This is a genomic window from Vibrio sp. 10N.286.48.C11, assembly GCF_041469805.1.
Taxonomy (GTDB): domain Bacteria; phylum Pseudomonadota; class Gammaproteobacteria; order Enterobacterales; family Vibrionaceae; genus Vibrio; species Vibrio crassostreae_C.
This window is the reverse complement of record NZ_JBFRLK010000053.1, coordinates 1-53,203: the sequence shown is the minus strand read 5'-3', so window position 1 is coordinate 53,203 and position 53,203 is coordinate 1. Positions and strand designations below refer to the sequence as shown.

The following is a 53,203-nucleotide window of genomic DNA, read 5'->3' as shown; positions in this document are numbered from 1 at the left end:
TTAAATTGTTAAAGAGCTTTACTTGTTGAGCCTTCCTTTTAGTAAGGAGCCTCTCGAAGTGGACGGCCATTCTAGCGGATTAGATTCCAGTGTCAAACACTTTTTCCAGCTAATTTTTCAAAGCATCTTAAATGCTTATCACCGTCTTGTTACTCAGTTAAAACCGCTTGGTTATCCTTGGCAACGGAGGCGCATTATAGAGAGAATAATCCTTTGTACAAGGCTAAAAACGAAAAAAAGCCGCCACCGGCGACCGTTCGAACACTATTCACACAAAGCGTTTAAAATAGGTACGATTAAGCCTTAATTTCGGCCAATCGTACCTACCGTTCTTACTTCAACTATTGGTGAGCAATAATGCGGTCGTTGTTTACTAATAGCTGCACTTTCTTATCTGGATTAATTTTTCCTGCCAGTATCGCTTTCGCTAACGGGTTCTCGACACTTTGTTGAATCGCTCTTTTCAAAGGTCGTGCACCATATACTGGATCAAAACCAACTTGAGAAATTAACTTGAGTGCTTTATCCGAAACTTCAAGCTCATAACCATTGTCTTCCATTCTCTTCTTAAGGTGCTTAAGCTGAATAGCGGCTATCGACTGAATGTGCTCTTGACCCAATGGATGGAACACCACGCTTTCATCAACTCGGTTCAAAAACTCAGGACGGAAATGTTTACCTACCACTTCCATCACTTCATTCTTTATTCCTTGGTAGTCGAGCGTATTGAAGTTCTCTTGAATTCTCGAAGAGCCAAGGTTGGATGTCATGATCACTACCGTGTTTCTAAAATCGACTGTACGACCTTGTCCATCAGTTAAGCGTCCATCATCAAGCACCTGCAATAAGATATTGAAAACATCAGGATGCGCTTTCTCTACTTCATCTAGCAAAATCACTGAATAAGGCTTGCGACGCACTGCTTCTGTTAAGTAACCACCTTCTTCATATCCAACGTAACCCGGAGGAGCACCAACCAAACGAGCAACAGAGTGTTTCTCCATAAACTCAGACATGTCGATACGCACCATTGCATCGTCACTATCAAACATGAAGTTCGCGAGTGTTTTACACAACTCCGTTTTACCAACGCCAGTTGGACCAAGGAATAAGAAAGAGCCAATCGGCTTGTTTGGATCAGATAAACCTGCACGGCTACGACGAATCGCATTAGATACCACTTCGACAGCTTCCGCTTGACCAATAACACGCTTATGTAGAACACCTTCCATTTTAAGAAGCTTCTCTTTCTCAGCTTCTAGCATTTTAGAAACAGGGATGCCTGTTTGTTTAGATAGCACATCTGCAATTTCTGCATCCGTGACCTTATTACGCAGCAGCGTCATTTCTTGCATTTCAGCTTGAGTCGCAAGATCTAACTGCTTCTCTAATTCTGGAATTCGACCGTATTGCAATTCAGACATTCGGTTAAGATCACCAGCACGTCTCGCAAAATCCATATCCATACGTGCTTGTTCTAGCTCTGACTTGATGTGTTGCGTGCCAGAAAGCGCGGCTTTCTCTGCATTCCACACTTCTTCAAGTTCTGCGAAATCGCGTTCTTTGTCAGAAAGCTCTTCTTGTAATGTTCGAAGGCGTTTTTCACTGGCTTCATCATTTTCATTGGTAAGAGCTTGCTGCTCGATCTTCAATTGAATGATTTTACGCTCGAGCTTATCTAACGACTCAGGTTTTGAGTCGATCTGCATACGGATACTCGAAGCCGCTTCATCAATCAGATCAATCGCCTTATCTGGCAATTGGCGATCAGAAACGTATCGATGAGATAAGGTTGCCGCCGCGACAATCGCAGGGTCAGTAATTTCTACATGATGGTGAAGTTCATAGCGCTCTTTCAAACCGCGGAGAATTGCGACCGTGTCTTCCACGGTTGGCTCATCGACTATCACTTTTTGGAATCGACGCTCTAACGCAGGATCTTTCTCTATATACTGCCGATATTCATCGAGTGTGGTTGCACCTACACAGTGAAGTTCACCACGAGCCAATGCAGGTTTCAGCATATTACCCGCATCCATAGAGCCTTCACCTTTGCCCGCACCGACCATGGTGTGAATTTCATCGATGAAGAGAATGATATTGCCCTCTTCTTTCGATAATTCATTAAGAACTGATTTTAAACGTTCTTCAAATTCACCACGATATTTAGCACCGGCAATTAAAGAGCCCATATCTAACGAAAGTACACGTCGGCCTCTCAAACCTTCAGGTACTTCATTGTTAATAATACGCTGAGCCAAACCTTCGACTATCGCTGTTTTACCGACACCTGGTTCACCGATAATGACAGGGTTGTTCTTGGTGCGGCGTTGAAGTACTTGGATAGTGCGACGGATTTCGTCGTCTCGGCCAATAACAGGATCTAGCTTGCCTTGCTCTGCTCTTTCGGTCAGATCAATGGTGAACTTCTCGAGTGCTTGGCGTCTATCTTCCGCATTCGGGTCATCGACCTTCTGGCCACCGCGGACTTGTTCAATAGCTTGAGATAATTTTTGCTCGGTAAGACCTAGCTCTTTAAGTAGGTTTCCTAAAGGACCTTTGTCTTCAATAGCAGCCAGTAGGAATACTTCTGAAGATATATAACTGTCTTGACGCTTTTGCGCGACCTTATCACACAGGTTAAACAGCGTTCCCATCGCATTCGATAGCTGAACGTCACCACCGATGCCACTTACTTTAGGCACTCGGTCTAATATTTCGCTCAATTTAGAACGCAATTGAACCACATCAATATTCAGCATGGTGAGCAATGGACGAATTGCACTACCATCTTGATTAAGCAAAGACACCATTAGGTGCACAGGTTCTATATATTGGTGATCACGACCTAATGCGAGCGACTGAGCATCAGATATCGCAATTTGGAATTTACTAGTGAATCGATCGAGACGCATGCCAACCTTCCTACTCTTAGATATGTTTATCTTATGGTTAGAAGATGGATACGGTAACGCGGATTTTCAAGGGATAAGAATGAAGAATAGAGCTGATATAAAAATATAAATGAACTGGATGACTGGTTGCACTAACTAAAGGTTACTCTAACCAAATAAAAGTAGCTTGGCGTCCAGTAATACCATCACGACGATAAGAATAGAACGCATCCGCATCAGCGAAGGTACATAGATTGGAGTCTGTAACAGAAGTGACACCAACTTTGTTCAGTCTTTGCGTTGCAAGCTGAGACATATTCGCTAGCCATTTGCCCGGTTCAGCTTTGGCTTCAAATGCAAGCTTAGCTTGAGAGTCAAAACTAACGAAAGCTTCCAACACATCATCGCCTACTTCAAAAGCTTGTTTGCCTATTGCAGGACCAAGCCAAGCAATGATCTTATTCTCTGAACCTAAGTTTGAAAACTTTGCGACGGCATTTTCAAGAATTCCACCAGCAAGACCACGCCAACCAGCATGAACAGCTGCAACTTGAGTGCCTTTGGTATCAGTAAGGATTACAGGTAAGCAATCGGCTGTCATCGCAGAACAAACAACACCTTTAGCTGTGGTAAACGTACCGTCAGCATCAAGAATATCTGCCGTAGGGTGTAAAACCGTAACGACATCTGTTGAGTGAGTTTGATGTAGCCATACCGGAGCGGCAGGCATATTAGCGTATTGCTTGAGCCAGGCTCTGTTGTTTTCAACAAGAGAAGCATCATCCCCAACATGCGTACCTAGGTTTAATCCTTGATACGCACCAGTAGAAAAACCATCAAAACGTGTCGAAGCAAATGCTTTCACGTTTTTTGGTGCATTCCAGTTAGGGATGATCATCGACATGATTAAATGTCGTCTTCCAAGTTTTCGCGAGCATCAACACGTAACGCTTCAGCCATCACAACCATGTCATTTGGCACAGGAGCGTGGAACTCAACTTCTTCACCTGTAATTGGGTGAACAAATTTAAGCATAACAGCGTGTAGCGCTTGGCGATCAAAAGAACGAATCATGGTCGTTAGTTCTTCAGATGCACCTTTTGGAATACGAGCACGGCCACCGTATGCAACGTCACCTAGCAGCGGGTGCTGAAGGTATGACATGTGAACACGGATTTGGTGAGTACGACCCGTTTCTAGGCGTAGACGAATACGAGTATGCTCGCGGAAGTGCTCAGCAACACGGTAGTGAGTTACCGCTGGTTTCCCTAATTCATTTACGTCCATTAGAGTACGCTTAGTTGCGTGACGGCTAATGCCTTTTTCTACCACACCACCAGCGGTCATTTTGCCAATTGCAATTGCTTCATACTCACGAGTAATACGACGCTTAGCAAGCGCACGCACAAGACGAGTTTGAGCTGGAACCGTTTTAGCTACAACCATAAGGCCTGTTGTGTCTTTATCAAGACGGTGCACAATACCTGCACGAGGCACTTCTGCAATCTGTGGGTAATGGAAAAGCAATGCGTTTAGTATGGTTCCATCCGGTGTGCCTGCGCCTGGGTGTACAACCAGATCGCGAGGCTTATTGATAACCAATAAGTCATCATCTTCGTAGACAATGTTTAGAGGAATATCTTGTGCTTCCCAGCGCTCTTCATCTGCAAGTTCAGCTTGCAAGATGATCTCTTCACCGCCCAAAACCTTAACGCGCGGCTTTGTAATAACTTCGCCATCCACTTGGATTTTGCCGTCAAGAAGCCACTCTTTAATGCGAGAGCGAGAAAAATCGGTAAATAGTTCAGCGACAGCTTGGTCTAAACGTTGACCTAACTGGCTGCTTTTTACTGTGTCTGTTAATGTGATCTGCTGAGCCATATCGAACTTTTTTAAAAACCGTGAGACTAATACCCATTAGTATGGATAAAATAGAATAATTGCATCATTGTATCTGTTACTGGTTAGAAAGTAACGGAAGCTTACGAAATATTTAATTCAAGGAATCGACGCCTGACATGAAACACCTTACTTTATCGGGTCTATTAGCCGTATCACTCTTGGTTGGTTGTTCAAGTAGTGAAGAGATAGTGCCAGATGTACCACCATCGGTTCTCTACTCTGACGCTCAAGAATCACTGCAGAGCGGTAGCTGGCTTTCAGCAATAGAAAAGCTAGAAGCCCTAGACTCACGTTACCCATTCGGCGCCTATTCTGAGCAAGTACAGCTCGATCTGATTTACGCTTACTACAAAAATGATGACTTGGCACTTGGCCTCGCTACCATTTCACGTTTCCTACGTTTGAACCCAACGCATGAGAAACAAGACTGGGTTCTTTACATGCGCGGCTTAACGCACATGGCGCAAGACCGAAACTTCATGCACGATATTTTTAATATCGACCGTAGTGACCGAGATCCTGAACCAGTGAAACTTGCGTTTGCTGACTTCAAGCGACTACTCGAACGTTTCCCTAGTAGCCCTTATGCTGAAGATGCACAAAAACGCATGTTCGCACTTAAGAACCGCCTAGCAGAGTATGACTTAGCAACCGCTGATTTCTACCTACGCCGCGAAGCTTGGATTGCTGCGATCAACAGAACGCAAGAGCTGCAAAAAACTTACCCAGACACCATTGCTGCGCGTAAGTCTTTAGATATCCAGCTAAAAGCTTATCAACAACTCGGCCTAGATGACGCTGTGTTAAGAACAGAAAAGTTGATTGAGTTAAACCCACTACCTTAATCAAACCTCTTACATCTCAATCCTAAAAGCGCGCTAATTTACTAGCGCGCTTTTTTTTCATCTACATATCGCAAACTTGATGGATCGCATAATACACGGTATCTTCAAAAGATAACTTTTAACAAAACATCAACATGGAGTGTGGATGTGAGTAGGTTGTTATTATTTATCTGGATATCGCTATTTAGCCACTTATCCTACGCATTAGAACTGTCTCCATTAAGCAATAAGCCTTACATGGGTGACTTGGATGTGCTCAAAACCAAAGGAACGGTTAGAGTGCTAGTGTCTGCCGATCTTGGTTTCTATTACATCGAGGATGGCAAGCCAAAAGGCATCGTGGCAGAAATGCTCTACCACTTTGAGAAAAGCCTTCGTAAGAAACATCCCTACCTCAATGTTCAAGTCATCCCCGTGCAACGAGATGATCTACTTCCCTCTTTAGAGTCTGGCTATGGTGATGTCGCTGTCGCTAACCTAACGATCACCGATAAACGATTACGAACCATCGATTTTTCGGATCCGATGATTAAAGATGGTAAAGAACTCATTATCACAGGGAAAAAGGCCGAACCTATCACCGAAATCAAGCAATTGAGTGGCAAAGAGGTGTGGATACGAGCAAGCTCGAGTTACTTCGAGAGTGTACAAAGAGTTAATAAGGAGCTTAACGAGCTAGGTTTACCACCACTGCATGTCCACTTTATCGAGGAGTCATTACAAGACTACGAGCTGATAGAACTGGTTAACCAAGGTTATATACAAGGCACAATTCTGGATAACCATAAAGCCAAGCTCTGGATCGATGTAATGGAAAACATTCAAGTCCATAACGACTTACCTTTACGAGAAAATGGTCGTATTGCTTGGGCTTTAAGAAAAGACAGCCCTCAACTGAAGAAAGAGATAAACAAATACGTCAAGACCGCACGAACAGGCACCCTGCTTGGGAATGTCATCTACCAGAAATACATCGACAATACTCGCTGGTTAGGCCGAGCACTCAACCCCAATAAAGTAGACCGAGTAGCTAAACTCTCAGATGTCTTTGAAAAGTATTCGAGCAAGTATGAATTTGATCCTTTAATGATGTCAGCTCAAGGTTTCCAAGAATCAGGACTGGATCAGAGCCGGATTTCTCATCGCGGGGCTATTGGTGTGATGCAGGTATTACCGAGTACCGCCAAAGATAAAAACGTCAACATCAAGAACATCCATAAGGTGGATAACAACATCCATGCGGGTGTGAAGTATATGCGCTTTATCAAAGACCGATATTTTGACGACCCGGCAATATCACCCGACAATCAAATCTACTTTACCTTGGCTTCTTACAACGCTGGTCCTGCTAAGATCAGAAAGATGAGGAGCATTGCCAAGCAGAAAGGTTACAACCCAAACATCTGGTTTAAAAACGTAGAAATCATCACTCGCAAATACGTGAGTAAAGAACCCGTAACCTATGTTGCCAACATCAATCGTTACTTCGTAATCTATAAACAATTACAAGCTATCAATGCTATCCGAGAGGACGGCACAGCGAGATTACTGAACACTAACGACTAGGATCGCCTCCATCCCAGAGCTGGGGAGCCAAAGGTATTAGGTAAAGCTAAAAAACACAAAAGCCGCATAAGAATACTTATGCGGCTTTTGTTTATCTAATTCTGAAGAAGCTTATGTAGCGACCTATATTACAAGACCTATATTACAAGACCTATATCACAAAACACTATTGAGTAAATTTCAATCAAGCACTTTCCATAGGCTGTAGGACGCCCCTAAAAACTGATTTAATTTTTAGCGAAGCCTTGCCTCCAAGTTATCGTTTTTCATAAGGATAACAAGCATTTTTCGCCAAAAAGATACTAAGACTTGCGTAAGATCACATTTGATTTTAATGCTTATCCTACCCAACCAAAACAAGATCTAGATCACATTCTTTATTCCTAAAAGTCGTAATCTGAAGTTAACCCATGAGGGATACAACAGAGGAAAACTTCTATGAAAATGAACATCACTGGTAAAAACATCGACATTACCTCTGCAATCCGTGATCACATAGAAAGCAAATTTAAAAAGCTAGATAAATGGCAAGTAGACATCATTGGCTGCCAAGCGAGCTTTAGCGAAGAACCAAACAAGAAGAAGAAATTTGAAGCGGTACTAACCGTACCAAAAGGCCAACTTGTTGCTTCATCAATCCATGACGACCTCTACGTAGCGATCAACGAAGTAGAACAAAAACTAGAGCGTCAACTCAACAAGCTACGCCATAAACCAGAAGCGCGCCGCACTGAAAAGCCTGAAATCGAAGAGCTAGAAGCTGAAGTAGAATAAGGAAAGAGAACAGATTAAAAAATAGCGCCTCAGGGCGCTATTTTTTTGCTTGACGCTCGTAGCTCGCTTGCTTATTGTGTTTAAACATTCATAAAACAATCACTTTTTATGCACACTCAATCTTTGTTTATTTTTGACTTCTTTTTTCTTCCGTAAATCGGAGGCTAAGTCGTTTTAGAAAAACAAGTCAAAAACGAACAAGAAGCCTCCCACACTAGGGAGGCTTTTTTATAAGGACACATTTATGACTGACCGCTCAATTTCACTGGATGATATCCGCCTTCGTCTTAATGATTTAGACGACGAACTCCTGAAGTTACTTTCAGAGCGTCGCAAGCTAAGTATCGAAGTCGCTAAAAGCAAAGTAGAGACATCAAAACCAGTTCGTGATGCAGTACGAGAACAACAACTATTAGTTAAGCTGATCAACAACGGCAAAGATAAATACGAACTTGATGCGCAGTACATTACCAAGCTGTTTCACACCATCATCGAAGATTCCGTTTTACTACAACAGTCATACTTACAAAACCTAGCGAACCCGCAAAGCCGTAAACCATTGGCTCGCGTTGCATTCTTAGGTTCTAAGGGATCGTATTCTCACCTTGCGAGCCGCGAATACTTCAGCCGCAAGAATATGGAATTGATTGAGCTGAACTGTAATCACTTCAAAGAAGTCGCATCAACAGTAGAGTCTGGCCATGCCGACTACGGTGTCCTGCCGATTGAGAACACCAGTTCAGGGTCAATTAACGAGGTCTACGACCTGTTACAGCATACGACTCTATACATTGTTGGCGAACTTTCTCAACCGATTGAGCACTGCCTTGTTGCTAAAAGTGATATCCGTTTAGAAGACATCAAAACACTCTACTCGCACCCACAACCTCATCAACAATGCAGTGAGTTCTTGAGCCGCCTTAAGGGTGTCAACCTTGAGTCTTGCGCAAGCACCGCTGATGCAATGAAAAAAGTTAAAGAATTGGGTGGTAATGACGTAGCTGCTATTGGTAATGCATCGAGCGGTAAGCTTTATGGACTACAGCCAATCCAGAGCAATATTGCAAACCAAACAGAGAACCACACTCGTTTCATCGTTGTGGCGCGTAAGCCTGTTGAAGTATCGACTCAAATACCAGCGAAAACAACGCTCATCATGTCGACATCTCAAGAGGCGGGTTCTTTGGTAGAAACACTACTGATCCTGCAACGCTTAGGCATCAACATGACTAAGCTAGAATCTCGTCCTATCATGGGTAACCCTTGGGAAGAGATGTTCTATGTCGATTTAGAGGCGCATCTGGATTCAGATAATATGCAACAAGCGATAACGGAACTAACAGCCATTACTCGCCACCTTAAGGTGTTGGGTTGCTACCCAAGTGAGAACATCAAAGCGACTCAAGTTAAGTTGTCATAGCTGAAAGTGAGTATCAGCTTTTAGCTAACATAAGTATTTGGCCTACAGCAGGCCAAATACTTAAATCACCCTCTAGTCGAGTACTATTCTCGCTAAGAAAACTCACCCTAGCATGCCTGAAACACAATTCACTTGTTTCGCACATTCGGCACGCTTACTCTCTCCACTACTTGAGCCTTTCTAACAAAAACTCATTAGTGGCTTTTTTTATCAATAAAGACAAAACCTTACCCCCTTCACAGGAAATCATCGAACTACGTATAATTAATAGCGAGTAAGCATTAAGTAACATAAACTTATGCGCTTAATTTATAAATAGTGTTGTCATTAACTATGAAGCTAAGTACTAAAATCTTACTACTAATAGCCCCTGTGATACTGATCAGTACCGCGGCTTCTAGCTATATTATTTATTCGACGCAAAAAAGCAGTTTCATCAAACGCGAAGACAACGCACTTCAACTGAACATGGAAAAACTAGCCGGATACTTTCGCCAATCTCGTTCGTTCCTCAATAGCTACTCTTACACCTTGACCCAGAGTGATATGGTGAAGCGTTATTTTCTCACTGATCAAAATCTATCTCGCGATCTTGAACTGGTCAGTAATCTTCGAGAAGCCATTCATTTCCTGCAAGATGACGATGAAAGCTATACAGGTTTAGCGCTTCTTAATGGTGATCGAAAACTGCGTTATTACGCGGATAATAGCAATGACTCACGCACTCAGATTGACAGTAAGATATTGGAGTATGTTGACCTGCACTATCAAGACACCTTAGCAACATCGAGTACCAACTATATTCAAAACTCCCAAGGCGAAGGGATGTTGGTTCACTATGACAAGGTAGATAGAAAAGCGATTTTCCCAACCGTTAACAATCAACCCGACGATGTGTTCTTTGTTGTTGTCTCTGTCTCTCTCGACAAATTTAATGCGCTGAGAAAACAGATAGAGTTCGACTACCAAACCAGCTTGTTCTTCACATCCATAGCGGTTTCTTTGGAAAATGATGTTACTCACTCAGTCAAGCTTGCACCAGAACTGTACGCCACGGTCGATCCGGCGCAATTCCTGTTGGAAAACAAGCTCGATTCAATTTGGAACAAGCTGAGTTTGTCGTTTGCACTGTCTGCGTTTGTAACTGTCGCTCTGCTACTCATGCTTCTGTCTCGCACTGTGATTACTCCAATAACACGGCTCGATCGACAGCTACAGCAAGTCGAAAAAAAACAACGTAAGAACATTGAACGCTTAGGCACTCGTGACGAGCTTGGCCGCCTATCACAGCGTTTTTATGACATGTATCAAGAGCTAGACAACACCTACCAGCAAACCAAGCTCTTGGCCGAAAATGATCAGTTAACTCAAATAGCCAATAGGCATCAGTTTCAAACCTTCGTTCAGCAATCGTTGCCAAAACCGAGTTCGAATACTGAAACCTGGGTTCTCTATTTTGACTTGGACAACTTCAAGTTTGTGAACGACAAATACGGGCATCAAATCGGCGACTCGATTCTGGTTTCTTTTGCTCAGCGTATTTCAGATATTTGTCGTCACTATAAAGAGGAATTCGACGCTCATTGTATGCCAGCCCGACTTTCTGGAGACGAGTTCGTTGTCTACATTAACGCTCCTAGTCACCGAGGAAATGTCGCGCATCGATTCTCGAACGATTTGCTCACTCCACTGCAAAAAGGCTTTGTCACCGAATCAGGCAGCTTTCCGATCACGGTCAGTATTGGTATTGCGACCTACCCTAATGATGGCAACTCAATCGAGAAGCTTCTGTCCAACGCGGATACTGCGATGTACCAAGCCAAGCGTGCCGGTAAAAACCAATTTGCTGACTATTCACGGGATTTAGACAAAGCCATTCAGCGCCAAGCAGACATTGAACGTGCGCTTAGAGGTAAGAATTTTGATGATGAATTCAGGCTCGTTTACATGCCCTACATGGATTCTACCGGGACTGATGTTATTGGCGTTGAGGTGTTATTACGTTGGAATTCAAAGCAACTTGGTTTGGTTCCACCGGATGAGTTCATTCCAATAGCCGAACAAACCGGGCTGTTCGAACATGTTGACCGCTGGGTAATACAGAATGCGTTTGCTTCATTCCATCGACTTCAGACTCAATTTGATCACTCGATTCAATTGTCGATCAACTTATCTTCTGCTGGCATTGAAACCACTCACCTTGCGGGTTTCATTAAAGAACACGCGGAGTTAAATCGAATTCCACCAAGCCTAATCGATTTTGAAATCACTGAAACCTTTTACTCAAACTCAGAAGGCTTCCCATTGCTGAATGAGCTGTCATGCATGGGTTATCGACTGGCGATTGATGACTTTGGTTCCGGTTACACCTCTATCACTCAACTGGTGCAGTATCCAACTCAGAAAATTAAATTGGATAAAGCGTTTTTGGATACCTTAATTGAAACCGATAACCAGAACATCGTAAAACCAGTTATCGGGTTGTGTCATGCTCAGGGGAAAAAGGTCACCGCCGAAGGGATTGAAACTCAAGACATGCACCAGTGGTTACAGGATGCACAGTGCGATATGCTGCAAGGCTATTACTTTGGTAAACCCATGCCACTAGAAGAGTTGAGTGACTGGTACCGACAACATCAACTCAATCTAATCGACAACAAAAAGAATCCGACACATGAAATCTGTAATCATCGCATCGCTGAACCCAGCTAAAATAAACGCCGTTAAAAGTGCGTTCTTATCTGCTTTTCCTGATACTGAATTTGATTTCAAAGGCATCAGCGTCCCTAGTGGTGTCGCCGATCAACCGATGAGCAATGATGAAACCTATCAAGGTGCCGTGAATCGAGTTCACAACGCAACTCAAGCTCAGCCTGATGCAGACTTCTATGTTGGTCTAGAAGCGGGAATAGAAACAAACGTCACCTTTGCCTGGATGGTGATCGAAGCGAATGGCCAACGTGGCGAGTCTCGTTCAGCAAGTCTGATGCTGCCACCAGCCGTGCTTGAGAAACTAGAGCATGCAAACGAGTTAGGGGATGTGATGGATGAAGTGTTTGGTACCGACAATATCAAACAGAAAGGTGGTGCCATTGGCCTACTGACACATAACCAATTGTCACGCAGTTCGGTCTATCATCAAGCTTTAATTTTGGCTCTGATCCCATTTGTGAATCCTGAACACTTTCCTATTTAGTATTTGAGGCTTCCTTAAACTTCAAAAGATTCCAAGAACAATCTTCAGAAACAAAAAACGCTAACATCCAGTTAGCGTTTTTTATCGAATTCGTATTCATACTATCGCGTGATAGCTTAATTCCATTATTACTTTAGCAATAGGTCGGCGATCACGACTTTCTCTTGCTCAGATTTGGCCTTTAGCTCATTTGAGCCTCTGGTTATCGTCGCTACGCCTACGCCCAGCATTTGACTCACCTGTCGTTGAGACATATCGCCTTTCATCAGCTCACAGAAGATATTAATTCGAGCAACCAGAGCATCTCGCTCGTCTGGTGTCATCATCATAGTCAACAACAGCTCGTGCTGATCTTTTTCGACAGCCGTCTTTACCAAGTCCATCAGTTGTTGCCAATTATCATATTCAGGTTGTGATGCCATATCTCTACACTTACTTTTAAATTCTGACTTTAAAGAGTCGCTTAACGATTGAAAGCGTTTAACACTTTATACCGAAACACTTGATGCGATCCAATGTAAAAAGGCAGTAAGTGGAAATGGTTAGCACTCACTGCCTTTATTCTTACTCAGTTTCGGGCCAAATGCCGAAGGCTTAGTATTTCGTTTTTGCCTCATGGGGCGCTAAAAACGTCCCTTTCTCACCCAAGATATCTCGATAGTAGGTCTCAAACATCAAGATATTCTGAACGTAGCCACGTGTCTCTTTGAATGGGATCATTTCGATAAATGCAAAGGCATCGAGCTTTTCATCGCTGCGTGAACGCCACTGTTTCACACGGCTAGGTCCAGCATTATAAGCCGCAAACGCAAAGATACGGTTGTCATCATATTGAGCGAGTAAACCATCTAAGTAGTGACTGCCAATCTCAATGTTTTTGCCGACATCATAAAGATCATCGCTGCCCTGATACTTAATCTTATGTTTGTTCGCTGTGTATTGCGCCGTCTTGGGCATAATTTGCATAATGCCACGCGCGCCAACTGGAGAGCGAGCTTCTGAATCCATCGCACTCTCTTGTCTTGCTAAAGACATCAAAGTGATTGGATCGAGATCGTGCTTTTCAGCGTAGAAGTTAAACCACCACTTATGAGCAACAGGGAAGCGCAGCGCAATGTTATCCCACATCTTCGCAGAGATACTCGCTGTTACGGTAAAGTGATTCCAACGCTGTGTCGCAGCGTAAGCGGCAAGCATCTCTTTTTGCTCTTTATCTGCATTGGTCAGTAACCAGCGCCATTCACTTTTCGCTGCCGCAATTTTGTCTCGGTCAATCAGTTCACCAATACGCACCAAAGAGGTGTCGAATGGCTTCACTGTTTCAGCATTGTATTTAAGTGTCGATGTTGGATATTGAACTGGCTTACCTAACTGCTTAGCCGCAGCCACACTGTAGAAATTACGCTGACCCAAGATATCTGACAGTCGCTTATTGCCTTTGTCAGTATCGCCCGTCGCGATTTCAGCTCTGCCCTGCCAATATTGCCAACGAAGCGAAGCCTGATGTTTATCATCCAAGCGCGCTATCCACTCTTTCAAACCCGTCCAATCGGCATGTTGAATTGCTAAGCGAGCACGTCGTTCCAGCAGAACTTGCTTTGATGAACTCGCGAGCATTTTGTCGCGCCACACCATTAACTCTTCAGAGTCGGTGTTGATCAGACGAAACGTTAGGTAATCAGCGAGCTCTTGAGATTTCTCTTTCGAAAACTTCTGAGCCTTGATGACATCATCAAACACCTTTTGAGCACTGCTTGATGATTTCCTTGCTAGCTTCTCGAAAGCAAACTCGGTTTGAGCTTGGTAGAATTCATTCGCTGGATGTTTTTTAGCAAACGCGAGTACATTTTCAGGCTTGTTGTACAACGCCTTCATCTGCTTCGCTTGAGCAATTGACTCATCATGATCCAATTGCTTAATCAGATAGCTCATTAACTTACCGTTACGGCCCTCGAACGCTAGCAGCATTCTATCCAGAATCAGCTCATCAGTTCTTAGCCCAGCTTGATCCCAGCTTTTAAATAAAGGGTCACAAGCGTCATCAACACCACTACCACTCAACCAAAGTTGTTTAGCTCCTTTAAAGGCAAGCTCTTGGTTACCTTGCTCGTAATGCGCTCGATAATAAATACATTGGTATTTTTCACCGACAGGCTCTTTGGTTTGAAACTCAAAGATCGTCTTCCACTGTTTTTGAGAAGCCAATGAGTCCAAATAAGGTGCGCGCATTCGATTGGAGAAAGGCAATGCCTTGTTCTCTTCAATGAAAGCATCGACCTCAGCAGGTGTGCGATCACCTAAGCCAATCAGAAAGGCCCGATAATCGGTGTAAGGTGTTAAAGGGTATGTTTGAATTTTGTTACGCAGCGCGGAGTAAGCTTTTAGATCACGGCTGTCTAAAACCTCTTGCGCTTTGTCATAAACGTCACGCTGCATTTCAAGCTCGGATGCATTGCTAGCCATAGCGACCGGAGCCAGTGAAACCGAAGACAAAATTGCCGATGCAGCCACAGCAATTTTCGTATTACCAATGCGGAAAAACATTCGCTCTTTCCTTAGTGCGTGTATGAATACGTGAAGTCTATTTACGCCCGACATCACATCAAATGTAAAGGATTTGAGTGTAAATATTATTAATATTTAACACTTCGCCTCAGAAGCCCATTAAATATAGTTTTAATGACCAATGTGACAATAATAGGTAAGGATTAGTTCAAGAGTGGCTTTTCTGCCCTAGGAGTAACATCTTTGAGGATATTGGTATAAAATAGCAGACAATTTTGAACAATAATTAGGATCGATCGGCAATGGCTGAATACGTATATACCATGTCTCGGGTGAGCAAAACTGTTCCACCTAAGCGTCAAATTCTTAAAGACATTTCTCTTAGCTTTTTTCCTGGCGCTAAAATCGGTGTTTTGGGTCTAAATGGTTCAGGTAAATCTACCCTACTACGTATCATGGCTGGTATTGATACTGATATTGATGGTGAAGCACGTGCACAACAAGGTCTTAAAGTAGGTTACCTACCGCAAGAACCTGTACTAGACGAATCAAAAACGGTTCGTGAAATCGTAGAAGAAGCGGTTTCTGACGTTGCTGACGCACTTAAGCGTATCGATGCAGTTTACGCAGCTTACGCAGAACCAGATGCAGATTTCGATGCACTTGCTAAAGAGCAAGGCGAACTAGAAGCACTGATTCAAGCAAAAGACGGTCACAACTTAGAGACAGCTCTAGAGCGTGCTGCTGATGCACTTCGTCTTCCAGAGTGGGATGCGAAAATTGAATTCCTATCAGGTGGTGAGCGTCGTCGTGTTGCTATCTGTCGTCTACTTCTTGAAAAGCCAGACATGCTGCTTCTTGATGAACCAACCAACCACTTGGATGCAGAATCAGTAGCATGGCTTGAGCACTTCCTTGTTGATTACAGTGGTACTGTTGTGGCGATTACCCACGACCGTTACTTCCTAGACAACGCAGCTGGCTGGATTCTAGAACTTGACCGTGGTGAAGGTATCCCATGGGAAGGTAACTACACGTCTTGGCTAGAGCAAAAAGACGAGCGTCTTAAGCAAGAAAAAGCGGGCGAAAGCGCACGTCAAAAGACAATCGAAAAAGAACTTGAATGGGTTCGTCAAAACCCTAAAGGCCGTCAAGCTAAGTCTAAAGCTCGTATGGCTCGTTTTGAAGAACTGACGACTGGCCAATACCAGAAGCGTAACGAAACTAACGAACTGTTCATCCCGCCAGGTGAGCGTCTAGGTGATAAAGTTCTTGAAGTGAACAACCTGACTAAATCGTTTGGTGATCGCGTTCTTATCGACGACCTATCGTTCAGCATGCCTAAGGGCGCTATCGTCGGTATCGTTGGTGCCAACGGTGCAGGTAAATCAACACTATTCAAGATGCTAAGCGGTGCAGAACAGCCAGATTCAGGTTCGGTTGTACTAGGTGAAACTGTTAAGCTTGCTTCTGTTGATCAGTTCCGTGACAGCATGGACGACACTAAGACAGTATTCCAAGAGATCTCTGAAGGCGCTGATATCATTAAGATCAACAACTTCGAAATCCCTGCGCGTGCTTACTGTTCTCGTTTCAACTTTAAAGGCAACGACCAACAGAAGATCATCGGTGAGCTTTCTGGTGGTGAGCGTAACCGTGTTCACTTAGCGAAACTGCTAAAAGCGGGCGGTAACGTACTGCTACTCGATGAGCCTACCAACGACCTTGACGTTGAAACGCTACGTGCTCTTGAAGAAGCACTGCTTGAATTCCCGGGCTGTGCAATGGTTATCTCGCATGACCGTTGGTTCCTTGACCGTATTGCGACCCATATCTTAGACTACCGTGATGAAGGTCAAGTTAACTTCTACGAAGGTAACTATACTGAGTACACTGAGTGGCTTAAGCAGACTCTAGGCGCACAAGCGGCAGAACCGCACCGTATCAAGTACAAGCGTATAGCTAAGTAAATAAGCTTGTATTTTGAACAAAGGCCGCGATAATAGCGGCCTTTGATATATCTGGCTTACGTGTAATGCATCGATATAGAGAGATTACTTATGGTTGAAAGACGTCAATTTTCACGAGTTATTTATCAAGTCCCTACTGAGATCTCACAAGGACAAGTAAATATATCAGGCTCAGTGCAAGACTTATCACTCCATGGTTTACTCATTCAATGCAATGAATCAAAACAACTTAGCCATGATGTCCCTGTTCAAGTGAGCTTTAAGCTCGAAAACAGTGATATCAATATTCAGTTAGAAGCAACGATAGTCTCTACCATCAATACCTCAATGCGTTTACGCATAGAGCATTTAGATATTGATAGTATCAGCCACCTTAAGCGACTTGTGGAGCTTAATGTTGGCGACGATGAACTGCTTTATAGAGAGATTGAACACCTTACCGACTTAGGTAGTAAGTGACATCTCCATTACCCTTTTTCTATTAGAAGCATTTAGTTAATACAGAACCATGTCTAAAAAACTATCCATTACTATTCCCTCCAGTCAGGGGGAACAGACGTTTTACTTCGGCCGTAAAGCCGTGCTCATTTGCACTACTGCCATTTTTTCAGTACCGCTATTGATTGGCGGAGCGGCGTACATGCACTTCGAGAGTAAACAAGAACTCGCACTGCAAGCGGGTGATGCCCAACAGTTGATTGAAACACTGATTGTTGAAAAAGAACAAACAGAATTTCTTTATGCTGAGCAAGTAGAAACCAACCATTCGCTATCGCAAACACTGACCGAGAAAGAAGGCACGATTCAGCTACTTGGTAAGCGTGTATTCGATGTGGAATCAGTACTGGGTCTTGCTGATGAAGATCTGCTTACCGATGATATTTCTTTAGAAGATCGCATTGATGCGGCTGCAGTCGATTCAGCAGTAAGAGCCACAATGTTCCGCTTGATTCCAAACGACAGTCCGATGGCTTATCAACGTATATCTTCTTCTTATGGTAGCCGCACTAACCCTATTTCAGGGAAACGCCATGTACATACTGGTATCGATCTAACGTGTAAGCGTGGTGAAGATATTGTCGCGCCCGCAGATGGAGTCATTGAAACGGTACGCCCAAGTAAAAAAGGCTTCGGCAACTTTATTACTATGCGTCACTCGTTTGGTTTCATGAGTTCTTATGCACACCTACAGAAGTTCAAGGTACGTAGCGGTCAGTTTGTGAGTAAAGGCGATGTGATTGCGAGCTGTGGTAACTCAGGTAACTCAACCGGCCCACACTTACATTATGAAGTACGCTTCCTTGGTCGTTCATTGAACCCTCAATACTTGATGGATTGGACACCGGAAAACTTCAACTACGTGTTCGAGAAAGAGAAAAAGGTTAAGTGGGGCCCACTAGTTCAGCTGATTGATAATGTGGTTCGCTTGCAGATCAACCTGACTAACGTGCCTTACATTAGCTCGACTATCGACACCGTATCCAGCGATGATAACCGAGTATCGAACGAGAATAACAAAGAGCCTATCGTGACTAACTAGGTTTGTTCGTTTGGCCCATGATGATCCAAATGCATTTCGCCTACTATAGGCCAGATGCAATATCGGCATTCAACACAAACAAAAAGAGCGACCAAATGGTCGCTCTTTTTTATTTTTCAAACCACACTATTAACCGCGATGAATCGAGTCATGTGCTTGTTTTAACAGGCTTTGGCTCTCTTGTAAAAATTGTTGTGAGTAGTCACCAAACCAATCACTCACTTGGTTGAAGCTCTCAACAAACTTAGCCTTATCTTTGCCATCTAGGATTTCTAACGCTTCTCCGAAACAGCTATGGAAGCGTCGAATCATCTCTATATTCTCATCCGAAGACAGAATGATATCACCGTACAAGTTCGGGTCTTGAGCAAATAGACGACCAACCATCGCAATCTCAAGTCGGTAGATTGGTGAGCTTAGCTTCAGAAGCTGATCAATATTCGGGTTCTCTTTACTCAGGTGTAAGCCGTAAGCAAAAGAGGTGAAGTGACGAAGTGCTTGAATCAAGGTCATGCCGTGATCGTGTTCAGCTGCATCCATCTGGCAAAGGCTCGCGCCCCAAATACCAAATTGATTCAGTAGCCATTGGTAGCTCTCAGAACCACGACCATCACTGTAAACAATCACCTGCTTAGCAAGGCTTGGAACATCAGGACCAAACATTGGGTGCAATCCAACCACTGGGCCTTGGTGCATGTTCATCATTGCTTGTAGAGGTTTAGATTTAATTGACGTCAAATCACATAGAATACAATCGCTTGGTAGATTACCTAGCTTCGCAATCACACCTTCCGTTAGGTGAATTGGAACCGTAACAACCACAAGCCCAGCATTATCTAAGATTTCGTCGGCCTTATCCCAATCTTGGCTGCCAAGGATTTTTACTTCGTAGCCAGACAGTTTGAACATACGACCAAACAAGCCACCAAGTTGACCATTACCACCAACGATAACCACTGAACGTAACTCTGGGTTAAGACACTTAAAGCCAGAATCTTTCTCGCTGGCATAAGACTCACGCATAGTACGACGCAAAATATCTTCGATTAACTGTGGTGGAACCCCTATTTTCTCAGCTTCTTGACGACGAGATGCCAGCATCGCAGCTTCACGCTCTGGTACATAAATAGGTAAACCATGTTCACTTTTTACTTCGCCTACTTTCTCTACTAGAGCAAGGCGTTGAGCCAGTAAATCCAACATTTGTTTATCGACAGCATCGATTTGGTCGCGTAATTCGTTCAGTTCAACGGCCATTTTATTCCTTACTAATCTATAAGCCCGTGCCAATCTATAAGCCCACAATCATGCAGGTTCGCTAGCAACAGATCTTAAAATGCCTCATTAGATGAGGCACTTAAATTTAAACTCTGACTAACCTTTCAAGCGGTTCTCTAAGAACGGGACTAATTCCGTATGTGCATGTTTTAATAGTGCCTCAGTTGAATCCCAATTGATACACGCGTCGGTAATAGAAACGCCGTATTTCATCTCATTGAGAGGTATATCCGAAGATTGGTTTCCTTCGTTAATATGGCTTTCAATCATCAGGCCGATAATCGACTTGTTGCCTTCACGAATTTGGTGAATCACATCTTCTGCAACTAAAGGTTGGCGACGGAAATCTTTACGAGAGTTCGCGTGGCTACAGTCGACCATTAGCGCTGCCTCTAAACCAGATTTACCCAGCTCTTGCTCACATTCGTGTACCGATACTGAATCGTAGTTCGTCTGCTTACCGCCACGTAAAATCACGTGACCATTTGGGTTACCTTGCGTTGTTAGTAGTGCAACCTGACCTTCGCGGCTGATACCCATGAAACGGTGGCTAGAAGAAGCCGCCTGCATTGCGTTGATTGCAGTGCCTAGGTTGCCATCGGTGCCGTTTTTAAAACCGATTGGCATTGAAAGACCACTTGCCATCTCACGGTGAGTTTGAGATTCAGTCGTACGAGCGCCAATAGCCGCCCAGCTGAAGGTATCTGCTAGGTATTGCGGGCTAATTGGGTCTAATGCTTCAGTCGCTAGTGGGATTTCCATCTCAGCGAGTTCAACAAGTAGTTCACGACCAACATGCAGACCATGCTCAATATCGAAAGTGCCGTCTAGATGTGGGTCATTGATCAAACCTTTCCAACCGACAGTGGTACGAGGTTTCTCAAAGTAAACACGCATAACAATATACAGTTGATCGCTAAGTTGCTCAGATAAGGCTTTTAGGCGTTTCGCGTACTCTTTCGCAGCTTCAATGTCATGGATAGAACATGGGCCACATACAACAAGCATGCGATGATCTTTCTTATGAATGATGTTTGCGATAGTTTGACGAGACTCTTGAATGAAACGACGAGCATTATCACTCAAAGGCAGTTTTGCTTTTAACTCCTCAGGAGTAATCAGTACCTGTTCGTCGATGATATTGACATTGCTTAATTCACTTTTCTGCATAACTCAACCTGTATATTTATTTTTACACCCAACATTTCCATTTGGGCTAACAATCTTTAAAAACACAATAACATCTAAAAAAACGATTGCAAGTGTAAACAATAAAAAACATTAACTGTAAATTTTATATTACACATTGAATTTAGCTCACTCTAAGAGATAAATAGGTTTAAACCATGGATCACACATACAAAAAAGGCGATATTTATCATATCGCCTTATCTAAAATTATTATGTGTTTATTTATCACTCACTGCCTAGCATTCGCTTAATCGTCTCTGAGGTCTCTTTCCACCGACTATCCGAGTGAAGCGTCGATAAATCGAAGCTGTGTTTTTTAAGCAATGAGTTAGCTAAAGGCACCTCTTGAATCGTTAAGTTGTCCAGAGCCTCTATTTGTGCATCTCGTTTATTACACATCAGCACCATGTCACAGCCCGCACTTAAGGCCGCTTTCGCTCTGTCTGCCGGCCCCCCCATAATGGCAGCTCCTTCCATCGTTAAATCATCAGAGAACACCAAGCCTTTAAACCCAAGCTGCTGCTTCAATACTTTCTGCAGCCAATACTGTGAACCGCTCGCAGGTTGATCATCATAGTGAGAGAAAACCACGTGAGCTGGCATCATGGCATCCAATATTCCAGCTTCAATTTGCGCCTTGAAGATTGCCATGTCTGTTTCAAAGATGTCGTCTCTAGGGTCATATGGCGTCTCTAAGTGTGAGTCAGCAATCACGCCACCGTGTCCAGGGAAGTGCTTGCCTGTCGTCGCCATGCCAACCGACTTCATGCCTTTGATGAAAGCGCTGCTATGACGAACAATAGTATCAATATCTTCGCCAAACGCTCGGCTACCAATCGCTTTACAGTCATGGCCTTTGTCTAATACTGGCGCAAAGCTCAGATCGATATCGTGGGCAATCAATTCTGCCGCCATCAGCCAGCCAGCCTGTTCTGCTAAATGTTCACCGTTATTCTTAGTCGCAAATTCCTGAGCAGCAGGAATAATTGAAAAGCCGTCACGAAAACGCTGAACTCGACCACCTTCTTGGTCAACACCAATCAAAATAGGACGTTTCGCTACCTTACGAATTTCTTTGTTTAACGCCGATAACTGTTTGCTATCGTGGTAGTTTCGAGCAAATAAGATGAGACCACCAACAGTTGGGTGATCTAAAATTTCTCTGTCTTCAGCTGTCAGCTCGTAGCCTGCAATATCAACCCACAACGGTCCCATAAAATTTCCTTCTATTGCTTAAATTCCGCTACTGCAGATTTACTTTGTTCAATTAATTGGTCGGCCTGCTCTTCCTGCTGAGTTAACGCAATGAACAACAAGTCAGTAATAAAAAGTTGGCTATCACGCGCGGTGATAGATGAGCTTCGAATATGATTTTCGTCTGCCGCCGAGATGAGTTTGATATCAGCGTATTTATCTAAAGCAGAAGGGGATAGCTGGCTTACTACAATCACCTTGGCCTTTTTCGATCTAGCTAACTGGGCAACCTTCACCACTTCTCTGGTGTTTCCTGAATAGGAAATTGCAACCAACACATCATTTTCAGAAAGAGACGCAGCATTAGCAATCTGAATGTGAGCATCCTGCTCTGCATTAACAGCATGACCTATTTTCATCAGCTTATAAGCGAAATCTTTCGCAACCAGAGACGATGCTCCCACCCCAGAAATCTGTACTTTATTAGCAAGATGCAGCAAATCAGCAGCATTGCTTAACTGTTCGCCTTCATTTAATAACACGGTACGCTCAAGCGATTGTGTTTTACTTGCAAGAAGTTTGTCCATCACCGTATCTGGCGGATCTTTTCTGGTGATGGTCCCATGGATCCCGCGCTGGGATACAGGCTGATAAGTCATATCACTCTGATAGAGCTTCATCTTCATCTCAGAAAACCCTTTGTAGCCGAGTTTCTGACTAAACTTTACGATCGTCGATTGGCTTACACCTACCGCTTTAGCCAACTCAGGAGAGGAGAGTTGCTTAACTTGTTGTGGGTGATCCAAGACGTAACGAGCCACCAGCGAATCCGATGGAGAGAGTTTTGGTAATAATGCTTTAACTTTCGCAATGCCTTTCATTAAGCGTCCTTCCCCTTCCCTCTGACCGTACCTCGTTATCATAACGAGTTTTGTATTTTCATTGGAATAATTATTCCTTCATATTCTGCTGTTTGGAATAGCTGCCACAACCTTCTGGGATCATTATCAAAGAAAACCATTGGTCACTATTCCACCAAGGAATAGATTTTGAAACTCATTATTCAAACTGACATTCTGAAAAAATAATAATAAACACCCTCTACCCTATTCATGCTACGGAGCTGCTATGAATTCACTATTTACTTTGCTGGACTGGGCGGTATTTGCGGTTTACTTCGCTGTTATCGCTTTTACAGGCTGGCACTTCAGCCGAACCAAAATCACGAGCACCAAAGACTATTTCTTAGGCGGTAACTCGATGCCAATGTGGGTTGTTGCCATCTCGGTATTGGCGACCTCGCAATCAGCAGCGACGTTCTTAGGCGGACCAGAATCTAGCTACCGTGGCGATCTCACTTACCTAGCGACCAACATCGGTGGAATTATTGGTGCTGTCTTTGTCGCATTAGTACTGATACCTCGCTTCTACAAAAACAAAGTCTCTACCGTGTACGAACTGCTGAAAGTTCGTTTTGGCGAGAAAACAAAACAGCGCGCGGGTGTAATGTACTTAGTCGGTCGTGTATTTGCTTCAGGTGCTCGCCTATACATGGCCGCTATCGCAGTCTCCATGATTCTATTTACCAACATTGACCCAAGCAGCGTAGTTACTTCAGTGGTTATTCTCGTTGCTGTTGGCCTTGCTTATACCTACATGGGTGGCATTCGTTCCGTTATCTGGAGCGACCTAATTCAGCTTGTGGTTTATGTCGGTGCAGCCATTGCTGTGATCATCTATTTATTGGGACAAATTCCAGCTGATTTCAACCAAATTGCTCAGGTACTGGCTAACCCTGGTGAAGGCCAAGCTTCGAAACTGACCTTATTAGATTTTAACCTCGACTTTAGCCCTGCTGGCACCTTCAGCTTTTGGGCATGTATCACAGGATTCGTGCTATTAAACATTGGTGCATTTGGCCTTGATCAGGACATGACTCAACGTGTTTTGACTTGTAAAGATGCTAAGCAAGGTTCAAAGGCGATGATTAACTCAATCATCTTCTCTATCCCAGTTGTGCTTGTATTTATGTCAATTGGCCTACTCTTGTATGTCTTCTACCAAAGACCAGAACTGATGGGTGTTGAAGGTAAAGAAGTTGTTCAAAACTTCAATGGCGAAAACGTCACGATCTTCATGTACTACGTGCTAAATGAAATGCCTGCTGGTCTTCGTGGCTTAGTGACAGTTGGTGTTGTTGCTGCAGCGCTATCGACACTAAACTCTGGCTTAAACTCGATGTCTTCAGTTGCGGTACAAGACATTTACAAGCCTTGGTTAGAAGCTCGTAAGGGAGAACAAGATGACTTCCATTATGTAAAAGCAGGCCGCTTCGGTATGGCCGCTGCTGCGCTGGCCTTAGGTAGCATGGGTATCTTGTGTTACTACTGGCAGCAATACACCGACATGCCGTTATTATCGTTCGCTTTGAGTGTGATGGTGTTTGCTTATACCGGGTTATTGGGTGTCTACTTCACGGCCATTTTCACTGAGCGCGGCAACGAGACTTCTGTCGCTTTAGCTCTAGTGGCAGGCTTCTTAACAACATTACTGATGCAAGCTTATGTGTGGGACAGTGTGATGGGCGTGATTAACGCGGATTGGGTGGGTATTCGATTAGCCTTCCCGTATCAACTCTGTGTGGGCACGTTTGTATCATTAATTGTGTGCCTTGCAGGTAAGAAGCAAACTCAAGAAGTTAATAAACTACAAACTGTTTAGCCAATGATTACCCATACTTTGGCAGTCGATGGCGGTGGCACTAAAACCGCCATTAGACTGAAGCGAATATTACCAACACTAAGTGTCATCGAAGAGTGTATTTTACCTGCGACATCATTGACCTTATATGGTGGATCTGCGATCACTCAACTTACTCATTATATTGATGAAATGTTGAGTGTGAATCAGATAAAATCACAACAGTGCTATATTGTGGTTGGCGTTGCGGGCGTAGGAAACTTAGATTTAAAAGCCAAACTGCAATCGGCGTTAACCCATTGCCCGCACCTGTATGTAACAACTGATGCAGAAGCGTCAGTATTTGGTGCTAATTCAGGACAAGGTGTTAACTGTATTGCGATTGGCACAGGTTCCGTTGCGATTCAATTGGACACACAACAAAAGACTCATCAAGTTGGTGGTTGGGGTTTCCCAATTGGTGACCAAGGTGGTGGCGCTTGGCTTGGTTTTCGAGCTGTTCAACAAACTCTCGTTGAATTAGATAACAAGCGCACTTCTTTAACGAATCAACTTGTAATGCGAAAAACAGGCAACGAACGCAGCCAAATTCTACGGTGGATTGGCGAAGCTAACGCGACCGATTACGCCCAATTTGCACGAGAGATCGTTGATATAGAGCAGCGCTGCTCAACGGCAAGTGCCATATTAAAACAAGGTATTGAAGAAATAGAGAAGCTCACACGAGTATGCTCAGACTATAACTCATTACCGATTATTTTCTTAGGCAGTTTAGGGCAGTTCTATCACCCTAGGCTTTCCCAAGAACTCCAAGTTCGTACCTTAAATATTCAAGGTAATGCTCTGGATGGCGCAGAAGTCATCGCAAGCCAAAAGATCCGGCAGCTTAATTTAGGAAGTGAACAATGAAATCAGAGTTATACATTGGCGTGATGTCAGGGACGAGTATGGACGGTGTTGATACTGCCTTAGTGTCGATTGAAGATACACGTATAATATTGCTTGCTCATGATGAGTTCCCAATGCCTGATGATCTCAAAGCGCGTCTACTTGAAGTCTGTATTGGTCAGAAAACCGATTTGATTGCCATTGGCGAACTCGACCACCAGCTTGGCCATCTGTTTGCTGATGCGGTTCTGCAACTTCTCGAAAAGTCAGGCACACCAGCACCTTCTGTAACTGCGATAGGTAATCATGGTCAAACAGTGTTCCACCAGCCAACAGGCGATTCGCCATTTACCATGCAGTTGGGTGATGCCAACATCATTGCCGCTAAAACACAGATTCAAACGGTTGCCGATTTTCGACGTAAAGACATGGCATTAGGCGGACAAGGTGCGCCATTAGTCCCCGCCTTCCACCATACGATTTTCCAGCCGCAAGACAGCTCGGTTGTGGTGTTGAATATTGGTGGTATCTCGAATATTTCAGTGCTGCGCCCTAATCAGCCAACGCTTGGTTATGATACAGGTCCGGGCAATATGTTGATGGACGCTTGGGTTGATAAACACACGGGTGAGAAGTTTGACCGTGATGCGCAATTTGCGCTTAAAGGTCAACTCAATCAAGCTTTACTCGAACAGTTGTTAAATGAGTCTTATCTATCTCAAATGCCACCGAAAAGTACTGGTAGAGAACTATTCAACCTACCTTGGCTAGAGCAACAATTAGCAGAATTTAAAGATCTTGCAGTAGAAGATGTTCAGCGCACGCTTTGTGAATACACCGCATTGACGATAGCCAATGAAGTGGAGACTTATCGCTTAGGTAACCAACCTGCACTGTATGTGTGTGGTGGTGGTACAAGAAACCCATTGTTGATGAAGAGACTGTCTGAATTGCTTCCAAGTTGGGAGGTTGACTCAACCACCAGTAAAGGCGTGGATGCCGATTACATGGAAGCAATGGCCTTTGCGTGGCTTGCTCAGCGTCATGTTCATAAACTGCCAAGCAATTTACCAGAAGTGACTGGCGCAAGCAGAGCGGCCTCTCTAGGCGTTCTCTATCGAGCTGACTAAACAACTTTAGAACCATAATTTTAGAATCACCATTTAAGGATCATTATGAGTAACGACGCTCTCATATCAGCGCTCTCGCACCTCGTTTCGGAGGGGAGAAACCCTGACACTATGGATATTGATCTGCTCACCTCTCTCGAAGTGGTTGAAAAGATTAACCAACAAGACAAACAAGTCCCACTGGCGATTGAAGCGGAACTGCCACAGATCGCGAAAGCGGTCGATAAAATTGCTCATGCCTTTCAAAACGGTGGTCGACTGATTTATATGGGCGCAGGCACCAGTGGTCGATTAGGTGTGTTAGACGCCTCAGAATGCCCACCGACTTTCGGTGTTTCGGACAAAATGGTTATCGGCTTAATTGCAGGCGGACCAGAGGCGATTTTAAAAGCCAAAGAAGGTGCAGAAGACTCGCTAACTCTCGGCATTGAAGATCTGAAAGCGATTCAGTTTTCAGAAAATGATGTCGTGGTAGGTATTGCTGCGAGCGGGCGCACACCTTACGTGATTGGTGCACTCAACTATGCCAATCAGCTTGGCGCAGTAACGGTTGCATTATCTTGTAACCCTGACTCTCCAATTGCTGAAATCGCTCAAATCGCAATTAGCCCGGTGGTTGGCCCAGAAGCATTGACTGGTTCAACACGACTCAAATCAGGTACAGCACAAAAGCTGGTGCTTAATATGCTGACCACTGCCAGCATGATTCGCATTGGTAAGAGCTACCAAAACCTTATGGTCGACGTAAAAGCGACCAATGAAAAGTTGGTTGCCCGCGCCGCTCGTATCGTTATCCAAGCAACGGAGTGCGATAAAGCACTGGCGGTGTCGACACTTAAAGCGACTGATTACGATGTGAAGTTATCTATTTTGATGATTCTAACAGGGCTAGATTTAGAGTTAGCCAAGGCTCAGCTTGATAAGCAAAATGGCTTCTTGAGAAAAGCCGTCGAGAATAATCAGTAATCTTAATTTGGCTTGTAGCTTCTCATTTAGACAGCTACTTCAACGACATACAAAAAGACCAGCACACACGCGGTACTGGTCTTTTTTTAGTTTTAATTTTTTATGGCTAGCTTGGGCTTAATAGTCGTTTGAGAACTCGTCCCAGCCGCGTTGCCATTCCATACGGAAACGTTGAGCGTCTTCCGTACCAGAACACACACCTTCATACACCTGACCAGATAAACCAATCTGATAAGCATGGTTCGGATTACAATATTCAGTCACACCTAGGTGATAACCTTCTGTGTAACTCGCTTGATCGACTGCGCCAAGCTCAGTCATCTCTGAATACGAACGCTGAGTGTGGCCTTTGATACCATCACGATAGCCAATCTCTTGCCAATTGCCTTCAGCTGCTAAATCTTGAACATTGGCGCTGCATCCTGCAAGGCTAAATGCCACGGCGAATAGTACGATTATTTTTTTCATTTCAATCCTTTATATTGTTACTTCACCACTTTCTGACGAAGCGCTGCCTTTGTGGTGATTCTCCGCTGAACGCCTATCGATGTCCACTTATTGTCTAATGTTCGCCACTTTAGGTTCATTCCGACCACTCAGAATCAATAGTCGCCGTTAAGCCAACTCAAACAACCTCTCTATAGAGCTAATAGGCCTCTCGATAGAAATATCGGCCACTCAGCACAGTGAACAAACCACTAAATCAGTTATAACACCGCTAAATTGGCTATTCGACCACTCACTCTCGTAGCGGAAGTTTCTTCTCATCGACTCCTTTAATATACACCCTGACTTAATTAATACATTCAGGGATAACAAATTATGATGTGGTTTCTTACCTGTGTCGCAGCACTCATTGGTGGCTACTTTATTTACGGTACCTTTATCGAGAAGATTTTCGGTATCAATGAAAAACGCCAAACACCTGCTCACACTAAGCAAGACGGCGTGGACTTCGTTCCAATGTCGACGCCAAAGGTTTACCTAGTTCAACTGCTTAACATTGCAGGTGTAGGTCCAATCTTCGGCCCTATCATGGGTGCCCTTTACGGCCCAGCAGCAATGCTTTGGATCGTGCTAGGTTGTATCTTCGCAGGTGCCGTACACGACTACTTCTCAGGTATGTTATCTATCCGCAATGGTGGTGCTTCGGTTCCAACTATCACTGGACGCTACCTAGGCAATGGCGCAAAACACTTTATGAACATCTTTGCCATTGTTCTACTGCTTCTTGTTGGTGTGGTATTCGTTTCTGCTCCAGCAGGTATGATCACTAACCTAGTGAACGACCAAACTGATTTCGTAATGTCTACGAGCACCATGGTTGTCATCATCTTTGCTTACTACATCATCGCAACGATTGTCCCTGTCGATAAAATCATTGGTCGCTTCTACCCACTGTTCGGTGCACTGCTTATCTTTATGTCTGTTGGCCTAATCACTGCGATTGGTCTATCTGACGAGCACCAAATCATGGGTGGCTTCGAGATGAAAGACATGTTCACTAACATGAACCCTAACGATCTACCGCTTTGGCCTGCTCTATTTATCACCATCGCTTGTGGTGCTATCTCTGGCTTCCACGCAACTCAGTCTCCACTAATGGCGCGTTGCATGGAAAACGAGAAAAACGGCCGCTTCGTATTCTACGGTGCAATGATTGGTGAAGGCATCATCGCTCTAATCTGGTGTGCGCTTGCTCTGTCATTCTTCGGTTCAGTTGAATCTCTATCTGACGCGATTGCAAACGGCGGCCCTGGTAACGTGGTATACAGCGCTTCATTTGGCCTACTGGGTGTATTTGGCGGTATCCTTGCTTTCCTTGGCGTGGTTATCCTACCTATCACTTCTGGTGACACAGCGTTCCGTTCAAGCCGTCTTATCCTTGCTGAATACTTCAACATGGAACAGAAAACACTGCGTAACCGACTACTAATGGCGTTACCACTGTTCGTTATCGGTGGCATCCTGACTCAAGTAGATTTCGGTATCATCTGGCGCTACTTCGGTTTTGCTAACCAATCAACAGCAGTCATGATGCTATGGACAGCTTCGGCTTACCTACTTCGTCACAATAAACTGCACTGGGTAACAACGGTTCCAGCTGTGTTCATGACATCTGTGTGTATCACATTCATCCTGAACAACAGCCAACTGGGCTTTGGTCTACCAATGCAAATCTCAACCATCATTGGTGTGGTGAGTGCGCTAGGTGTTGCGGCTTACGTTATTAAAATTTCAAAAGGCAAAGGCGATATCGACCTAGCTGATGAAGAAGAGAAAGAAGCAAAAGGCGTTACCAAAACAGCCTAGTTCTTTAAGGCTCTTGGGAACAAGAGACCAATCTTCAGAGAAAGAGACAAAAGAACAGCCAAACACAACTTCGCTTGCTCCCGTAATCACTCAGTGATTCGTGGAACCTAAGACTAAAGCCCGTCCACTGTGATGGGCTTTATTGTTTGTAGGCGTTAGTGCTTTCGACTCTGGGAAGCGAATATAGGCTACTAAAACACAAGCAAAGCTACCGTTACCAAGCAATGAGCTTTACACTTAACAAGCGTCTCAATAGGTGAAAATATGGAACTCATTCTCTCTCTGCTGCAACAAACCTGCGTCTACTTAGTGATTGCTTACATGCTGAGTAAAACCCCACTGATTCTCCCTTTGTTGAGCATCTCTTCACGCTTAGGCCATAAGATCAGCTGCTACGTTCTGTTCTCCCTATTCTGTATTATGGGCACCTATTTCGGACTGCAAATCAATGATGCCATCGCCAACACGCGAGCGATGGGCGCGGTAATGGGCGGTTTGTTTGGTGGTCCTGTCGTTGGCTTTGCGGTCGGCTTTACTGGCGGGATTCATCGCTATTCATTGGGTGGATTTACGGACTTAGCTTGTGCTATCTCAACGACAGCAGAAGGCTTGATTGGTGGCCTGCTGCATGTGTACTTAGTCAGAAAGAACAAAGCCAGTCAGCTGTTTAATCCGCTGGTAGTGTTCTCTGTCACCCTATTTGCAGAAATTATTCAAATGTTGATTCTGCTCGCAGTCGCCAAACCCTACGAACAATCCTATGCTCTGGTCTCCGATATTGCGGCGCCAATGATCATCGCTAACTCGGTCGGTGCAGCACTGTTCATGAGCATCATCCAAGACAGAAAAACCATCTTCGAAAAGTACTCGGCTACCTTCTCACGCCGCGCACTGACCATTGCCGAACGTTCGGTGGGTATTTTGCATGGTGGGTTCAATTCCGATAACGCACAAAAAATCGTACGTATCGTTTATGAAGAGACCAACGTAGGGGCGGTAGCGATTACCGACCGAGAGAAAATCCTCGCGTTCGTTGGTATTGGTGATGAACACCATATTCCGAACACCCCGATTTCATCGCAAAGCACGCTCACTTCGATGGAACAGAACGACATCATCTACCTTGATGGCAAAGAGAACCCATACCAATGCTCCTTGTCGCAGGATTGTAAATTGGGTTCTGCGTTGATTATTCCATTGCGCGCGGGTAACGAAGTGGTCGGCACCATCAAGCTCTATGAGCCAAAGCTGAAACTATTCTCAACTATCAATATGTCGATGGGTGAAGGTATCGCTCAGCTATTGTCGAGCCAGATCCTATTCAGCAACTATCAGCAGCAGCAAACGCTGCTGACACAAGCGGAAATCAAACTGCTGCACGCTCAAGTGAATCCACACTTCTTGTTCAATGCGCTTAACACCATCAGCGCAGTAACACGTCGTGATCCAGATAAAGCTCGAGAGTTGATTCAGCACCTGTCTCACTTCTTTAGAAGCAACCTAAAGCAGAACATCAATACCGTGAAGCTCAAAGACGAACTGGCACACGTCAACGCTTACCTGACCATAGAGAAAGCACGCTTTACCGATCGACTAGAAGTGGAATGGGATATCGACCCGCAGTTATATGAATCTCAATTGCCGAGCTTTACCCTGCAACCGCTGGTAGAAAACGCCATCAAACATGGGATATCTAATATGTTGGAAGGCGGTAAAGTAAAGATCTCTAGCGAGGCTTTCGAGGGTGGGTTCAAGTTAACCGTTGAAGACAATGCAGGTAATTATCAGAAGCCATCTCAAGATCATGTAGGATTAGGGATGGAAATTGTTGATAAACGACTCACTAATTTCTTTGGACAAGATTCAGCACTAAAAATAGAATCTCAACCACAGCAATTTACTCGAATGAGCTTTATCATACCTATACTCAAATAATGGTATTTTCGGAGACGGATCGCTCCGAGTTGAAACATTTAGAAGCAGACATTTAAAAGATAAGCGTGAACCAAGCAGGGATAGAACCAAGATGAAGATTGTAGGATGTTAAAGGCACTAGTTATCGATGATGAGCTTTTTGCTCGCGAAGAGCTGATTGAGCTGCTGACCGAAACCGGAGAAGTGGAAGTCATTGGCCAAGCGAGTAATGCAATTGAAGGGCTAAAGCAAATCAACCTTCTCAAGCCTGACGTGGTGTATTTGGACATTCAAATGCCTCAGGTTACTGGGATTGAATTGCTGAGCATGCTTGACCCGGAAACCATGCCTTATGTGGTGTTTGTGACCGCCTACGATCAATATGCGATTCAAGCCTTTGAAGACAATGCCTTTGACTACCTACTCAAACCCGTCGAACCTTGTCGATTAAACAAGAGTGTTTGCCGTCTGAATAAGGTCATCAAGCAGAATCAGAAAGCGCCAGCACAAGACATCTCTGCGATTGCTCCCTGCCACTTAGAGCAGATTCCGTGTATTGGTCATAACCGCATTGTGATCATGGCAAGCCAAACGGTTGAATGCGCCTATTCTGATATCAGTGGCGTGCATGTTCGTAGCTCATCACAAACAGCAACCTCGCAACTAACGCTTAAGATCTTGGAAGAAAAGACCGATTTGATCCGCTGTCATCGACAGTATTTGATCAACATAAAATCGATCCAAGAGATCAAACTGCTAGAAAATGGATTAGCAGAGATCATTACCCTGACTGGCTTTGAAGTCCCGGTGAGTCGTCGTTATTTAAAGACTTTAAAAGAGCAACTCGGTCTCCAGTAACGCGTTAGAATTAGACGCCTTGTTCCAAAGCACGATCAAAAAAGCCAACGTATCAACGTTGGCTTCCTGCTGTTTACAAATCAATAGTGTTTGCAAATCGATAGTGTTACGCATCGATCTTGTCACCAATCAATAGAGATTAGTCGACTTGCTTAATCTGTAGCTCTTTTGGTACTTCAAAGAACATGTTCTCTTCACGACCTTGAATCTCTTCAACGTCAGTCGCACCTAGCTCACGAATACGATCTAGAATTTGGTTTACCAGCTCTTCAGGAGCAGAAGCACCGGCTGTTACACCGATTTTCTTTTTCCCTTCAACCCACTCGGTTTGAATGTCTTCAGGACAGTCAGTTAGGTAGCCTGGTGTGCCTAGTTTCTCAGCTAGCTCTTTTAAACGAGTTGAATTCGATGAGTTCTTAGAACCAACCACTATCACCACATCAACGTCATTCGCCATCTCACGCACAGCGTCTTGACGGTTTTGAGTCGCGTAACAGATGTCGTCTTTACGTGGGCCTTGAATCTCAGGGAACACTCGACGTAGCTCTTCAATCACATCTGCAGTTTCATCTACTGATAGCGTAGTTTGGCTAACATAGTGCAGGTTACTTGGATCATTCACCACGAGGTTCTGTACGTCCTCTGGTCTTTCAACCAAGTACATACCACCAGTTTGGCTCGCGTACTGACCCATAGTGCCTTCCACTTCAGGGTGACCTGCGTGGCCAATCAGTACCACTTCCATATGTTTGCGGCTCGCACGAGCAACCTCCATATGAACTTTAGTCACCAAAGGACACGTCGCATCAAATACCGTTAACTCACGCTCTTTCGCTTCTTTACGAACCGCTTGAGAAACACCGTGAGCCGAAAAGATCACGATGTTGTCGTCTGGCACCTCACTCAGTTCTTCGACAAAAATAGCACCACGCTGCTTGAGCCCCTCAACAACAAAGCGGTTGTGTACCACTTCATGGCGAACATAGATCGGTGGCTGATACATTTCGAGTGCACGCTCTACGATGCTGATCGCACGATCGACACCGGCACAAAAGCCACGAGGGTTAGCTAACATTATTTTCATTTCATTGCTCATCATTTACCGCGGTACTAAGGTTGCTTCTATAGAGTTCGCCGTCAGCGAGGTTCGCATTCTACAGTGAAGCGTCTAGACAGTGAAGCTCTGGGTGAGATCACAGCTGTAAGGCTATCTTATTCTAGCGTGAAGACAGCTATTCTAACGTTAAGAGAGTTATTCTACCGTTAAGATATTGACGTCAAAGCTAACGTCTTGACCAGCGAGTGGGTGATTAAAATCAACCGTCACTGAATCACCTGCGATCTCAGTAATAATACCTGGAATTTCCATACCGTCAGGACCTGAAAATGCCATGATAGTGCCCACTTCAACTTCAGAGTCGCCAACAAACTTAGCACGATCCATATAGTGAATATGATCTGGGTTTGGCATACCAAACGCGTCTTCCGCCTTCAGTTCGATAGACTTTTCAGTGCCGGCTTCAAGTCCAAGTAAGCACGCTTCAAAGTTCTCACTTAGGCTGCCATCACCCATGACGAACTTCGCTGGTTTGCCCATGTTCTCCGTACTATCGGCAACTGAACCATCCTTCATTTTAATCGTAAAATGTAGAGTTACTGCTGAATCATTTTTAATTGCTGCCACGTTACTTTCCTTAGACTTCTTTATTATTTGAGGATGCGCTGTGCTTTGCTTCCTTGTTGACTGAAGCATAAAAAAAAGCGCCGTCGGAATCAACCGACAGCGCTTAGGGCTATTCTATTCTGTGAGTCATAGACTGACTTTGAAGCAAGCTATTTGCTTTCGTCTTTCTTACGGAAACCATCTAAGATGATCATCGCAGCACCGATACAGATTCCCATATCCGCTAAGTTAAATGCAGGCCAGTGGTAAGTGCCCCAGTAGAAGTCTAAGTAATCGACAACAAAGCCATGTACGACTCGGTCAAACACATTACCTACTGCACCACCAATGATGATCGCATAAGCAATGTTATTCCACTTCTCTGTTGCTGGTAGTTTGCTCATCCAGTACGTCAGCATACCTGTTACCGCAAATGCGATACCCGTAAATAACCAACGCTGCCAACCACTTTGATCACTCAAGAAGCTAAACGCTGCACCGTAGTTATGCACGTACAAAAAGTTAAAGAATGGCAGCACCTCAATACGGTTTGCCCAACCATAACCCATATTGTCCATGACAAAGAGTTTAATGCCGATATCAGCCAAGAAGACCAATAGAGCCAGCCATAACCAACGTACACCAGATTGTTTTAACGAAACTTCACTCATTTCTATTCCTAGTATTTACGAAGTTGGTATTCATTGTTAGTCACCTTACGTGACCTTGATTACCAACTTGGTTAAACACATTTCCTATAACTAAAAATAACCCCAGTTGATACTGGGGCTATGATTTTTACAAAAAGTTCAGTCTTTCTCTGAGTCGTTATGCGAACTTACGCACTTCGCCTTCACCGTCGATGTTCGACACACAACGACCACAAACTTTCTCGTGACCTTCGATAGTGCCTACATCTGGAGTGTGGTGCCAGCAACGGTCACACTTCTCAGCTTCAGTAGCCGCAACTTCAACGAATAGACCAGCAACGTCTGTCGCTTGCGCTGCATCAGACTTCTCGCTCAGTGGCTTAACAACAGCTGCAGAGGTGATAAGTACGAAACGTAGCTCATCTTCTAGCTTGTTGATTTTAGCAGCCAGTGCATCGTCAGCGTATAGAGTAACTTCAGCTTGCAGTGCACCACCGATCGTTTTCTCTTTACGAGCATCTTCAAGAAGCTTGTTCACTGCGCCACGAACAGACTGGATTTCAGTCCAGAATTCGTTGCTTAGCTCTTCGCCTTCTGCAAGACCAAATAGACCTTCGAACCACTCACCTGTGAATACGAACGTGTCGCGCTGCTCTCCAGTTGGTAAAGAGCTTGGCATTTCGTTCCAAATTTCATCTGCAGTGAACGACATGATAGGTGCCATCCAACGAACTAGAGCTTCTACGATGTAGTAAAGCGCCGTTTGACAGCTACGTTGAGCATGGCTGCCCTGCTTCGCTGTGTACTGACGGTCTTTGATTACGTCTAGGTAGAAAGAACCCATTTCGATAGAACAGAACTGCATTAGACGTTGAGTCACACCGTGAGTGTTGTACTCGCCGTATGCTTTAACAATCTCTTCTTGTGCAGCTTGAGCACGGCCAACAGCCCAGCGATCAAGTGCAACCATCTCTTCAGCAGGAACTAGGTCAGTTTCAGGGTTGAAACCGTTCAAGTTCGCTAGGAAGAAACGAGCCGTGTTACGAATACGACGGTAAGCATCCGCTGAACGCTTCAGGATTTCATCAGAAACCGCAACTTCACCCGTGTAGTCTGTAGAAGCAACCCATAGACGCAGGATATCTGCACCTAGCTTGTTGGTTACGTCTTTAGGAGCAACAACGTTACCGATAGATTTAGACATCTTACGGCCGTTACCATCCACTACGAAACCGTGCGTTAGTACTTGCTTGTACGGTGCTTCGTCTTTCATCGCGATAGATGAAATTAGAGAAGACTGGAACCAGCCACGGTGTTGGTCTGAACCTTCAAGGTAAAGATCAGCACTGTGAGTGCGCTCTTCGTTCGGGAAGTTGTACTCTTCACGAGAATCAACAACAGAGAAGTGCGTAACACCTGAGTCGAACCATACGTCTAGCGTATCCATTACTTTTTCGTACTTATCAGCGTCTTCTGCGCCCATAAGTTCAGCAGCGTCTACATCCCACCAAGCTTGAATGCCTTTCTCTTCAACTAGCTTCGCAACTTTTTCAATAAGCGCTGGGCTTTCTGGGTGAAGTTCTGCTGTTTCTTTATGAACAAACAAAGCAATTGGCACACCCCAAGTACGTTGACGAGAGATACACCACTCAGGACGACCTTCAACCATGCCTTCGATACGGCTTTGACCCCATTCAGGCAACCACTCAACACTCTTGATTGACTCTAGTGCTTTAGCACGTAGGCCAGCTTGATCCATAGAGATGAACCATTGTGGTGTTGCGCGGAAGATGATTGGAGTTTTGTGTCTCCAACAGTGTGGGTAGCTGTGCTCGTAAGCGTGGTGATGCAGAAGTGCACCTTTCTCTTTTAGAACTTCTAAAACAGAGTCGTTCGCTTTGAATACGTGCTGACCAGCAAATAGCTCTGTATCTGGCAGGTAAACGCCGTTAGAACCAACTGGGTTAGCGATTTCTAGGTTGTACTTTTTACCAACCACGAAATCTTCTTGACCGTGACCAGGCGCAGTGTGAACCACACCAGTACCTGAATCTGTTGTTACGTGATCGCCAAGAACTGCAGGAACAGTAAAGTCGTAGAACGGGTGGTTGAACTGAGAAAGCTCAAGATCAGCACCTGTAGCAAAACCAAGGTTGTGGAAGTGCTCGATACCTGCACGATCCATTACGTCTTTTGCTAGTTCAGAAGCAACAACGATACGTTGAGCAGGCTGGTCGCCATTCGCTTCAACTTGGATAAGCACGTATTCAAGATCATCACGTAGACATACTGCGCGGTTAGCAGGCAGAGTCCATGGTGTTGTTGTCCAGATAACGATAGAAATTTCGCCTTGACCCGCATGACCTTCAGCTAGAGTAAATTTCTCTAGAAGCGCCGCTTCGTCAGCTGCTGTAAATTTCACATCGATAGATGGAGAAACTTTATCTTTGTATTCAACTTCAGCTTCAGCCAGAGCAGAACCACAATCAGTACACCAGTGAACGGGTTTGAAACCTTTAAGAAGGTGACCTTTATCTGCGATTTTGCCAAGAGAACGAATGATGTTCGCTTCTGTGCCAAAATCCATAGTGCGATAAGGTTTGTCCCACTCGCCCATGATGCCAAGACGTTTGAAGCTCTCTTTCTGACCTTCAACTTGACCCGCAGCGTACTTTCGACACTCTTCGCGGAATTCAGCCGCCGAAATCTTCTGACCAGGCTTACCTTTCTTCTTCTCAACCATTAGCTCGATTGGAAGACCGTGACAGTCCCAACCAGGGATGTACGGTGCATCAAAACCAGAAAGGGTCTTAGATTTGATAATAATGTCTTTAAGAATCTTATTCAGCGCGTGGCCAATGTGAATATCGCCGTTCGCGTATGGAGGGCCATCATGCAGTACGAAAGATTTTTTACCTTTCTTTGCCTTACGGATTTCGCCGTAAAGATCTTCTTTGTACCAACGCTTCAGCATTTCTGGCTCACGATTTGCCAGATTGCCGCGCATTGGGAACCCTGTTTCTGGTAAGTTCAGGGTATCTTTATAATCACTCATCGATTCTTAATTCCGTTATATTGGGCGAAGTTAGACATTATGTTAATCGGTGGAATCATCCGATTAATTCTTTAGCTGAAGCAGCCACACCCTTGCGGCTTCAGCATCCAATTCTATTTGATTCTTTAGTGCGTCGAACGATTCAAATTTTATCTCGTCGCGCAGTTTGTGCAAAAGTCGTACTTCTAACTGTTTACCATATAAATTGGCTTTAAAGTCAAAAAAATGCACTTCCAATTGCTGCCTTACCCCATTAACTGTTGGTCGTTGTCCAATATTAGCAACGCCACCGACAGGAACACCGTCGATATCCAAAGCTTCAACAACATACACTCCCGATACAGGAGAAACACAACGCTTTAATGGAATATTAGCGGTAGGGAAACCGATAGTTCTCCCTAGTTTTCGACCATGGGACACTCGACCACTAATACTGTAATCACGTCCTAACATGGTAGCACTTGCAGCCAAGTCATCGACCGCTAATGCATTTCGTATCTCAGTACTGCTTACTCGTAATTGGTTTAAGCAATAGCTTTGGGTGCTGACCACCTCAAAACCGTACTTCTCGCCCGCCTCTTTGAGCATAGCGAAATTACCGGTACGACCTTTACCAAAGCAAAAATCGTCACCAACCACCAAGAACTTCACACCAAGCTTATCAACCAAAAGATCCTTAATGAATGCTTCCGCGGATAAACTTGCAAAATACTGATTAAAATTAACACACAATAAGCGACTGATATCTAGCTTACTCAGTTGCACGTATTTGTCTCGTAAACGAGTTAAACGTGCTGGCGCTCTATCTCGGGCAAACAGCTCCATAGGCTGCGGTTCAAACGTCATAACAACAGAAGGTAGCCCTAATGCTGCAGCTTGTTTAGAAACCTGACTCAAAACCTCTTGATGTCCTAAATGAACACCATCGAAGTTACCTATGGTTAATACACAGCCATGATGCTGCGCTTTAATATTGTGTATACCTCGGATCAGTTCCATTATGATCAGCTAAAACCTGTTATTTGCATCATTTATTGTGTGAAACCGACGGATTATATACTAATCAGTATTAATCTGTCGCTGCTTTTAAATGTTTTACTCGGATACCTAAAATCAGTACCGAAACAATATAAACAAAGCCACCAAGTCCAATCAAGCCAGTTAATGTCAGCGCTCTCTGGCTAAAGCTCCATTCAAGCCAATGTTGCATATTATCCAGCTGCCATAAAATAGCCGCTACCATCACCACACCTGAGATAATTAATTTGGCACTGAACAACAAGGTTGTCTTAGTTAATTGATACACACCCGCAAGGTGCAATCCTCGATATAACAAGGCCATATTCACAAAGGCAGACAGTGCCGTCGCAATCGCCAAACCCACATAGCCATAAAAACAAGCAAAGATCGCGTTAAACACCATATTGGTCACCATAGCGATAATGCCGTACTTAACCGGTGTTTTGGTATCTTGGCGAGAGTAATAGCCCGGAGCTAAAACTTTAATCAGCATGAAATTAAGCAAGCCTGATGCGTAAGCTACCAATGACATCGATGCTTGCTGTACATCGTGTGGAGAGAACTCACCACGCATAAATAGCACCATCAACATGGGTTTAGCTAAAACGATAAGACCTAACATCGCAGGAATACCAAGCAGCAACACCATGCGCACGCCCCAATCCATGGTATGCGCGAACCCTTCCCCTTGAGCATCTACGTGTTTACGAGACAAAGCAGGAAGAATCACAGTCGCAATCGCGATACCGAATAAACCGAGAGGAAATTCAAGCAGTCGGTCTGAGTAGTACAACCAACTGATAGAGCCTGTTGCGAGGAAGCTGGCAATAAAGGTATCAAACAATAAGTTGATTTGGCTGACCGATACACCGAACAGAGCAGGGATCATTAATGTGCGGATCTTAACCACACCCGGGTCTCTCCATCCCCACTTCGGCTTAACCAACACACCCGCTTTGATCAAGAAAGGCATTTGGAAAAGGAATTGGACTAAGCCACCAAGAAACACACCAATAGCCAAACCAATTTCTGGTTGTTCTAAATTAGGTGAGATAAACCATGCAGCGCCTATGATCATCACGTTCAAGAACACAGGAGTAAAAGAAGAGACCGCAAATTTACCTAATGTATTAAGAATGGCACCAGATAAAGCGACGAAGGTGATAAACCATAAATAAGGAAAGGTAATCTTGAGCATAAAGCTCGCTAGCTCAAATTTGGGTGCTGATGGGCCATCATTTAGCCAGTCGATAAACCAACCCGCACCAAACATCGCGGTGATCACGCCAGAGCCCAATACCCCGATGACGGTGACAATAGAAACTAAAACCCCGAGCGTCCCCGACACCTTAGCAATTAAATCTCGTGTCTTATCTTTATCACCTGCGGCGTGATATTCCGTTAATACAGGAACAAACGCTTGAGAAAACGCACCTTCTGCAAAAAGTCGACGTAAGAAATTAGGAATTTTATTAGCGAAGAAAAATACGTCGGCACTCGCTCCTGCCCCCATCAAATTTGCTACTACTACATCACGTACTAGCCCCAATACACGGGAAACAAAAGTCATTGCGCTGACAATCAGGCCTGACTTTAATAGTCGTTTACTCACAGAAACCTCTGACACTGGTTGATTACTTTCAAGCGAGGATAAATACTATCCTGTCCTAAGAAGCATATTTATTAGCATTGGTCTAAAAATGCTGTTAGAATCCCCGCCATCTTAACCGCGATGACCTTTCCATACCAAAGTTTGTTTGGCTACGATTGGTTTTTGCACAAATCATTTGACAATTAAGCGCTAATGAGGGATAGTCCTCGCCCTTAAATTGTCACCGAACTAAGTTTTTGGGAGTTAGACCCTTGGCAAACAGTAAATCTGCTAAGAAGCGCGCTATCCAAGCTGAGAAACGTCGCCAGCACAATGCTAGCCGTCGTTCTATGATGCGCACTTACATGAAAAAGACTATCGCAGCTATCGCAGCTGGTGATAAAGAAGCTGCAACTGCTGCTCTTGTAGAAGTTACACCACTTCTTGACCGTATGGCGACTAAAGGCCTTATTCATAAGAATAAAGCTGCACGTCATAAGTCTCGTTTCGCTGCTGCAATCAAAGCTCTTTAATAGAAATTTGATTACAACGCAAAACGAAAAAAACCGGCCTAGGCCGGTTTTTTTATATCTAAATTTTGAGTAACGCTTTTATTTTACGTGCTAACAGCCGTTTTTCTGACCGATAAACAATTTAAGCAGATAGATAAAACAAACAATCAGAAAAATAAATAGAGAAGCAAATTGGTACGTAGATAGGTAGATAGATAGGTAAACACTAACGTTCAATGTGAAATGCTAACACTTCCTTGTGTCATTCTATCGCTGATAAGAAATCCCCCTCCCACCAGCAATAAGCTACTTGCAGTAAATACCATGCAGTAGGTTAATCATCGCTTTTACTTCTTCACTACTCAATGTGTAATACACAGTTTGAGCTTCTTTGCGAGTTTCGACCAAACCATCTCTTCTCAACCAAGCAAGATGTTGAGATAAAGCAGACTGACTCAGTTCCAACTTGCCACACAACTCCCCAACCGACAGTTCAGTGCCATGTAATAGGCACAAAATCTGTAAGCGACGCTCGTTAGCCATGGCTTTGAGTAGAATCACAGCTTGTGCTGAGTTCTTCTCCATCTCTTTTAAGTTCATAGTTTGGCTCCCTACAACCTTTACGCCAACTACGGGCTATCAGTATTTCCGGCATATTGCGGAGTTATGATAATCGATATCAATTCATTAACAAACTATCTCACTCGAACAATTTGCTAAAATCTGCGTCACATACGTTTTTTACTGCTGGATGTTGGATCATCCTCTCAGCAAATATGACGTAGTACTCCTCTTTTAACTCTTCAATACCGCCTAATAGTTGCAGTGATGTGTCGTCTTCCACTTCAGACATATAAATCGTCGGTGCTAAAAATATTACGTCATGATGGTAACGAGCAAAAGCCTTCATCAATGCGGCATCATCAAACTCACCTAAAATATCTGGCTTAAGCCCTTGTCTATCAAACCATTGCAGCACTTTACGACCCATTGAGGTTCGGCTGCCAGGGATCAAAAGCTTTCTTTGCTCCAATACAGCAGGGAAATTAACCCCTTCAACCTGACCTGAACTAAAAAAGCTCATTCCACTCTCACCCAGCTTTTTACTGAACAGGCCCGGGCTTTGACTAGAGTCCACCGGACAGTCAGACAAAATCATATCGAGCTTATGTTGAGAGAGTTGCTCAAGTAGCATTTCATGGGTCGATTCAAAACAGCGCAAGTGAATGCTGTTATCTGGAGGGATGGTCGACATCAGTATCTTACTGACGAGTCTTTTAGAGAGCGCATCCGCGACGCCAACATCAAACAGAATATTGGAGTGCTGGCTGTAATTCACGATGTCCAGCATCTCGTAACTCAGGCCAAACATACGATCGGCATATTTAAAGACCAGTTGCCCAAGCTCTGTAGGCTCAACACTTCGGCCATTACGCTTGGTCAACTTGCCATCCATGCGTTCTTCTAAGGCTTTTATCTGCCCCGTTACCGTTTGTGGTGTTAGGAATAGGGCTTCTGCAGCTTTAGTAACAGAGCCTTGCTTGCAAACCATCCAGAAGTAATACAGATGGTTGTAGTTGAGATGCGACATAGATGTGCCGTAATAAAAGAGTAGATACCCTTTTATATCAAATATGACACCGCCACTCAACAAACTCGGAAAAACCTAACCAAACATAGATTTACCACTTATTTTTTCGAAGTGTCTGATTTCATAATGTAATATTTCATCGATTATTTTCAATTTTTTTCTAACTTTTAAGATCTATATCACCTATAGAATTTCCATTAAAAAACAATTTAAAACAACAACTTAAAACAACCACATTAGCAATTGGAATATTTAAAGAGTAAATCATCACAAAAAAGTCGCACCTAAACCAAAATGTAATATTACTGAAATATTTCCCCTCTAACATCACGCTCAGATTAAACAAACAGACCAAACACAGACTTAAACGGTCCAATGGAGAAAACATTATGAACCAAGCTACTACTGCAGCAGCGCCTATCTCGAGCACTACTCGTTGGCTACGCTGGGCTAACTTGGCATTCATGCTTTACCTACTATTACTTTCAGTTTCAATGGTTGGTACAGGCTTCAAATGGGCAACAGGCGAGCAAGCAAAGGTTCTTTTCGAATTTGCTTCACACCCAGTTGCAGGCTTAATGATTGGTTTAGTAGCAACAGCGCTTATTCAATCATCAAGTACAGTTACTTCAATTATCGTTGGCCTTGTGGCAGGTGGTTTACCTGTTGAGCTAGCAATTCCTATGATCATGGGTGCTAACATTGGTACTACGGTAACCAATACGCTAGTTAGCCTTGGTCACGTTCGTTGTAAAGAAGAGTTCAAACGTGCATTCGCAAGTGCGACAATCCACGACTTCTTTAACCTATTAGCCGTTGCTATCTTCCTACCACTAGAGATGGCGTTTGGAATTCTAGAGAAAATTTCTCACTGGTTAGTATCACCGATGCTAGCAACAGGTGATATGAGCATGGGTGGTCTTAACTTCATCAAGCCAATCACTAAGCCTGTTGTAAGTGCGATTAAAGAACCACTATCAACGTTTGGCGACACTGTTGGCGGCATCATGCTTATCGCTCTAGGTATCGCAACTATCTTCGTAGCTATTACTGTAATGGGTAAGCTGATGAAGAGCCTAATGGTTGGTCGTGCTCGTGAGATTCTAAAGAACGCAATCGGTCGTGGTCCAATCCACGGTATCGCTTCTGGCTCTATCGTGACTATCCTTGTTCAGTCTTCTTCTACGACAACAAGCTTGATGGTTCCACTAGTAGGTTCAGGTGTTCTTAAAGTACGTGACGTTTACCCATTCACTCTGGGTGCAAACATCGGTACATGTATTACGGCTCTACTTGCAGCTACAGCAGTGTCTGGTGAGTTCGCAGTATTCGCACTACAAATTGCTCTAGTACACTTGGTGTTCAACATCATGTCAACGGTATTCATCTTCGGTATCCCGTTCCTACGTGAACTTCCAGTTAAAGCGGCAGACATGATTTCAGACATGGCTGTGAAGAACAAAGCTGTAGTGGCTGGTTACCTTGTTGCGGTATTCCTTGTACTGCCTGGTAGCGTGTTAGCTCTTACCGCTTAATAGCAAAATAAACATCGCTTATAGCAAAGCCCGCTACCTCCTAGGTTGCGGGCTTTTTCTTTTTAAGAGCAGATACGGGATTCGGGTAAACGAGTAACGAAGAGCTAAAATCAAATTCGAGATATGAGTAAGCTTGTGACAAGAGCTGAAACTGATACGATATAAGAGTAAATCGGTAAGGTAAGCATTACTCACCAAAGAAGTCCGTTCTAGCTCTTCGTATCCCGCATCTCGTTTACCCGCATCTATATATTTCCGTCATTCCCTACAGCGAGGAACGAGCGTGATAGGGAATCCCACAAACACACCACGAAAGAGACTCCCAACTCCTTCCTTCGTCAGTCTAGGGAATGATGAATCGAAAAAAGATTCGAGATGCGTGTAAGCGAGTATCGAAGAGAAAGAGCCAATGCGCGTTGAGAGTATACGAGTAACATAAAGCATCACACAGCATATGATTTCTCTGCTCTTCGAATCTCGATTACTCGTCACTGTAACTTAGATACAAAAAAGGCTGCACAGAGGCAGCCTTTCAATCAAACAAAGCGAGTGAGATTAAACCGAGAATGGGTACTTAATCGCTTCGTGGCATTCGTAACCTTCAACCCAGAAGTCATCCATCGTTACCCATGTTTCCAAATCTTCTAGAGACTTAATCTGAGGATTGATATGGAATGTTGGGCCAGCTAACGGCTCACGCTTTAACTGGATATCACGCATAGGTGCAAGTTGATCTTCGTAAATATGAGCATTTACTAGCTTATGGTAAGCCACGCCAGCTTTCTTACCCGTGATTTGCGCCATGATAGCTAGGAAGACATACACTTGAACCATGTTGAAGTTCAGGCCTAGGGGTACATCGCAAGAGCGCTGAGTGCTGTTTAGGTACAGAGTATCACCAAGTAGTGAGAAGTGATGGCTGTACATACACGGACGCAAACATCCCATGTGGAACTCACCTGGGTTGTAGAAGTTTAAGATCTCGCCGCGGTCATCAATACCGTTAGTTAGATCATCAACAATCTTCTTCAGTTGGTCGATATGACCGCCGTCAGGTTTTGCCCATGCACGTCCTTGAACGCCATAAACACGGCCCATGTCATCTTCACCCTTGCGGTAAGGGTTATTCAGCCATGCTTCATTCAGGTTAGAATTCGCATCCCAAGTTTTAGTCCCTAGCTTACGAAAATCTTCAGCATTGTCGTAACCACGGATATAGCCAAGCAGCTCAGCAACTGCGGCTTTCCAAAAACTCTTACGCGTTGTTACCAGTGGGAATTGGTTATTACCAACATCATATTCAAGGTCAGCATTGATCACGGTTAGGCAACGCTTGCCCGTGCGTTCATTTTCAATCCAAGTACCGTCATCAACGATACGCTGACAGAGATCTAAATACTGTTTCACACCAATTCCTTACTTCGTTTGTTGTGGTAATTCGTCTTTGTAGTGACCACGCTTGTATGCCCACACCATCATCAGCACACCGATGATAACCATTGGCAGTGACAAAATTTGTCCCATAGAGATAAATCCACCGAACAAACCTAGGTGAGCATCAGGTTCACGTACGTATTCTACTAAGAAGCGGAATGTACCATATCCAGCTAGGAATAACCCTGATACAGAACCAAGAGGACGCGGCTTTTTGATAAACCAGTTCAAGATGAAGAACAGCACGATACCTTCAAGCGCCATCTCGTAAAGTTGAGATGGGTGACGAGGAAGTGGACCACCGTTAGGGAACACAATCGCCCATGGCACATCAGTCACACGGCCCCAAAGCTCGCTGTTCATGAAGTTACCTAGACGGCCCATACCTAAACCAAATGGGACGAGTGGTGCAATCATGTCTGCCACGCCAAAGAAGGTGCGACCATTCTTTTTCGCATACCAGAACATTGCGGTGATAACACCCAGCAAGCCACCGTGGAAAGACATACCGCCAGTCCATACCTTAAATAGGTACAGTGGGTCTGCTAGGAAAAGGTCAAAGTTGTAGAAAAGTACGTAGCCAATACGACCACCCAACACCACACCTAGAAAGCCAGCAAACAGTAAGTCTGATACTTGCTCTCGAGTCCAACCACTACCCGGTTGATCAGCTCGGCGATTTGCTAACCAAAGAGCAAACATAAAACCGACAAGGTACATTAGGCCGTACCAACGAACTGAGATTGGTCCTAGTTCAATAAGAACAGGATCGATATTTGGGAATTCGATAAAACCCTGAGACATACTTGGCTCTCTATCTAAATTGATTAACGGTTAGCTCAATGACTAACAGAAAAGACACTACAGCAGCATTGTGGCTGCTATAAACATTAAAAATACCGCAAAGAATTTCTTCAGCACAGGGGTTGGCAATTGAGTGGCCAGTTTCGCACCCACTCGAGTGGTCAAAACTGAGGTACAAGATATCGCGATCAAAGCCGGTAGATAAACATAACCCAAGCTATACGCAGGAAGATCATCGACAGAAGATCCATGCCAAATGAAACCTAGCATTCCCGAAATCGCGATAACACAACCGCATACCGAAGATGAGCCGACGGCTTTACGCATTTCCACACCGTGATGGTTAAGGAAAGGTACCGATAAAGACCCACCGCCAATGCCCGCTAAGCTTGATACCAAACCAATCCCGCCGCCACACAACACGGTTTTAGCTGAACCCGGCATCGATTTTTGGCTCTTGGAGCGAATCGACAATAGCATTTGCAACGCCAACACCAAAACAATCACACCAAAGACTTTTGGTAAGTATTGAGCTGGAATTACATCGGCCACGAAAGAGCCGAGGAAGCCACCTATCACCACACCTGGCATCAACCATTTAACGACAAACATCTCTACGTTACCCAACTTTAGATGGTTAATCGCAGACGATCCCGACGTAACGATGATGGTTGATAGCGAAGTAGCCAATGCCATTTGCATCGCAAACTCTTGGGGGATACCCGCTTTAGGAAGCAAAAACAGTAAGGCAGGAACAACCAGCAAACCACCACCAATGCCTAGCAAGCCTGCTAAAACACCAACAATAGCACCAAGGCCCGCTAACAAGCCTATCAGTTCATATGACACGTTAAATCCTATTTTTTACCTGCTCGAATGAAGCCTGTAAATTCACGCTCTTCGAAATAGTTCAGCATCATACTATAGATGTCACTACCATACGGTTTTGAAAGTGCCTTATTTGCCAAATCCTGTAATTCAGCCAAGTTCGATTGACGAATCAAATATTTGGTTCTTGCGACATTCGAGGTATTCATACTTAACGTCTCATACCCCAATCCAATCAATAGCAGCGCGCCCATCGGGTCACCGGCTAACTCGCCACAAATACAAACAGGTAATTGATATTGCTTACAAGTATCATGAATTTGTTTTAATGCCATGATCACCGCAGGGTGCATTGATTCATAGACATCGGATACTCGTGAATTGTTCCGATCAACCGCTAATAAATATTGGGTTAAGTCGTTGGTACCGACTGAAACAAAGTCGACCTTATGCGCAATCAGCGGCAGTATGTACAGCATGGATGGCACTTCAATCATGATACCAACGCGAGGCATACGCACTCGGTTATCAAGCTCATGCACTTCATCATACGCTTGTTCAATCAACTGTAGCGCGTCATCCAACTCCTGTGCACCAGAGATCATCGGCAGCAAAATACTCAAGTTATGGCTTTCACAGCTCGCACGTAGCATGGCACGTAACTGAATAATAAAGATGTCAGGATGATCGAGCGTAAACCGAATACCACGCCAACCAAGGAATGGATTGTCCTCTTCGATAGGAAAATACGGTAAGGCCTTATCACCACCGATATCGAGTGTACGCATCACCACTTGTTTCTCTGGGTAGCTTGCCAGTACAGAACGATACTGCTTGAATTGTTCATCCTCTGACGGGAATCTTTGCTGCAACAAGAAAGAAATTTCAGTTCGATACAGCCCTACGCCATCAACGCCTTGGTTGATAGCGATGTTAGTGTCTGCACTTAAACCCGCATTAAGCAGAATCTCGACTTGCTTGTTGTCTTGCGTTTTTGCCGGTAGGTACAGCTCGCGATTGACCATAGAGGAGAGCTCACTCTCTTCTAGAATCAGCCCTCGATACTCTTTGAGCAGGCTTTTAGTCGGCTCAATAAAGATCTCACCGCTATACCCATCAACAATCGCTCGCTTGCCATTAGCTTGAGCTAGGTTGAGGTTTACCCCCATGACGGAAGGTATGCCAAGCGCTCGAGATAAAATCGCTGCGTGCGAGTTCGCCGCCCCTTCCAAGGAAATCACCGCTAAGAGCTTTTCTTTGGGAATAGACGCTAATACCGAAGCGGTTAACTCACGAACCACTAGGATAATCGGCTTATCTAACGTGCGAAGTTCATGTTCAGAGTTGTGGAGGAAATAGAGCAGCCTTTGTCCGAGCTCTCGGATGTCTTGTGCTCTCTCACGAAGATACACGTCCGACATACGAGCAAAGCGATTAGAATAACTCTCTACAACCTGTCTTAGTGCCCAATCGGCTTTATCGCCTTTCTGGATTTGGCTTTTTAGATCCTTACGCAGCATAGGATCGTTGAGTAAGTGAGTAAACAGGTCAAAGATCGCCAACGCATCTTTATTGATTTCGCTATCTAAGCGCTTTCGCATGCGCTTAAAGTCATTGAGGGCGTTTTCAACCGCTACCGCCAACAACTCATGCTCTCTCTCTATATTGAGCGTCGAAGCAGGATAAACATCGGTGAGTTCAGGCTGAGTGTTGTCCCACCATAAGTCACCAATCGCCACGCCCGATGAAGCTGCAATACCTTTAGTAGCCGGTAGCTTCTGTTGCTCTAACAGCCAATGGCCTTGAGTTTGGGCGTGCGCCACAATAACGGCAAGTTGTGCAGAGAGCGTGACAAGGAAGGATTCTTCCATCTCACTAAATAAACGTGGGGTCTTCTGTTGAATGACCAATACACCGAGCACTTGCTTGCGGTGGATAATCGGAGTACCGAGAAAAGAGTGATAGACGTTTTCTCCAAGCTCTGGAAAAAACTTATAAGCAGGGTGAGCAGACGCTTGTGCAAGGTTGATAGGTTCAGCACTTCTTTTAACAAGGCCAACCAGACCTTCGTCAAAACCAATGTGAATGCTATTGCCTTTGAAGATCAGGCCTTGAGTTGCCATCAACTCAAGGCGCTGCATATCATTATTTGCCAAATACACGGTGCAACATTCCGTCTGCATCGCACTGCATGTCTCTTTAACCAAAATATCAAGAGCCGTCGACACATCTTCAACTCTTGATACGTGTTCAACTATTTCCCTTAGTTGACTGAGCATGCTTAACCTCTACGCAATTTGCGCTTTCCTTTTATTTTTCGCTCTTTAAACGGCATTGCTAAAGATGCGAACTCTTTCATCGCTCGACGGTAAACATCTCGCTTGAAAGAAACAACTTGTCGAACTGGGTACCAGTAACTCACCCAACGCCAACCATCAAACTCAGGTGTACTTCCACGCTGCATATTGATATGCGATTCATCGCAATCTAAGCGCAAAAGGAACCACTTCTGTTTTTGTCCAATACAGACAGGTTTAGAATCCCACCGAACCAGTCGTTTGGGTAGCTTGTAGCGTAACCAATGACGACTTGTCGCGACGATCTTTACATCCTTTTTAGTAAGGCCAACCTCTTCATACAACTCGCGGTACATTGCCTGTTCCGGAGTCTCACCTTCATCTATTCCCCCTTGAGGGAATTGCCATGAATGTTGCCCGTATCGTTTAGCCCAGAAGACCTGACCATGGTTGTTACAGATTACAATACCAACATTTAATCGGTAACCATCGCCATCTATCACTGGCCAACCTCTATCTAAATTTTTAATTACTCTGATTTTTCCACATATCCCCAATCGGAGCAAACTTAGTGACGTGATAAGCGCTATATTTATGAATAATAACTAGGAATATGGATAAGTTTTGCTCAAATTCTAGTTACCCACACAATAGTGAGACATAGACCACATTTATTCACCTTTTCTGTGAATAACTATGTGAAGAATTACCCGCAATCGTTTTTTTTAATCCATAGATTCATCAACACCAAAAACAACAAATCAGTCAAAATAATTTTATTATTATATAAATCAGTAAATTAAAATAACATTCTAGTTTTAAAAAACATTAGAAATGTAAAAGATCTTTCAGAAACCTGACATGGTTAAAGATCAACCACTCCGATGTTTATCCACACTACTAAGTGAAAGATTCATTTTGAACCCCATTTGGCAAGCATTTTATCCACCATAAACCCCTGTTTATTTATCCACTAAATTAATATTTCAATTAATTACCTTTATGTCCTGTGGATAACCCTGAGTTTGATCCCTTTTCTCGTAAGGAGATCATTTCTTAACCAGTCGTCATATGGTGATAACTTCTGATAAAATCATTTTTTTGATCATGCCTTTTATTATGAAACCAGAACCACAAACACAACAAGAGCTGTTAGAGCGCGCGTATGCCATCGCCGGAATGACCTTTAAAGAGCTCGCTGACGAAGCTGAGATGGTGATGCCAAACGACCTTAAGCGTGATAAAGGCTGGGTTGGGCAGCTATTGGAATGGCACTTGGGTGCACCTGCAGGCAGTAAGCCAGAACAAGATTTTGCCAAGCTCGGTATCGAGCTAAAAAGCATTCCGATTAGCTACTCTGGCAAGCCACTCGAAACCACCTTTGTGTGTGTTGCTCCTTTGATGGGTGTGCAAGGCATAACTTGGGAAACCAGCCACGTTCGAAACAAGCTGTCTAAGGTGTTGTGGATCCCTGTCGAGGGAGAAAGAGAGATCCCGCTAGCAGAGAGGCATGTAGGATCCCCATTATTATGGACACCTAGCCAAGCTGAAGACGAACTCTTGAAGCGAGATTGGGAAGAACTGATGGAGTTGATCGTTTTAGGCAATGTTGAACAGATAACAGCAAGACACGGTGAAGCACTGCATTTACGTCCGAAGGCTGCTAACAGTCGTGTGTTAACGGAAGCTTACGGTGCAAGCGGAAAACCTATCAAAACTAAACCACGTGGTTTCTATCTGCGAACTCAATTCACCCATAAATTACTGACAACACATTACGCATAGATCGTTTAATCGAGCCTCGATAGCCAAAACTATCAGTGCGTTAAAAAACAGTCTGGAATTAGAATCAATATCTCGCTACCAACGCCTCTTAATGAGGTTTGAGCGCCAGTTCAATATCACAGTAGCTTTGGCTTGGCTCATTACCAAACTCATCATAGGCGTTGTGTAAGCGAAGATACGCCTTTTCAAAGCCGAGCCGGAGTAACTCCTCTTTCACTTGATCCAAGGATCCAAAGTGAAGCGGCTCGCCGTCTTGCTTTACCGGTTCTAGCTTATGTTTGTACTCCACCGCCAATAGATATTCTGAAATATCAGAACAGCCAATAACGTACACTTTGGGTGTTTGATAAGAGTCTTTGTGCTCTCCATGTAACCACATGTCTAACTGATGCTTTTGCATAACCGGCCTCCCTTGCTCTCTATAGCTTAGTAGAACTCTATTTCTTTACTAGATAACGACTTAAAAAAGCACAGATCTCGGCTTAAAAAAGCAAAAAAGAGAAGCAAGCGCTTCTCTTTTTTGGCCAGTTCTAGTTCAAAAGTTTGCACTTTCGACGCCATAACTATCACTGTTAATTATCTTAGGGGTTGAAAGGTGCTATCAACCCCGCAGATTACGTCGGTATTCGCGCACTTAAGACACGACGAAGGTGACGTACTCGACGTTCAATCGTGACGACTTCTGGTTCAGAAAAACCAATCGGTCGACCGTCAGCTTCAAGACCAATATCTCTTAATAAGTGAGTATTGTTCCACGGCAGCTCATATGAACTACGACGAACTTTTCGTTGCCATTCGCGCTCTTCACGACGAAGATCGGCACGGATAAGGACTGTTGCTAATTTTAAATATACTGAGTGACGCATAATAACTCTCCAGTTGTTGAGTCAACTGAGGAAAAATAGCGTGTTAGATAGTATGAGGGCTTCTCACTTAGCTGCTATTTTTCCGCAGCCAAATAAGGATACGGATCTATTAGTTAGGTTTATCTTGGGTGTTTCGATCGGCCATGGCTGATGTTTGTGACATAACAGTCACCATGTCAGAACACGGATCAAACGACGCGCAAATATGCTGTATAAAATCGAAATGTTTCATTTGCGCCTCCAAGCTAACTAAGAAATCCAAAAAGAAATGGGGTAGTGAAAGCAGACAAGTCTTTGTTAAAACGCTGCTTTCACGGTTAAAGTCTAACCAAGTGAGTATATTATTCAACCGCTAATTGGCTCACATTTTTAAAACAATGCATTCACCTGGAATATCAGTTGCATATTCATTTATATATAAGATATTCACTATTATTATATAAAATCACAGAACATATCTCTTAGTGACCTAGGGGGCATCTCTCAATTGTTCGAATGTGAACACAGCGACTAAATCGAGTAGGAGGA

The 53,203-nt window shown here is 44.1% G+C and carries 44 protein-coding genes and 1 other annotated feature; of the genes, 19 read left to right on the top strand and 25 right to left on the bottom strand.

Annotated elements, in window-relative coordinates; translation table 11 throughout:
- Window positions 1-341: 341 nt before the first annotated feature.
- The 3 genes from clpB to rluD all read right to left on the bottom strand — a co-directional run bounded on the left by clpB (window position 342) and on the right by rluD (window position 4,775).
- Window positions 342-2,915, bottom strand: coding sequence for an ATP-dependent chaperone ClpB (clpB, locus tag AB4209_RS14740; RefSeq protein ID WP_372056316.1), 2,574 nt, complete (start codon window positions 2,913-2,915; stop codon window positions 342-344).
- A gap of 142 nt (window positions 2,916-3,057) precedes the next feature.
- Entirely contained in the window at window positions 3,058-3,798 is a 741-nt protein-coding gene (gene pgeF / locus AB4209_RS14735; protein ID WP_372056314.1) for a peptidoglycan editing factor PgeF, read from the bottom strand.
- Between the two features lie 2 nt (window positions 3,799-3,800).
- Window positions 3,801-4,775 carry a 23S rRNA pseudouridine(1911/1915/1917) synthase RluD gene (gene rluD / locus AB4209_RS14730; RefSeq protein WP_017059364.1) on the bottom strand — a complete coding sequence of 325 codons (975 nt, stop codon included), beginning with the start codon at window positions 4,773-4,775 and terminating at the stop codon, window positions 3,801-3,803.
- Between the two features lie 137 nt (window positions 4,776-4,912).
- Here rluD and AB4209_RS14725 point away from each other — a divergent pair, with 137 nt between their 5' ends.
- The 6 genes from AB4209_RS14725 (at window position 4,913) to yjjX (ending at window position 12,597) form a co-directional block, all read left to right on the top strand.
- The gene (locus tag AB4209_RS14725) at window positions 4,913-5,641 is read left to right on the top strand and encodes an outer membrane protein assembly factor BamD (protein WP_017059363.1); all 729 of its coding nucleotides are present in this window, start codon (window positions 4,913-4,915) and stop codon (window positions 5,639-5,641) included.
- A 141-nt stretch (window positions 5,642-5,782) separates the two neighbouring features.
- Complete coding sequence (locus AB4209_RS14720) at window positions 5,783-7,207, top strand: lytic transglycosylase F (protein ID WP_346762950.1); 1,425 nt, start codon at window positions 5,783-5,785, stop codon at window positions 7,205-7,207.
- 438 nt (window positions 7,208-7,645) lie between these two features.
- The gene (gene hpf, locus AB4209_RS14715) at window positions 7,646-7,981 is read left to right on the top strand and encodes a ribosome hibernation-promoting factor, HPF/YfiA family (RefSeq protein ID WP_102394030.1); all 336 of its coding nucleotides are present in this window, start codon (window positions 7,646-7,648) and stop codon (window positions 7,979-7,981) included.
- A gap of 110 nt (window positions 7,982-8,091) precedes the next feature.
- Window positions 8,092-8,213 (top strand) — a sequence feature (Phe leader region).
- A gap of 12 nt (window positions 8,214-8,225) precedes the next feature.
- Window positions 8,226-9,401, top strand: coding sequence for a prephenate dehydratase (pheA, locus tag AB4209_RS14710; RefSeq protein ID WP_017059361.1), 1,176 nt, complete (start codon window positions 8,226-8,228; stop codon window positions 9,399-9,401).
- 333 nt (window positions 9,402-9,734) lie between these two features.
- Window positions 9,735-12,113: a bifunctional diguanylate cyclase/phosphodiesterase gene (locus AB4209_RS14705; RefSeq protein ID WP_017059360.1), complete on the top strand. Its 2,379-nt coding sequence runs from the start codon at window positions 9,735-9,737 to the stop codon at window positions 12,111-12,113.
- Complete coding sequence (gene yjjX, locus AB4209_RS14700; RefSeq protein WP_048606829.1) at window positions 12,076-12,597, top strand: inosine/xanthosine triphosphatase; 522 nt, start codon at window positions 12,076-12,078, stop codon at window positions 12,595-12,597. Before AB4209_RS14705 ends, yjjX begins: the two co-directional genes overlap by 38 nt.
- 128 nt (window positions 12,598-12,725) lie before the next feature.
- On the opposite strand, the gene trpR is transcribed toward yjjX, so the two are convergent.
- Both trpR and sltY read right to left on the bottom strand, forming a co-directional pair.
- Window positions 12,726-13,019: a trp operon repressor gene (trpR, locus tag AB4209_RS14695; protein WP_017059358.1), complete on the bottom strand. Its 294-nt coding sequence runs from the start codon at window positions 13,017-13,019 to the stop codon at window positions 12,726-12,728.
- A 172-nt stretch (window positions 13,020-13,191) separates the two neighbouring features.
- Window positions 13,192-15,141, bottom strand: a complete 1,950-nt coding sequence (gene sltY / locus AB4209_RS14690) for a murein transglycosylase (protein WP_372056311.1) — start codon at window positions 15,139-15,141, stop codon at window positions 13,192-13,194.
- A 263-nt stretch (window positions 15,142-15,404) separates the two neighbouring features.
- Here sltY and ettA point away from each other — a divergent pair, with 263 nt between their 5' ends.
- The 3 genes from ettA to AB4209_RS14675 all read left to right on the top strand — a co-directional run bounded on the left by ettA (window position 15,405) and on the right by AB4209_RS14675 (window position 18,612).
- Window positions 15,405-17,072, top strand: a complete 1,668-nt coding sequence (gene ettA / locus AB4209_RS14685) for an energy-dependent translational throttle protein EttA (protein ID WP_017071393.1) — start codon at window positions 15,405-15,407, stop codon at window positions 17,070-17,072.
- 90 nt (window positions 17,073-17,162) lie between these two features.
- Window positions 17,163-17,531, top strand: coding sequence for a PilZ domain-containing protein (locus tag AB4209_RS14680; protein ID WP_017062857.1), 369 nt, complete (start codon window positions 17,163-17,165; stop codon window positions 17,529-17,531).
- 49 nt (window positions 17,532-17,580) lie between these two features.
- A complete protein-coding gene (locus tag AB4209_RS14675) occupies window positions 17,581-18,612 on the top strand; it encodes a M23 family metallopeptidase (protein WP_029235430.1) in 1,032 nt (343 codons plus the stop codon).
- Window positions 18,613-18,741: 129 nt separating this feature from the next.
- Here AB4209_RS14675 and tyrA read toward each other — a convergent pair whose 3' ends face one another.
- The 4 genes from tyrA to AB4209_RS14655 all read right to left on the bottom strand — a co-directional run bounded on the left by tyrA (window position 18,742) and on the right by AB4209_RS14655 (window position 23,156).
- Window positions 18,742-19,869 (bottom strand): bifunctional chorismate mutase/prephenate dehydrogenase, encoded by a 1,128-nt coding sequence (gene tyrA / locus AB4209_RS14670; protein ID WP_017056144.1) that lies wholly within the window; start codon window positions 19,867-19,869, stop codon window positions 18,742-18,744.
- A 117-nt stretch (window positions 19,870-19,986) separates the two neighbouring features.
- Entirely contained in the window at window positions 19,987-21,060 is a 1,074-nt protein-coding gene (locus AB4209_RS14665; RefSeq protein ID WP_017059354.1) for a 3-deoxy-7-phosphoheptulonate synthase, read from the bottom strand.
- Window positions 21,061-21,306: 246 nt separating this feature from the next.
- Window positions 21,307-22,296: a beta-N-acetylhexosaminidase gene (nagZ, locus tag AB4209_RS14660; protein ID WP_372056309.1), complete on the bottom strand. Its 990-nt coding sequence runs from the start codon at window positions 22,294-22,296 to the stop codon at window positions 21,307-21,309.
- Between the two features lie 11 nt (window positions 22,297-22,307).
- Window positions 22,308-23,156 carry a MurR/RpiR family transcriptional regulator gene (locus AB4209_RS14655; protein ID WP_229647447.1) on the bottom strand — a complete coding sequence of 283 codons (849 nt, stop codon included), beginning with the start codon at window positions 23,154-23,156 and terminating at the stop codon, window positions 22,308-22,310.
- 247 nt (window positions 23,157-23,403) lie between these two features.
- On the opposite strand from AB4209_RS14655, the gene AB4209_RS14650 reads away from it, so the two are divergent.
- The 4 genes from AB4209_RS14650 to murQ are packed head-to-tail and all read left to right on the top strand — an operon-like array spanning window position 23,404 to window position 27,959.
- Window positions 23,404-24,996 carry a sodium:solute symporter gene (locus tag AB4209_RS14650; protein ID WP_229647448.1) on the top strand — a complete coding sequence of 531 codons (1,593 nt, stop codon included), beginning with the start codon at window positions 23,404-23,406 and terminating at the stop codon, window positions 24,994-24,996.
- Between the two features lie 3 nt (window positions 24,997-24,999).
- On the top strand, window positions 25,000-25,884 hold the full coding sequence (locus AB4209_RS14645; RefSeq protein ID WP_229647449.1) for a BadF/BadG/BcrA/BcrD ATPase family protein: 885 nt from the start codon (window positions 25,000-25,002) through the stop codon (window positions 25,882-25,884).
- Entirely contained in the window at window positions 25,881-26,993 is a 1,113-nt protein-coding gene (locus tag AB4209_RS14640) for an anhydro-N-acetylmuramic acid kinase (protein WP_372056306.1), read from the top strand. The genes AB4209_RS14645 and AB4209_RS14640 overlap by 4 nt, the downstream gene beginning before the upstream one ends.
- 45 nt (window positions 26,994-27,038) lie before the next feature.
- Window positions 27,039-27,959 carry an N-acetylmuramic acid 6-phosphate etherase gene (murQ, locus tag AB4209_RS14635; RefSeq protein ID WP_050651903.1) on the top strand — a complete coding sequence of 307 codons (921 nt, stop codon included), beginning with the start codon at window positions 27,039-27,041 and terminating at the stop codon, window positions 27,957-27,959.
- 117 nt (window positions 27,960-28,076) lie between these two features.
- Here the strand turns inward: murQ and AB4209_RS14630 are convergent, their stop codons facing one another.
- Entirely contained in the window at window positions 28,077-28,427 is a 351-nt protein-coding gene (locus AB4209_RS14630) for a DUF2799 domain-containing protein (RefSeq protein WP_017059350.1), read from the bottom strand.
- Between the two features lie 354 nt (window positions 28,428-28,781).
- Here AB4209_RS14630 and AB4209_RS14625 point away from each other — a divergent pair, with 354 nt between their 5' ends.
- From AB4209_RS14625 to btsR, 3 genes are all read left to right on the top strand, one after another.
- A complete protein-coding gene (locus tag AB4209_RS14625; RefSeq protein ID WP_372056304.1) occupies window positions 28,782-30,272 on the top strand; it encodes a carbon starvation protein A in 1,491 nt (496 codons plus the stop codon).
- 264 nt (window positions 30,273-30,536) lie between these two features.
- Window positions 30,537-32,207, top strand: a complete 1,671-nt coding sequence (locus tag AB4209_RS14620; protein ID WP_136979477.1) for a sensor histidine kinase — start codon at window positions 30,537-30,539, stop codon at window positions 32,205-32,207.
- A 105-nt stretch (window positions 32,208-32,312) separates the two neighbouring features.
- Window positions 32,313-33,044: a two-component system response regulator BtsR gene (gene btsR, locus AB4209_RS14615; RefSeq protein WP_055319044.1), complete on the top strand. Its 732-nt coding sequence runs from the start codon at window positions 32,313-32,315 to the stop codon at window positions 33,042-33,044.
- A gap of 139 nt (window positions 33,045-33,183) precedes the next feature.
- Here the strand turns inward: btsR and ispH are convergent, their stop codons facing one another.
- From ispH to murJ, 6 genes are all read right to left on the bottom strand, one after another.
- The gene (gene ispH / locus AB4209_RS14610) at window positions 33,184-34,140 is read right to left on the bottom strand and encodes a 4-hydroxy-3-methylbut-2-enyl diphosphate reductase (RefSeq protein WP_029235087.1); all 957 of its coding nucleotides are present in this window, start codon (window positions 34,138-34,140) and stop codon (window positions 33,184-33,186) included.
- 156 nt (window positions 34,141-34,296) lie between these two features.
- The gene (fkpB, locus tag AB4209_RS14605; protein WP_017059345.1) at window positions 34,297-34,728 is read right to left on the bottom strand and encodes an FKBP-type peptidyl-prolyl cis-trans isomerase; all 432 of its coding nucleotides are present in this window, start codon (window positions 34,726-34,728) and stop codon (window positions 34,297-34,299) included.
- Between the two features lie 149 nt (window positions 34,729-34,877).
- On the bottom strand, window positions 34,878-35,378 hold the full coding sequence (gene lspA, locus AB4209_RS14600; RefSeq protein WP_004739521.1) for a signal peptidase II: 501 nt from the start codon (window positions 35,376-35,378) through the stop codon (window positions 34,878-34,880).
- A gap of 157 nt (window positions 35,379-35,535) precedes the next feature.
- Window positions 35,536-38,412, bottom strand: a complete 2,877-nt coding sequence (gene ileS / locus AB4209_RS14595) for an isoleucine--tRNA ligase (protein ID WP_017059344.1) — start codon at window positions 38,410-38,412, stop codon at window positions 35,536-35,538.
- Between the two features lie 63 nt (window positions 38,413-38,475).
- The gene (gene ribF, locus AB4209_RS14590; protein WP_017062867.1) at window positions 38,476-39,411 is read right to left on the bottom strand and encodes a bifunctional riboflavin kinase/FAD synthetase; all 936 of its coding nucleotides are present in this window, start codon (window positions 39,409-39,411) and stop codon (window positions 38,476-38,478) included.
- Window positions 39,412-39,481: 70 nt separating this feature from the next.
- Entirely contained in the window at window positions 39,482-41,044 is a 1,563-nt protein-coding gene (gene murJ, locus AB4209_RS14585; protein ID WP_032547643.1) for a murein biosynthesis integral membrane protein MurJ, read from the bottom strand.
- Window positions 41,045-41,295: 251 nt separating this feature from the next.
- Here murJ and rpsT point away from each other — a divergent pair, with 251 nt between their 5' ends.
- Window positions 41,296-41,556 carry a 30S ribosomal protein S20 gene (gene rpsT, locus AB4209_RS14580; protein ID WP_004739529.1) on the top strand — a complete coding sequence of 87 codons (261 nt, stop codon included), beginning with the start codon at window positions 41,296-41,298 and terminating at the stop codon, window positions 41,554-41,556.
- 285 nt (window positions 41,557-41,841) lie between these two features.
- On the opposite strand, the gene AB4209_RS14575 is transcribed toward rpsT, so the two are convergent.
- Together AB4209_RS14575 and nhaR are read right to left on the bottom strand one after the other, a co-directional pair.
- A complete protein-coding gene (locus AB4209_RS14575) occupies window positions 41,842-42,135 on the bottom strand; it encodes a metalloregulator ArsR/SmtB family transcription factor (RefSeq protein WP_004735028.1) in 294 nt (97 codons plus the stop codon).
- A gap of 100 nt (window positions 42,136-42,235) precedes the next feature.
- Window positions 42,236-43,126 (bottom strand): transcriptional activator NhaR, encoded by an 891-nt coding sequence (nhaR, locus tag AB4209_RS14570; protein ID WP_017059341.1) that lies wholly within the window; start codon window positions 43,124-43,126, stop codon window positions 42,236-42,238.
- A gap of 389 nt (window positions 43,127-43,515) precedes the next feature.
- Between nhaR and AB4209_RS14565 the strand changes: the two genes are divergently transcribed.
- Window positions 43,516-44,661 carry a Na/Pi symporter gene (locus tag AB4209_RS14565; RefSeq protein ID WP_017059340.1) on the top strand — a complete coding sequence of 382 codons (1,146 nt, stop codon included), beginning with the start codon at window positions 43,516-43,518 and terminating at the stop codon, window positions 44,659-44,661.
- Window positions 44,662-45,216: 555 nt separating this feature from the next.
- Here AB4209_RS14565 and AB4209_RS14560 read toward each other — a convergent pair.
- From AB4209_RS14560 to rppH, 5 genes are read right to left on the bottom strand one after another with little or no spacing between them, the layout of a single operon-like run.
- Window positions 45,217-46,068 carry a thymidylate synthase gene (locus tag AB4209_RS14560; protein WP_017059339.1) on the bottom strand — a complete coding sequence of 284 codons (852 nt, stop codon included), beginning with the start codon at window positions 46,066-46,068 and terminating at the stop codon, window positions 45,217-45,219.
- A gap of 9 nt (window positions 46,069-46,077) precedes the next feature.
- Window positions 46,078-46,899 carry a prolipoprotein diacylglyceryl transferase gene (lgt, locus tag AB4209_RS14555; protein ID WP_017059338.1) on the bottom strand — a complete coding sequence of 274 codons (822 nt, stop codon included), beginning with the start codon at window positions 46,897-46,899 and terminating at the stop codon, window positions 46,078-46,080.
- 57 nt (window positions 46,900-46,956) lie between these two features.
- Entirely contained in the window at window positions 46,957-47,748 is a 792-nt protein-coding gene (locus tag AB4209_RS14550; RefSeq protein WP_017059337.1) for a sulfite exporter TauE/SafE family protein, read from the bottom strand.
- A gap of 8 nt (window positions 47,749-47,756) precedes the next feature.
- A complete protein-coding gene (ptsP, locus tag AB4209_RS14545; RefSeq protein ID WP_017059336.1) occupies window positions 47,757-50,006 on the bottom strand; it encodes a phosphoenolpyruvate--protein phosphotransferase in 2,250 nt (749 codons plus the stop codon).
- Window positions 50,007-50,008: 2 nt separating this feature from the next.
- Window positions 50,009-50,527: an RNA pyrophosphohydrolase gene (rppH, locus tag AB4209_RS14540; protein WP_017059335.1), complete on the bottom strand. Its 519-nt coding sequence runs from the start codon at window positions 50,525-50,527 to the stop codon at window positions 50,009-50,011.
- Window positions 50,528-51,143: 616 nt separating this feature from the next.
- Between rppH and mutH the strand changes: the two genes are divergently transcribed.
- Complete coding sequence (gene mutH / locus AB4209_RS14535; protein WP_032546406.1) at window positions 51,144-51,809, top strand: DNA mismatch repair endonuclease MutH; 666 nt, start codon at window positions 51,144-51,146, stop codon at window positions 51,807-51,809.
- Window positions 51,810-51,897: 88 nt separating this feature from the next.
- Here the strand turns inward: mutH and AB4209_RS14530 are convergent, their stop codons facing one another.
- Entirely contained in the window at window positions 51,898-52,209 is a 312-nt protein-coding gene (locus AB4209_RS14530) for a DUF6482 family protein (RefSeq protein WP_004735016.1), read from the bottom strand.
- Between the two features lie 214 nt (window positions 52,210-52,423).
- A complete protein-coding gene (locus tag AB4209_RS14525) occupies window positions 52,424-52,675 on the bottom strand; it encodes a hypothetical protein (protein WP_017059332.1) in 252 nt (83 codons plus the stop codon).
- Between the last annotated feature and the right edge of the window lie 528 nt (window positions 52,676-53,203).

Coding starts and splice junctions, on each gene's coding strand:
- clpB (WP_372056316.1), bottom strand. CDS start 2,915: ATGCGTCTCGATCGATTCACTAGTAAATTCCAAATTGCGATATCTGAT.
- pgeF (WP_372056314.1), bottom strand. CDS start 3,798: ATGTCGATGATCATCCCTAACTGGAATGCACCAAAAAACGTGAAAGCA.
- rluD (WP_017059364.1), bottom strand. CDS start 4,775: ATGGCTCAGCAGATCACATTAACAGACACAGTAAAAAGCAGCCAGTTA.
- AB4209_RS14725 (WP_017059363.1), top strand. CDS start 4,913: ATGAAACACCTTACTTTATCGGGTCTATTAGCCGTATCACTCTTGGTT.
- hpf (WP_102394030.1), top strand. CDS start 7,646: ATGAAAATGAACATCACTGGTAAAAACATCGACATTACCTCTGCAATC.
- pheA (WP_017059361.1), top strand. CDS start 8,226: ATGACTGACCGCTCAATTTCACTGGATGATATCCGCCTTCGTCTTAAT.
- AB4209_RS14705 (WP_017059360.1), top strand. CDS start 9,735: ATGAAGCTAAGTACTAAAATCTTACTACTAATAGCCCCTGTGATACTG.
- yjjX (WP_048606829.1), top strand. CDS start 12,076: ATGAAATCTGTAATCATCGCATCGCTGAACCCAGCTAAAATAAACGCC.
- trpR (WP_017059358.1), bottom strand. CDS start 13,019: ATGGCATCACAACCTGAATATGATAATTGGCAACAACTGATGGACTTG.
- sltY (WP_372056311.1), bottom strand. CDS start 15,141: ATGTTTTTCCGCATTGGTAATACGAAAATTGCTGTGGCTGCATCGGCA.
- ettA (WP_017071393.1), top strand. CDS start 15,405: ATGGCTGAATACGTATATACCATGTCTCGGGTGAGCAAAACTGTTCCA.
- AB4209_RS14680 (WP_017062857.1), top strand. CDS start 17,163: ATGGTTGAAAGACGTCAATTTTCACGAGTTATTTATCAAGTCCCTACT.
- AB4209_RS14675 (WP_029235430.1), top strand. CDS start 17,581: ATGTCTAAAAAACTATCCATTACTATTCCCTCCAGTCAGGGGGAACAG.
- tyrA (WP_017056144.1), bottom strand. CDS start 19,869: ATGGCCGTTGAACTGAACGAATTACGCGACCAAATCGATGCTGTCGAT.
- AB4209_RS14665 (WP_017059354.1), bottom strand. CDS start 21,060: ATGCAGAAAAGTGAATTAAGCAATGTCAATATCATCGACGAACAGGTA.
- nagZ (WP_372056309.1), bottom strand. CDS start 22,296: ATGGGACCGTTGTGGGTTGATATTGCAGGCTACGAGCTGACAGCTGAA.
- AB4209_RS14655 (WP_229647447.1), bottom strand. CDS start 23,156: ATGAAAGGCATTGCGAAAGTTAAAGCATTATTACCAAAACTCTCTCCA.
- AB4209_RS14650 (WP_229647448.1), top strand. CDS start 23,404: ATGAATTCACTATTTACTTTGCTGGACTGGGCGGTATTTGCGGTTTAC.
- AB4209_RS14645 (WP_229647449.1), top strand. CDS start 25,000: ATGATTACCCATACTTTGGCAGTCGATGGCGGTGGCACTAAAACCGCC.
- AB4209_RS14640 (WP_372056306.1), top strand. CDS start 25,881: ATGAAATCAGAGTTATACATTGGCGTGATGTCAGGGACGAGTATGGAC.
- murQ (WP_050651903.1), top strand. CDS start 27,039: ATGAGTAACGACGCTCTCATATCAGCGCTCTCGCACCTCGTTTCGGAG.
- AB4209_RS14630 (WP_017059350.1), bottom strand. CDS start 28,427: ATGAAAAAAATAATCGTACTATTCGCCGTGGCATTTAGCCTTGCAGGA.
- AB4209_RS14625 (WP_372056304.1), top strand. CDS start 28,782: ATGATGTGGTTTCTTACCTGTGTCGCAGCACTCATTGGTGGCTACTTT.
- AB4209_RS14620 (WP_136979477.1), top strand. CDS start 30,537: ATGGAACTCATTCTCTCTCTGCTGCAACAAACCTGCGTCTACTTAGTG.
- btsR (WP_055319044.1), top strand. CDS start 32,313: ATGTTAAAGGCACTAGTTATCGATGATGAGCTTTTTGCTCGCGAAGAG.
- ispH (WP_029235087.1), bottom strand. CDS start 34,140: ATGAGCAATGAAATGAAAATAATGTTAGCTAACCCTCGTGGCTTTTGT.
- lspA (WP_004739521.1), bottom strand. CDS start 35,378: ATGAGTGAAGTTTCGTTAAAACAATCTGGTGTACGTTGGTTATGGCTG.
- ileS (WP_017059344.1), bottom strand. CDS start 38,412: ATGAGTGATTATAAAGATACCCTGAACTTACCAGAAACAGGGTTCCCA.
- ribF (WP_017062867.1), bottom strand. CDS start 39,411: ATGGAACTGATCCGAGGTATACACAATATTAAAGCGCAGCATCATGGC.
- AB4209_RS14575 (WP_004735028.1), bottom strand. CDS start 42,135: ATGAACTTAAAAGAGATGGAGAAGAACTCAGCACAAGCTGTGATTCTA.
- nhaR (WP_017059341.1), bottom strand. CDS start 43,126: ATGTCGCATCTCAACTACAACCATCTGTATTACTTCTGGATGGTTTGC.
- AB4209_RS14565 (WP_017059340.1), top strand. CDS start 43,516: ATGAACCAAGCTACTACTGCAGCAGCGCCTATCTCGAGCACTACTCGT.
- lgt (WP_017059338.1), bottom strand. CDS start 46,899: ATGTCTCAGGGTTTTATCGAATTCCCAAATATCGATCCTGTTCTTATT.
- ptsP (WP_017059336.1), bottom strand. CDS start 50,006: ATGCTCAGTCAACTAAGGGAAATAGTTGAACACGTATCAAGAGTTGAA.
- mutH (WP_032546406.1), top strand. CDS start 51,144: ATGAAACCAGAACCACAAACACAACAAGAGCTGTTAGAGCGCGCGTAT.
- AB4209_RS14530 (WP_004735016.1), bottom strand. CDS start 52,209: ATGCAAAAGCATCAGTTAGACATGTGGTTACATGGAGAGCACAAAGAC.
- AB4209_RS14525 (WP_017059332.1), bottom strand. CDS start 52,675: ATGCGTCACTCAGTATATTTAAAATTAGCAACAGTCCTTATCCGTGCC.